The organism is Streptomyces formicae (genome assembly GCF_002556545.1).
In the GTDB taxonomy this organism is placed as follows: domain Bacteria; phylum Actinomycetota; class Actinomycetes; order Streptomycetales; family Streptomycetaceae; genus Streptomyces; species Streptomyces formicae_A.
Genome location: NZ_CP022685.1, coordinates 57,182 through 114,852, shown reverse-complemented (window position 1 = coordinate 114,852; position 57,671 = coordinate 57,182). Strand labels below are relative to the sequence as shown.

The following is a 57,671-nucleotide window of genomic DNA, read 5'->3' as shown; positions in this document are numbered from 1 at the left end:
TACGAACTGCGCGCTGACGCGGCCGACCACGGCTGCCCGCGCATGTATGCCGACCCCACCCAGGACCCGAGGATGCAGAAGTGACCGGCAGCGAACGAGGACAGACGGCTTTTCCGGCGGACACGGTGATGGTGGGGGAGTACGCGAACCCGGCGGATCCGGTCGACCCGGTGGGGCCGGTGGACTCACTGGACTCGGTGGCGCCCGCGCGCGAGGGCGTACGCCGCCGTGAGACCGGCTCCGGGACCTGGCGCGTACGGCTGCGCCGGGCGCTGCGCGCGACCTCCCGGCCCGGCCCCTGGAAGCGCGGCCCGGTGCTCGCGGCACTGGCGCTGCTCCTCGGCCTGCTCATGCTGGCGCACGCGTCGATCACGGACCGCGGGGGTCTGGGCAGCCTGGTGGAGACGTTCCTGCCGTGGTCCGCCCTGTTCGTTCCCGTGCTGTTCGCCGGGGCGCTGTGGCGCCGCTCCGCCTCCGCGACGCTCGCGCTCCTGCTCCCGGTCACGGTGTGGCTGAACCTCTTCGGCGGGCTGCTCGTCGACAAGTCCCACGCGGGCGGCGACCTGACGGTGGTCAGCCACAACGTCGACGCCGACAACCCCGACCCGACCGGCACCGCCCGCGACCTGATCGCCTCCACGGCGGACGTGCTGGCCCTGGAGGAGATCACCCCGCAGGCGAAGCCGCGGTACGAGAAGGCGCTGGCGAAGACGTATCCGTACCACGCGGTCCGGGGCACGGTCGGGCTGTGGAGCAAGCTGCCCCTGTCGGACACGGAGCCGGTCGACATCAAGCAGGACGCCGGACCCATGGGAGAGGCCAAATCGGCCGAAGCCACACTGCCCTACACCCGTGCGCTGCGCACGACGGTGGCCACGGAGCACGGTCCGCTGGCGGTGTACGTGGCCCACCTGGGGTCCGTACGCGTGGTTCCCGGCGTGGGCTTCGCGACGGACGACCGGGACCGCCACGCGAAGGCGCTCGCCGAGGCCGTCGCCGCCGAGCCGAACGAGCGGGTGGTGGTGCTCGGCGACCTCAACGGCACCATGGACGACCGCGCGTTCGCCGATCTCACGGCCCACCTGGACTCGGCCCAGGAGACGGCAGGGGACGGCTTCGGCTTCACCTGGCCGTCGAACTTCCCAGTGGCCCGGATCGACCAGATCCTGGTCCGCGGTGTGGCACCGGCGAGTTCGTGGGTGCTCCCGGCCACCGACAGCGACCATCTGCCGGTGGCGGCCGGACTCACGTGGTGAACCCCCGGGCCGCGCGAAGTCTGTTCGTGGCAGGGGCATGCCCATATGCTGTGCCGCCTTCGGGGTGTGGTGTGCGGGGGAGGGGGTCTGGTGAACGGTCTCCGTGCGGCCCTGGTCTGCCTGGTGTTCGCGTGTGCCGCGGTGGTGTCTCCGGCTACGGCCGTGACACCCGCGACGGCCGTGACACCGGCCGCTGCTGTGACGCCGAGGTGGTCGTCGCTGCCGGTGCCACCGGTCACGGCCCCACCGGTGACCGTGACCGACCTCGCCGCTCGCGGCCCAGGTGAGGCGTGGGCGACCGGCTACGAGCGCGCTCCCGACGGGCTGCGGCCGTTGTTGTACCGGTGGGACGGCGTGGCGTGGAGCAGGGACACCGCGTTCCCCGGCGCGGGCGAGTCCGGCTGGCTCGGCAAGGTGCAGTTCGTCGGCGACGAGGTGTGGATCTTCCACAACCGGGCGGGGGAGGGGGAGATCCTTCGCCGGTCGGCGGACGGCGGGTGGAACTCGGTCCCGCTGCCACAAACACTGTGGACCTACCAGGACTTCACCGCCGTGCCGGGGGCGGCGTGGGTGGTGGGCGAGGACGAGACCGGGCTGAAGGTGTGGCACTACGACGGCGCCACGTGGACCCGACAGGCCGCCCCCGAGGGCGTGTTGTTCCTGATGGGGGTCACCGCGCGGTCGGCCGACGAGGCATGGGCGTGGGCGGACACCAGTACCGGCACGGCGATCCTGCGCTGGGACGGCACGGCGTGGCGGGACGCGCAGGTGCCGCTGCCGCCGAACAGCAATGTGCACACGATGCTCCTCGAGCCGTCGGGCCGGATCACGCTGGGCGGCAGCCAGTACACCGACGGCGTGTCGCGCACCTACCTGATGACCCGGACCGAGCGAGGCAACGGGTCCACCTGGCGCACCACTTACCCGCCGCTCGGCGACACCTACACCGGGGCGATGGAGCGCGGCCCCGACGGCGCGCTGTGGCTCCCGGTGCGCAGCGACCGCGCGTTCCAGTCGAAGTACGCGCGGGTGGACGGCTCCCGCGTCACCTTCTCCTACGGCCCGGAACGCCCGAACGCGATCGACGTCGAACCCCAGGCACTGGCGCGCGTCGGAGAAGCCTTGCTGTCGTTCGGAACCGCCGAGATCTACGGCTCGAAACCGAACGTGATGAGCGAACGGCGGGGAGGCTGACATGGCGCGCCGACGTCTCCTCGCCGCTTTTTCCGCGGTCCTGGCCGCCGTCATCACCGTCATGAACGTCGCGACGTCGGCCGTGGCGGCGACCGGGACCTGGCAGCACGTTCCCGTCCCGGCCCAGGTACGACCCCAGGCCGCCATGAACGAAGCCGTGGCATTCGGCCCGGAGGGGGCGTGGGCGGTGGGCACCGACGCGGTCGGCCGCGAGGCCCCGGGATTCCCGCTGCTGCTGCGCTGGGACGGCACCGCGTGGAAACGTCAGGGTGTGCCGGGGCCCGGCTGGCAGGGAGAGCTGCTCTCCATCGCCGCGACCTCACCGACCGCGGCCTGGGCGGTCGGCCGGGACACGTCGGGCGGCGCCCGCCTGCTCCGCTTCGACGGCCGGGCCTGGTCGGAGAGCAGGGCGCCGCGTGGCGCGGTCCTCGACAAAGTCGTCGCGGGCGCCGGTGAGGTGTGGCTGATCGGCGCGCGGGACGGCACGCAGGTGTTGCTGCGCAGGGACGGGGGAGCCTGGCGGGAGGTGCCGGCGCCGCCCGGGTCCGTGTACGGGCTGCACGTCCTTGCGGCCGACGACGTCTGGGCCGCGGGCGCCACCGGCTCGGGCGCGGCGGTCTCGCACTGGGACGGGCAGGCGTGGCAGCAGACGATCGTGGGTTTTCCCCGGTCGGCGGTGAGCAGTGTGCTCGCGGTGTCGCCGACCGAGGTGTGGGCGGGCGGCACGGACGGCTTCGTCGGCGGCCCACCGGGACGGCCGATCCCGCCGCTGCTGGTCCGCTTCGACGGACAGACGTGGCACCGGGTGGCGCTGCCCGCCGACTTCGGATCGGTGAGCTCGCTGGCGCCTTCCCCGTCCGGTGAGTTGGGCTGGGTGGCGCTGGCCGGATCGCAGAAGCGGGGCCCCGTGGACGGCCCACCGCTGGTACCCGGGCCGGACTTCCTTTCCTGGAACGGGCAGTCGTTCACCGAGTACGGCGAACCGGCGGTGGCGGGGGAGGGCAGGTCCCGGACGCTGCGCCTCGCGCCGGTGCCGGGCACGGCGTCGGTGTGGTCGGTGGGCCGTGCCGATGGCCCGGAGGGCACGTTCGCGCCGCGCGTGCTGCGGTTCGGGTGAGCCCAAATCGCTTGGGGTAAGACCGAGTTGGGCTGGCGCGCAGGGGCTGGCACGCTTGGGGGTGAGGCCCGGTCGATGCCTCCTTCCCGGACCGCAGCCGTGTGTATCGTGCCCCGATGACGTCTCCCAAGAACGCACCGCTGGAAGCGAGGACGGCGGACCGCGCCTCTGCCGTCCTCCTGGACCAACTGGCCGACAAGCTCGGCGGCCGGGCCCGGGGCACCGTGGTGTTCGGCGAACCCGTCGTGAGCCAGGACGTCACCGTGATCCCTGTGGCGCGCATCGGGTTCGGCTTCGGCGGCAACACCGGCCAAGAGGCCGGTGACGACGGCGCGACCGGCGTGCTCGGCGGCGGGGGCGAAGCGAGGCCGCTGGGCTTCATCGAGATCAGAGCGGGCAGGACCACGTACAAGCCCATCCGCGATCCCTGGGTGAACACCCTCGCGCCACTGACGGGCGGCCTCCTGGCCGGGGCCGCGATCGCGCGCTACCTGGCGCGGCGCGCAAGGCGCTGAAGCAGCGCCGCGCGTGGATCCGGCATCGCGACGCGCCGACCGCCGCCGCCTCGGCGGCGGTCGGCGCGCGTGAGTGCTCCTGCGGCGTCGAGAACGACTCTCGCAGGCGTCAGACGGTCGTATCCGCCGGGTCCCTGTCCGGTGTGACGACGCCCTGCTCCAGTGCCATCTCCCGCGCCACCCGGGGCGCCGTCCACAGCGTCGGCAGCATGATGAAGCCCACCGGCACCGCCGTGATCACGATGAACGACTGCAGTGCCGTGATGCCGCCGTCGCCGACCAGGATCAGCACCGCGGCCGCCGTGCCCATCAGCAGGGCCCAGAACGCCCGTACCGCGCGCGTCGGTTCACCGGACGTCGTGCCCGCCGCGGCGATGCTGTACGACATCGAGTCGGTGGTCGTCACCACGAACGTGATCGTCAGCAGGAGCAGCGCGACCGCGACCACCGCGCCCATCGGGAGGCGCTGCGCCATGGAGATGACGGCGGCGTCCATGCCGACCGACTTCAGCGGGCCCGAGATCGAGCCGGGAGTGCGCTGTTCCAGGAAGATGCCGGTGCCGCCGAAGACCGTGAACCAGAACATGGTGGCCAGCGGAGGGATGATCGCCGTGGAGACCACGAGGTCGCGCAGCGTGCGGCCCTTGGAGATGCGGGCCACGAAGATGGACATCAGCGGCCCGTAGCCGAGGAACCAGCCGAAGAAGAAGACCGTCCAGGAGCCGAGCCACGCGTGATCGCCCCGGTTGAGGGAGAGCGGCACGAAGTCCCGCGCGTACTGGCCGACGCCGCCCAGGAACGAGTCCAGGACGAAGCCGAGGGAGCCGAGGACCAGGAAGACGGCCATCAGGGCGACCGCGAGCCAGATGTTGGCCTTGCTGAAGAACTGGATGCCCCGGTCGACGCCACTGGCGACGGAGAGTACGGCGACGACGGTCAGCAGGACGATGACGCCGAGCTGTACCGGGTAGCCGCCGGAGATGCCGAACACCTCGGAGAGCCCGTACGAGACCTGGAGGCCGAGGAAGCCGATCGGGCCGACGGTTCCGGCCACCACGGCGATGACGCAGACGACGTCGACGGCGGCCCCCAGCCGGGAGTGCCGGATGCGCTCGCCGAGGAACGGGTAGAGCAGCGTCCGAGGGCGCAGCGGCATGCCGCGCTCCTGGCCCCGGATCATCACGACCGAGGCGAGCGTTCCGAGGACGGCCCAGGCGAGGAAGCCCCAGTGCGCGAAGCTCTGGGAGAGCGCCGCGTTGGCCGCCTCCTGGGTGCCGCCCTTGACGCCGTCATAGAAGGGGGGCGTGTTGACGTAGTGCTGTACGGGCTCGCCCGCCGCGAAGAAGACGCCGCCGCCCGCGAGCAGCGTCGACATGATCATGGCGATCCACTGGAACCTGCCGTACTCCGGGCGCGCCCCCGCACCCCCGAGCCGCACCTTCCCGTACCGCGAGAAACCCAGCCACAGCGCGACGCCGAACGTCGCGAGCAGCAGCACCTGCCACAGCGGGCCGAACCACCGTGCGACGAAGGTGAAGGCGGCGTTCACGGCGTCACCCGTGGCCGTCGGCGCGATCAGCGCGGACAGGACGAACGCGGTGAGCAGCCCGCCGCTGACGGCGAGCACCGGAAGGTCGGTGCGCCCGCGTCCGCGGCCTCCGGGAGCCGCGGCGGGCGCCGTATGGCCCCCTTCGTCCTCGTCCGCGGCGGGCTCGCCGTCGGTGGGCACGACGGTACGGGCAGGGGAAGACGGCATGAGGTTCCTTGCTGAGGGGGATTCGCACACGAGGGCCGGGGCGCGCGGCACGGGGTGCTCGCGCGCACGGGCGGCAGGACCGCCAAGTGCGCAGGTCAGCAGGGAAGCGTGCTATCCGAAGAGCGGTCTCGTCAAATCCCGGACCCTGTGGGGCGGCGACTCCGTCCGCGTTCCGGACCGTCTCCGGCGGCACCCCCGCACGCGGAAAGTTTGACCGCTAAAGGTCTGCTGCTGCGTGAGTTTGACGATGTACCGTCACGCCGGAATGTGCCGAGCCCCCTCCACAACCGAAAGGACCGCGATGCTGCACTTGAGACGGCTGGCCTTGGCCGGCATAGCCGCAGCGGCCGCCCTGACCACGGCACCGGTGGCGCACGCCGCGTCCGCCACCGATACGACCTCGGCGGCGTCCGCGTCCGCCGTGGTGACGCTCCGCTTCGACGACAGCCAGGCCAGGGGCTGGGAGGCGGCGATCGCCGCCGGAGTCGCCTCGTGGAACAACAACGTGGACAACGTCAAACTGGTCGAGGCCCCGCCCGGTACCCGGGCCGAGATCCAGATCGTCGCCACCACCGGCTGGCCCCAGGCCACCATCGGCCCGGTACGCCCCGGCGGCCGAGGCCGCGTCGAACTCGGCAGTCAGGCGGTGAGCCAGGGGTACGACAAGACCCGCATCGCCGCCCATGAGATCGGCCACAACCTGGGCCTGCCGGACACCAAGCCGGGCCCGTGCTCCCAGCTCATGTCGGGCTCGTCGGCAGGCACGGCGTGCAGGAACGCGGTTCCCGACGCGGCCGAGCAGTCCCGCGTCGAGGCCGCCTACGCCAACCGCGTCGCAGCGCACACCGCGACCGGCGCTCCGCTGGTGGTGGACGCGCCATAGCTCCGAGAACGCCCCGGCACACCGGTGCCCGGCCGTGCTGTGCACGGCCGGGCACCCTGCGGTCACACGGCCTTGCCGCGGGCGACGTAGAGACGCATGCCGGTGAAGTCGAGGGTCACGTTGTAGGGCTTGTGGAAGCTGTGGAAGAAGGCGGCCCGCACGTCGAATCCGTAGGGGGCGAGCGTGGCCTGGGGGTGCGTCTCGCAGTAGATCTCCTCGGCGGAGGCGTCGCCCAGGCGGATCTCCTTCGGGTAGCAGGGGTAGGTGACGGCCGGGTGGCTGTGGGCGAACGTCCCGATCGGGCGGTCGTAGTCGCTGCGGATCCCCAACCGCTCGGCGGTCTCCCCGAAGACGACCGCGGCGCTCTCGCCGCCGCTCCCACCGAAGTTGACGCCGACGACCCCCTCGCGGGACCCGTCCTGTCCGGCGACGCTGCCCCTGCTGTGCACGTACTGATCGGCCAGCCACATCGGCAGCGGCTCGACGCCCGCCCGTGTGGCAGTGGCACGCGCCTGCCGGGCCGCCTCGGGAGTACGGCGACGCAGGATCAGCTGTCGGCCCGCGTAGTCGAACGTGGTGAGCAGGTGGGCGAAGACCCACGTGCCGATCATGCCCTCGCCGGCAGTGCCGACGTCCTTGCCCGACTCCGTCGCCGACCAGCCGACGGGGATGTTGCGCAGTTCGATGTCGCCCAGCGCGAAGGAGTCCAGGATCCCGTAGTGCGCCCAGACCTTCCCGCCCTCGACGTCGACCTGCTGGCTGGCGACGGGGCTCAGTCCCGCCTCCTTGGCCGCGGACGCCGTCAGACTCACGTTCGTGGCGCCGGTGTAGAACGTGAAGAGCCGCGGCGACCCGCCGTTGACCGAGGCGTGGAGCAGGGGCGCCGGATCCGTCTGCTGCCACGGCAGCCGCGCGATGTCGCCCCGGACCTGATAGGGCTCGCCACGAAATGCCGCGAACCACTTGGCGTAGGCCTCTTCACCGGCCGCCCGCCAGTGCGGCACGGACCGGGCGAATTCGTCCTGTCGCATGTAGCAGTCGCCCAGGAGGTAGTGGGCGTCCTTGTCGTCGGGCGCGAGCCGGACGGCGGTCTCGAGGTACTTCTCGGCGTCGCGGAAATGGTTCCCGAGGAGCCCGACCTGGCCGCGCCGCCGGGCCGCGTGCAGGTTCCCGGGATCCTTCCGCAAGACCTCCTCGTACGCACGACCGGCTCGCTCGAACTCCCCGGCCTTGAACAGCGCGTCCGCGTCACCGCTCCCGGCCAGCGCCGAGGCCGTCCCGCCCAGCAGCGGTGCGGTCGCGGCGGCCCCGGCCAGAGCGGCAGTGCTCCGTAACAGCGAGCGCCGTCCCCATCTCCTGTCGTCAGCCATGCCTTCTCCTTGTCGCCGAGCACGAGGGTTCATGGCTCTACTGAAGACGCGGTGATGTTGCCGGGACGTATGCGTTTTTCGATACGTCCGCGATACACGACCCCCGCCGGGGCCGTCACCGACCGGCGGCTGGCGGAGCGTCTAGTCGTGACCGAACTCTCCGTCGTGCGGGAAGCGGGACACGATCACGCCGTCGCCCAGTGAGTCCCGGCCCGCTATGAGCTGGTGCTGCGGTAGGCGCAGGAGCCGCAGGGTGGGGTGTGCCGCCAGCGAGGAGACGTCGATCGGCTCCTCGGCCGGGCCCAAGGTGAGCGATTCCAGTCGCGGGAAGGCCGCGAGCCAGTACCAGGTGACGGACTGGTCGCCCGGTAACCACAGGTGGGTCAGGCGGTCGGCCCGCAACTCCCGTACGAGATCGCTGGAGGTGAAGCCCGCGGCCACCCTGACCTGCCGCGGACTGCTCATCCGGCCCAGGACGGCCAGCTCCTCGGCACCGGTGACCTCCAGGTACACGCCGGTGCCGACCAGCCCAGAGAGCACGCTCTCCGCGTAGGAGACCGCGTCGAAGCGGTGCCACGCGGTGCACAGCAGTTGTCTGACCTGGGGTGTGGGGTGGGCCTGGTAGCGGGCGAGCACCGGAATCGCCGCGTCGCCACCGATGAGCACGGCGGTGTGCGCGGTGAACAGGGCCTCGTCGTCCGTCAGCCCGTCCGGGCCGGGCAGGAGCTCGAGCGCGACGGTGCCGATACCGGCGAGATCGTTCGCCTGCGCCAGGTTCCTGGGCGGGATGAGGGCGCCGGCCCGCTCGTTGATCGCGGCCCGCACCCGCGGCGCGAGCTCCGTGGCGTGTTCGACGGCGGCCGTCGCCAGGAGGTGCAGCTGACTCCTGCGGTACGAGGAAGTGGCACTGTCGCCCCGCCGTACCAGGTCCATCAGGAACTCGGCGCATTCCCCGGGCCGGGCATGGGCGACCGCCATACGGATGACGTCCTCCCACTGCGTTTCGGTGGCCCGCAGCACCAGGAGGGACATGTCGCCCTCTTCGACGGCGGCCTTGGCCCCCAGGTAGTCCTGAAAGGTGCGGTGGATGAAGTCGATGCTGCCGACGGCGGGTTCCCGCAGGAGACCGCTGCGCAGCAGCAGGTGCTGGAAGATGGCGAACGCGTCGCCCTGGGCCGCGGCCACGGGGACGCCGGGCAGGGTCTGTTCGATGATCCGCTCCGCGTGACTGCGGTCCAGCTCGGCCTTGCCGTTCAGGATGAACTTGTAGGCGAGGCGCTGCAGCAGACGGATCTTGGGTTCCTCGGTGAGTTCGATGCCGTCCGGCGGCGCCATGTCCCGTTCCAGGTCGCGCCGGGTGAGCAGCATGGAAAGCGCGGCTTCGTAGAGCTCCTTGCGGCCGCTGGGCAGATAGCCGCGCCGGTCGCAGTGCAGCGCGCAGATCAGGCCGCACATCAGCGGGTTGGTCGCGAGCCGGGCGAGGTCGTGCTTGGTGCGGACCGCCAGGTTGAGGGAGACCTCGTACGCGTCGAGGAGATGCCGCTCCTCCTCGGCGCTCACGCTGCGCGCCGCGTTGTGCCAGCGGTGGATGAACGACGTGACGTCGTGCTGGCGCATGGGGGCGAGGGACAGCTCGGTGAACTGCTCCGCGGCGAGCCACCGGTCGCGCACGGCCGACGGGCGGGAGGTCACCAGCCACAGGTTCCCGGGGTAGGTGCTGAGCAGGTCCTGCAGCCAACGCCGCGCCCGCTCCCGCACGTTGGCGGGCGCCTCGTCCGTCCCGTCGACCAGGATCAGGCCGCGCCCCGCCGCGAGCACCCGGTCCGCCCACCCGGGCGGCTGCGCGGCGGCCAGGGGGCAGCGGGTCCGGCTGAGGAACTCCTCCGGGGTGGGCAGGTCGGCGTGCTGGCGGGTGAGGGTGCGCATGGGCAGCACGAACGGCACGCGTCTGATGAGGGGGACGAGAGCGGAGTCGCCACTGCCGATGACGTTGATGTCCTGTTGGGCCGCGGTGACCGCGAGCCACTGCACCAGGGTGGTCTTGCCGGAGCCCGCGACGCCGCGCAGCAGCACGCGGTCACGTCCGTGGAACGCGTGCTCCGCCCGGATCGGGGCCTGGCGGGTCTCGTGGGCGAGGTCCGCCTCGAGGCTGAGGTAGGCGGTGTCGAGCGGCCACTGGTCGGGGGAGCGGGAGAGGTCGATCCCGTAGATCGTGAGCATGCCGTGCTTGTTCACGATGTGAGCCGCGTACCGTTCCTCGAACAGCGCGTCCTTGGAGAACGGCGCCGGTGTCCTGGCCAGCAGTAGATCCGTCTTCGCTATCACGTCGGCGAGTTGGCCGCTCTGTCGTACGAGCGTGCGGGCCACGAACGTCGACCGCTGCGTGAAGAAGTGCAGGATGTGCAGGCACGCGTTGTCCAACAGCGTGTCGTGCAGCTGCGCCGCGTCGGCGGACAGGTCACGCGTGACATCGGGGCCCGCCTCCTTCAGTGCCCGGACCAGGGTGGGCGCGCCGAGCTGAACGGCCTGGACGTCGTCCATCTCCAACTCGCCCAGGCGATACAGCGTGTGGGCCAGGGCCAGCGCGACGGGCTCTTCCTCGGCCGCGGCGATGGGCCGCTCGTGCGCGCTGACAGGACCCAGCGCTCTGCGCAGCAGCTCCGTGGCGATCTTGACGAGATCGCGCCCGGTCAGCGTCCGCTTCTCACCGGAGAAGGACACCAGAGAGGAGACCCGCACCGGACGGTCGACGAGACCGGCGCCCGCCCCCGCGCTCACGAACAGCTTCTTCACCAAGGGGGCCACGGCGCTGGAGGCCAGCCGGGCGGAGACGACACCTGGATCCATGCCCCCACCTCCACACCGGCGAAGCCCGCGGTCCGCGAGCCCGCTCGACGGGCTCGCGGAACAGCGTAGGGCCGCCGCCCGCCGTCGGCATCGGTCTCACCCTCCTGATGCCGGGGGAAGTTCCACGGTGACGCGGAGCCCACCGGCCGGGCGGGGGGTGAGCGTGAGGGTTCCGTCGTGCGCCTCGGTGATGGTCTTGACGATGGCCAGGCCCAGGCCGACGCCCGCCTGGTCGGTGTGGACGCGCTCGGTGCCGCGCTGGAAGGGTTCGGTGAGGGTCGCGACCAACTGGGGGGTGAGGTGCTCACCGGTGTTCTCGACGGCCAGGACCACGGCCCCGGCGTGGGCGCTCGTGTGGACCCAGACGGTGCCCCGGCCCGGCGCGTTGTGGACGATCGCGTTGTGCACGAGGTTCGTGGTGAGTTGCAGCAGGAGCGCGGGCGAACCGCTCGTCGAGACGATGTCGCCGCTCGTCCTGAGGGTGACACCGTGCCGCTCCGCGAACGGGTAGAGCGTTTCGGCCACCTCCTCGGCGACGAGGGACAGGTCGACCTTCTCGCGGGTGAAGGACCGCTGGTTGGCGCGGCTGAGCAGGAGCAGGGCCTCGGTGAGGTCGATCGCCCGGGTGTTGACGGTGCGCAGGCGGTCGATGAGTTCGCCCGTGTCGTGGTCCGGGTCCGTGTGGGCCACATCGAGCAGGGTCTTCGAGATCGCGAGCGGGGTGCGCAGCTCGTGCGAGGCGTTGGCGGCGAACCTCTGCTGTTCCGCGATGTGCGCTTCGAGCTGCGCGAGCATCATGTCGAAGGCGTCGGCGAGCTCGCGGAACTCGTCCTTGCGGCCCGGCAACCTGATCCGGTGGGAGAGCGATCCGGCCGCGGCCGTGCGGGTGGCGTGCGTGATGCGGTCCAGGGGAGCGAGCATGCGTCCGGCGAGGAGCCACCCTCCCAGGAGGCCGAACACCAGGAGGAACACCATGACCCCGGCTGCCGTCGGGGCGAAACTGCGGACGAAGAGGGTGCCCGGAGTGACCCGCACCGCCCCCGACTCATTGGTTTGCAGCCACCCCTGGCGCAGGAGGAACACCCCCACGGCAACGAGCAGCAAGGCGCCCGCGAGCATGAGGAATCCCGCGTAACTGAGGGTGAGTTTGAGACGCACGCTCAAGCCGGGCTGCCTGTCCACGGTCATCACCCTAGGGTCCGGTGGCGGATGCCGCGGCATTGCGCCGTCCGACGCTCGAGAAACGCATGGATGAAGTCTGCGGGTCGGCGGATATCGTCCGCGTATCGAAAATCGCACGACCCTGGGGGAGCCCGGGGAAAAACCTCCCCGGGCTCCCGGACCTCAGCGCCGGGCGTGTCCGCGCGCTACCGGCTCAGCGCTTTCACGCAGGCGGGTACACCAGGGTGATCTCGCGGTTCAGGCCCGTCTCGTCGGCGTCCGGGTACATCGAGACCTCGCCGTCGGACCAGCGCACCAGGAAGTCGTCCGGGTGACGGTTCTCGGTGTAGTCGCCCGCGGCGAGGACCGTGGCGTGTTCCCAGAGCCGGTTGGGCTTCTTGACCTGAGTTTCGCCGTGGAAGCCGTTCTGGTCGATGTCCTTGTAGAGCGTCAGCTCGCCATCCGTCCAACGGACCATCAGGTCGTGCTGGTCGTTTCCGGTGAAGTCGCCCGAGGTGAGCGTCGAGGCGTGCTTCCAGGTCCCGTTGGGCGCGGACAGCTGCTTCTCGCCGTGGAAGCCGTCACGGTTGACGTTGGTGTAGAGGGTGACCTCGCCGTCGCTCCAGCGCACCAGCAGGTCGTCGCTCCACTTGTTGTCGCTCGTGTAGCGGCCCCCGGTGATGGAGGTGGCGTTCTTCCACAGGGCGTTGGGCTTCTGCAGCTGGACCTCGCCATGGAAGCCCTTCTCGTCCACGTCGGGGTAGAGCGTCAGCTCGCCGTCGGACCAGCGGACGATGAGGTCGTCGCGGTCGGCACCGGTGAAGTCCCCGGCCGCCATGGTGGCGGCGTGCTTCCAGGTGTCGTTGGGCCCGGTGAGGCGGATCTCCTTGTCGAAGTTGTCCGCGTCCTCACCGGAACCGCGGTACAGGGTGACCTCACCGTCGGACCAGCGCACGATCAGGTCGGAGTAGTCCCACGTACCGGGGTTGCCGTCGGTGAAGTAGCCACCGGCCATCGTCTCGGCGTGCTTCCAGGTCTCGGCCTTGCCCAGGACGCCGCGCCCGGCAGGCTGCCGGTTGTTGACCGCGTCGTCGTACAGCGCCTTGGCGTCGCCGTCGAGGTACGAGCTGTAGGAGATGTCGTCCTTGTCGCCGCCGGTCTTCCAGCCGCCGATGACGCCGATGATGCCCCAGCCGGTGCCCTGCTTGATGAGGAACGGGCCGCCCGAGGCGCCGCCGGAGTACTTGTCGCACTGGATGCGCAGGAAACTGCCGGGAATCTTCGGGTCGGTGCTGTTGTAGCGGACGGTCTTGTCCGTGCAGTCCAGCGGGCGCTTCTGGTTGGCGGGGTAGCCGATCAGACGGACCGGGGAGTGGTCGTACCCGGCGTTGATCTTCAGCTCGGCTCCGCCGACGACGTCCTCGACGTTCTTCCCGCCGCGCGGCTCGAGCTGCAGGAAGTTGAAGTCGAGGTCCGCGGCGGCGTCAGGACCCTTGGACAGGTACCGCTTGTCGACGTAGATGCGTCCGGGCCTGACGGTGAAGGCTCCGTGCGGCTTCTTGCCGTCGTCGTACTGCGGCACGAACGTAAGGTTCTTGCGCGCGTCCTGGTCGTCGAAGCAGTGACCGGCACTCATCACGATGTTCTTGCCGGAACTCTTGACGACCGTGCCGCCGCAGAAGCGGCCGGTGTTGGTGCCGTCGTTCCAGAAGAAGGTGCCGACGATCGGCAGCCCTTCGAACGGCCGACTGGCCGAGCGCGGCATCCTGGTCGGAGCGGAGAACCGCTTGGCCTCCTGCTCCTGGACGGGCTTCGCGGCCCGCATGCGCTCAGGCGTCCAGTAGTCGTCGGCGTCGGCCGGTGTGAACCCGCGCGCGTCCTCGTCACCGCCTGCCGGGACCGGAGGCGGCGGGGTGGCGGGGGTGGCAGGTTCCTCAGCCTTGTCCACCGCCGTGGGCGCGGTGGCTTCCCCCCTGGGCGTCGGATCGCCGGGATCTGCGTACGCCGGAAGGCCCGGCAGCAGAATCAGTGCCGCGGCCCCCGCCGCGGCGCCCAGCGCTCTGCGCAATCTCATGGTCGTTTCCCCCATATGAAGATGAGAGGCGGGTCACCCTGTGTGGCGTGACCGCGCCAATATGAGCCATGATCGTAAGACTGTTGCGTACAGGGGGATATATGATCAACTTCACACGTGTGTCAACGTCTAGCGCGTATGCCGCAATTGCCGTTCCTGTACTGCTTCTTGGGGCTGCCGGAGCGGCCCACGGCGACGCGCTGCCCTTCCCCGGACGGGGATACGTGTCCGTCGGAGGTCCTGCGGCACCGGGCCAGATCGTGGACATCACGGTGAAGGAGCGGCCCGGCAATCCGCGCCCCACGGCGGTGGACGTCTCCAGCCCCGCACTCACCGACGACACGGTCCTGGGAGACACCGGGCGTGCCTGGGTGGGCGCCGGTCGGATCAAGGGCGACGTCACACCCGGCACGTACGACGTGAAGGTCACCCTCCGCCACAAGGACGCGGACTGCGTCGGCGAGGGGGAGCAGGACTACACGTGTGACTACCCCCCGATCGCCCTCCACGGAAAGCTCAAGGTCGCGGCGCCACAAGAGAGCTCCGGAGCGGGGGAGAAGGGGCCGGGCTTCGGCGCCGGAGTCGGGCTCGGCATCGGCGCGAGCGTCGTCGCCGCGGCGCTCGGCGGGGGAGCCGTGTGGGCACGCCGCAAACGCCGAGCGGGCGACGGCGCCTCGTGAACGCGCGGCGCGGCACGCGCGGATAACGCGCGGCACGGCACGCGCGGACAAGACGCGGCGCCCGCTCGCCGTTGCCGGTACGAGGTGCTCGCCCGCCGCTCCCGGTACGCGGTGCTCGCGGCGCCGCTGCTGGTGGGGCGCTCCCCGTCCTTCAGCGAGCCCCCGCCAGTACCTGGTCCTGCCCGGTGTCGCCGAGGAGGTAGCGGCGGAAAAAGGCGCCGAGGTACGTGGTGGCGGCACGGCGCTGTCGCGGCTCGGTCAGCTGCCTGGTCGGTGCCCCGCCCTCGCGGTCAGTGCACTGCCCGGGGTGCCCTTTCACCGGCATGGCGTCGTCGAAGGCCCCGACCTGACGGCTCCGGGGCGACCACTGCGTGTTGAAGTAGTTGTGGTTCGCGCCGGGGATCGCGAACCGGTGGAAACCGCTCCGGTTCCCTCGGGCCGCGTCGGCCGCGAACGAGAGTGCCTCACCGCCGACCTGCCCGTCGCATGATCCCCGAAGGGCGACGAAGGGGGTCCGGGTGATCGTGTAGTTGGTCATGTCCTCCGTCATCACGTTGTAGGCGGGCGCCACCGCCGCCACCGCCTTGACGTCGACGCCCTTGGGCCACCGCCCCCGATGCTTGTCGGCCGCCTGCCAGGTCGCCCCGGCCCCTGCCCTGGAATGCCCCATGACCCCCACGTTGCCCATGTCCACGTGGTGGGCGAAGCCGACGTGTCGCGCCGCTCCGGTCGCCGGGTCGGTGAACTTCCCCGCGAGCTCACCCTTGCCCCGGGAGCTGAGCTGCTGCCACATGCGCAGATGCCGGTTGATGAGATCCGCCCGTGCGGCAGCATTGTCATCCCCTGTCACGGAGGAGGCGTTGATGCCGTTGGCGCCGACCGAGACCACGACGAACCCCCGAGCGGCCAGCTCGCGGCCCAGGTAGTCGTATCCGCGTGAGCTGGGCAGGGCGGGCGTGCCCGGCGCACACGGCCAGGCGGACAGCTTGGCGTTGGCGGCTTCGTACGCGGCATCGTCCCCATCGCGTTCGGCGGCGGCGCGTTCCGCTTCGGCCTTCCGGTCGGCGCAGGTGTCGTGCAGGCCGTGCAGCATCACGATCAGTGGATGCCGCCCGGTACCCAGGTCGGCGGGGTAGTGCACCACTCCGGCCAGCTCGCCCGGTTCACCCGTCTGCGGCACGTGCCAGGCCCTGGCGCCCAGGTCGTAGCGGACCGTCCTGGTGCCCCCGGACGAAGGCGACGCGCTCTGCCCCGTCGCCCCGCTCGGTGCCGCGGCACCGGGTGCGGCGGTATACGTGAAGGCTGCCGCCGCTGCGGCCAGCACCGCCGCCGACAGGCCCAGCGGACGAGCCGAAGCCCCCGTGCGGTGGTGTCGCTTCATCATCAGGTCTTCCTCGGTGAGTTCGGGAGGTACGGGGCGGCCCGGAGCGTCAGCTTCGGCCCGTGGACGTTGCTCGGTGTGGAGATGAAGGGGCGTCCTCATCGGGCGGCGGCGTAGGAATCCACCACGAACGTGATGACCCGGTCCTGCAACGCGGCCCCTGACGCACCGGCCCGCTTGATCATGCTCGTTCCGTGCCATTCGCCCTTCTGGATGAGCAGTTCCTTCTTGCGGGCAACGGAGGCCGCGTAGACCTCACGGACCTGCTTCTCCACGTTTCCTTGCATGTCACCGGGCGACGCCACGAGAAGCGTCGGAACGTTCAGCTTCTTGACGGCCGCCACGCCGTCCACCCCGCCGCACCGGGCGGGCGAGGACATCATCAACAGGCCCACCACGCGCAAGGGCGTATCGACCCCGGCGACCGCTGCCGTCGTTCCCCCGCACGACGCCCCCGCCAGGAACACCCTCTTCGCGCCGACACGCCGCAGCTCCGCAAGACCGGCACGGGCGTCCCGGTCGATGTGCTCGTTCTCGGCCACGTCCTCGGACGCACCGTGATTGCGGTACTCGGGGATCACCACGTGGTAGCCACGCTCGGCCAACTGCCGTCCGATGTCGACGAACGAGCAGATGCTGTAGCCCTGCTCGTGATCCAGGAGAACACCGTCGGGTCCGTCCCCCAGGACCAGAGCCGACAGGTGCACCTTGTCACTGGTCGTCAGCGTGGTGGCTTTGCTCCTCAGGTCCTTGGGCACGCAGGTGTTGACGCGGTGCCCCCGTGCCGTGCGCACCGTGGTGTCGGGCCAGCTCGGCTCGTACGCGACCGGCTCATGGTCCGGCGGTGGCGCGGGAGCGCTGCTCCGCGCCCCGGAGGGCTTCGGCGCGGTGGACTTCGCGGCTCCCGCTTCCGAGCCACGCCCGGGGTCCCCGGCCGGGCTCGCGCAGCCCGACACCAGGCCCAGACACACCAGCGCGGCGGCAGCGGTAACGGCAGGTCTGACTTTCAGCACGATCTTCCTCAGGTCTCACGTTCGACGGCGACGTGTTCCGCGCGTGCCGGGCACACACGTCCGCACCGAGGCGGAACATCCCTCACGCCGTGACAGACGTGCGGCCTCGCCCGAGGTTGCAGGCCGCGACGATCAATGTTCCGGGGCCGGGAACGAAAGACGAGAGACGGGATATGGGATACAGGAGCCGGGAAACGCGATACGGACGAGCCACCCCACAGCCGCACTCCGCACCGCGCGGTCAACTGCAACCTGTCGGTGCCTCACACGTCCTTCCTGGTAGAGGACACCCCTTGAAAGCCCCGAACCGCTCTCTTCACGCAACAGGTTGACGCATATGCCAGAAATGCCCCGCTGGGGAACCATCCGCCGACACACCCGGCGTCAGCACGTCACCACCCCGCCCGCGGGGAAACGGCGCTGATGGCCGCCGTTTGCGCCGGTGCGGGTGCTGTCCCGCGCAGCCGATGGCGATGGCTCCTGGCCCGCCTCTCCCAGGGCCGCAACAGATCGGACGCCAGGGACCGCCCGTCCGGCACGGCGTCGGAGGAAGTCGACAGGCTGTACCGCCACCGCAGGCTCGACCTCGTACGCCTGGCCGTCCTCCTGGTCGACGACGTCCCCACCGCCGAGGACGTCGTCCAGGAAGCCTTCGCGGCCCTGTACCGACGTCACGGCGCATCGCTCGACGGCATCGCCGACCCCGAGGCCTACATACGGCGCAGCGTGGTCAACACCTCCAGGGACGTGCTGCGCAGGAGGCGCGCCGTGCGCGCCTACATCCCCCCCGCGCATCCTCCCCGCACCACCACCGGAAGAAGAGATCCTCCTCAAGGAAGAGCACCAGGAAGTGCTGCGGGCACTGAGACTGCTCACCGTGCGCCAGCGGGAGGTCCTCGTCCTCAGGTACTGGTCGAACATGTCCGAAGCGGACATCGCGTCGACCTTGGGCCTGTCTCGGGGAGCAGTGAAGTCCACAGCGAGCCGGGCACTGACGGCACTGGCCAGAAGACTGAAGGAGACGCCATGACCGCCGTCGAGGACCGCCTCCGCGCCACGCTGCAGGCCCGGGCCGAGCAAGTCACCGCTCTCCGCCCGGCCTCCCCGCCATCGGCCCGCGCGCGGACGGACATCCACCCCCGACTGCGCAAGGTCGCGGTCGTCCTCGTGGCCGCGGCAGTGACAGCCATCCTCCTCATGCTGCCGCGGCTCCTCTCCCATGACGCCCCACCAGCCCCCGCCGACACTCTGCCTCCCACCAGCCCGAACAGGAGCACGTCGCCTTCACCCACCCTTTCCCCACGGGACGAGACGCCTGGACCTGTCACGCCGTCGAACGCGCAGACCGCCGCAGCCCCGGGTCCTCACCGGTTGCTGCCGAGCGTCACTTCAAAGGGTTCGCACCCGAGGGCGATTCGTCGTTCCCGCGTCGGGCGTCGCACACGGAGGCCGCCGTGCTGACGTCCTGGTGCTGCTCTCGCACGAGACGGCGTGGGAAGCGCGGCTCGACCACGGGCCGCAGGACGCGGCGCACGGGCGCGGACGAGAACAGCACGCTCACGGCGACGCCCAGCAATGGCGTGACGACGACGGCCAGGGCTCCGAGCCGCGCGAGCTGGTCGCCGGCGCCGTACGCCTGGCCGATCTGCACCAGCAGGCCGTGCGTCAGGAAGGGGAACATGGTCACCGCGCCGAGCGCGGTGAAGGGAGTACGCCGCGTGGGCACCAGCGCGAAGAAGGCGGCGACCAGCGCGGCCGAGACGGCGAAGAGGAACATCCGGGTCATCAGGTAGTCCGGCCACGCGCTGTGCAGGTCGTCGTTGCTGTACTGCATGTGCAGCCACCGGACGTCATGTGAGGGGGCCATGACGTACGCGGACCCGAGAGCGACCAGCAGGACCACCACGGCGGACGCGCGGCAGAGGGGGGTGCGCAGCCGGTGGAAGTGCTCCGGGCGGAGCCGGAGCCCGAGGACGAACCAGGGCAGGAACATCAGGACCCGGGGCAGCGCCAGCTCGTAGTCCATGCCCGTCAGACCGGCGCCGAGGGAGATCACCACGGCGACGGGCACCGCGTAGCGGATCGCCTGCCACACCGGGGTGGTGAGGCGCCACAGGAAGAGCGCCACCAGGAACCAGAGAAGGTACGTGGGCTCGGTCGGCGTGAGCGCGAAGGAGGAGCCCCAGATCACCGTGTAAAGGGCCCTGTAGGCGACGGTGAAGACGAGATAAGGGACGAGCACGCGGGCGATGAGCGCTCTGACCTGGTCGGGGCGCCCGGTGAAGCCGCGGGAGAAGTAGCCGCACAGCAGAATGAACGCCGGCATGTGGAAGAGATAGACGACGAAGTACGCGCCCCGGACCGTGTCCAGTTCGGCGGGAAGCAGCGAGCCCCAGATGTGGCCGATGACGACCAGGGTCACGAGCAGGTACTTCGCGTTGTCGAAGAACGGGTCACGGGTCCGCTGCGGCGCCGGTGAGGCGCGGGCGGAGGGGCGGTTGTGGGGGACGGACGGGGCGAACGGCATCACGGGCACAGCTTCCTGATATCGCGGTGTTTGATGGCGTTGTTCTCTGCGAACGATGCCATCACACCTCGGTTCCCCGTCCAAGCAGGTTGACCTCGAGGGCCGAGGCGAGCCGCTGGCGCGGGTCGGCGTGCCGGGGTGCGCAGGTGTCAGGGGCCGAAGAGGTGGGCGGTGCCGGTGATGTCGAAAACGCGCTGGACGTTCGGGGAGGCGTCGATCAGGCGGAGTGCGCCGCCGTGAGCTGTCGCGCGGCGGCGGTGGCCGAGGAGCGTGGTGAGGGTGGTGGAGTCGATGAAGGTGGTCTGGGAGAGGTCGAGCTCGCAGAGTCGGTGTTCGTGGGAGGCCAGTGCCTGTGCCAGTTCCCCGATGTTGTGGAGGTCGATTTCGCCCGTCGCGTGAATCAGGACCGTGTCGAGGACGTCGAGGGTCTCGATGGTGAACGGTGTGCCTTGTGCCACGCGGGCGCCCCTTGGAAGTGTGCGTTGGTGGCCGGCCCCGGATGGAGCCAGCAACGCTGAGTGCCCGCGCAGCTCTGCCTCAAACGTGCTGGTGGAAGGCCGCGCCCACACCACCTGTGCGAGGCGGCTCGGCTCCCGCCGTGGCGCGGCGGTCTGCTGGGCTCATCGAGTGAGGTCTCACCGTGAAGGTGAGGGTGAGACCTCTGACCGGAGTGCGGCTCTCAGGCGGTGAGGGCCGTGTGCAGGGCGTCGAGGCCGTCGGCGTATATCCCGGTGAACAGGTCGACGACCTCCTCCTCGGTGGCTCCGACGGGGGTGAAGCGGCCCGACCACTGCACCTCGGCGACGTCGTCACGGTCGGGAACCGTGTGGACCCGGAGGGTGGAGACATAGCCGCCGACGGGGAACGGGGCCTGGAGGATGGCGTAGCTGTAGTGGCGCTCGGCCTCGTTGAAGTCGACGAGGCGCTCGATGATGACGTCGCCGTCGGGGTTGGTCAGGCGCCGGACGCGCCCGCCTTCGAGGGCGGTGCTCTCGGGGATGTAGGGGAGCCAGTCGGGGAGGGCGTCGAAGCCTCCGATGAGGCTCCACACCTTGTCGGGCGGGGCGGGGACGGTGCGCGAGACGGACGTGGAGGCCATGGTGGTTCCTTGTCGATGTGGGGGGCGGGGGTGGGGCTCAGGCGTTGTCGGGGAGCGGGGCGGCCGGGCTGACCAGGCCCTCGGCACGCACGTCGGTCCAGAACGCGGCAGGGACGGTCTCGTTCAGGGCCGCGGTGTCCTCGGCGATGCGGCTGGGCCGGGTGGCACCGGGGACGACGGCGGCGGACGCGGGGTGGGCGAGGGAGAACTGCAGGGCGGCGGCCTTGATGCTGATGCCGTGCTTCTCGGTGAGAGCCTTCAGCTTGCCGACGCGCTCGATGATCTCGGCGGGAGCCTGCTGGTACTCGAAGTGGGTGCCGCCCGCGAGGATGCCGGAGCTGTAGGGGCCGCCGACGACCATGTCGACGCCCTGCTCCTGGGCCATGGGCAGCAGGCGGGTGAGCGCGTGCTCGTGGTCGAGGAGGGTGTAGCGGCCGGCGAGGAGGAAGCCGTCGGGCTTCGGCTCGTCGAGGGCGAGGGTCAGCTCGATGGGCTCGGTCTTGTTGACGCCGAGGCCCCAGGCCTTGATGACGCCCTCGTCACGCAGCCGGGACAGGACGCGGAAGGCGCCGGTGCGGGCCTCCTCGAACTTGGCGAGCCAGGCGTCGCCGTGGAAGTCCTGGGCGATGTCGTGGACCCAGACGACGTCGAGCCGGTCGGTGCCCAGGCGCTTGAGGCTCCCCTCGATGGAACGCTCGGTGGCCTCGGCGGTCCACTCGTGCAGGATCTTGTTCGGGTTGCCGTGCTCGAACAGGCCGCCCTTCTCGCCGAAGTCCGGGACGTCCGTCTCGTGCTCGTCGAGGATGACGCGGCCGACCTTGGTGGACAGGACGTACGCGTCACGCGGCTTGGCCGACAGGACCTCGCCGAGCCGCTCCTCGGCGAGTCCCGCGCCGTAGAAGGGAGCGGTGTCGAAGTAGCGGATGCCCTGGTCCCAGGCGGCCTCGACGGTGGCACGGGCCTCGTCGTCGGGGATCGCGCGGAACATGTTGCCGAGCGGAGCCGTACCGAAGCCGAGACGGCCGGGAAGGATGTTCTTGAGTGACATGAGCGATGCCCTTACGCGGTGTGGGGGTGGAGTGTGCGGGGGAGGGGCGACGTGGCCCCGGAGGAGCGCCGTAGCTGGAGGCAGGCGTCCTTACGTGTGACGACATTACTTGCGCGCGCGGGCTATTGCAAGGGCGGGTTATGTGCGCCCGCTCTGTAACGTGTCGCGCCCTCGTCCCGGGGCCGGTGAAGAAGCGGGAGCCGGGGCTTGAAGCTGCCGCAGCGGAAGCCTCTACCGTGCTGAACAGGGCGGGAGATTCCGGCCCGGCGGAGCACGTGTGAGGGAGGCGGCGATGGCGTGGCCGATCGCGGAAGTCGCCCGGATGTCGGGTGTGACGGCCCGGACGCTGCGGCACTACGACGACATCGACCTGCTGTCACCGGCCTGGGTCGGGGCCAACGGCCACCGTTACTACGAGGAGCGGCAACTGCTGCGGTTGCAGCAGGTGCTCGTGCTGCGGGCGCTGGGCCTCGGGCTGCCTGAGATCGGCCGGATCCTGGCCGCGCAGGTCGATGAGCTGGAGGCCCTGCGGGGGCATTGCCGTCGACTGCTCGCCGAGCGGGACCGGCTGGACGTCCTGGCAGGCACCGTCGCCCGCACGATCGCCGAACTGGAGCAGTCGAGGAAGGACGGCACAGACATGATCAGCATCAGCCGACCGGAGAACCTGTTCGAGGGCATCCGGTCCGCCCACTGCATGAAGGCCCTGCACGGCTTCCCGGAGCTGGTGGGGACCGTCGAGCGGCACACCGCGGCCATGAGCACGGCCGAGCGCGAGGCCGACGAGCGCGAGCGCACGGCGCAGATGATCCGCCTTGCGGAGCTGTTGGCCGTCGGCCTGCCCGCCGACGCCGATGAGGTGCAGGCCGAGATCGACGCCCAGTACCGGACGCTGGCCCGGATCAGGGCGGCCACCGCCGAGGAGTACTGCGCGATCGGGCGCACCTGCGTGGAGGACGAGCACTGGCGCGCGGCCTACGAGGGGATCGCGCCGGGCCTGGCCGCGTACCAGCGGGCCGCCATCGAGGCGTACGCCGCGACCCGGCTGCGCTGAGCCGGAGCGGGGCCGCCGCCGCGGGGGAGCGGCGGCCCTGCCGGGACGCGGCCGAACCCTTTTCGTTTGGAGTGGCGTGCGGACCGGGGGAAGATGCCCACGAGGCGGAGTCCGGCCCCGTGAGGAGGGACAAGGCGGTGACCTTGCGTTCCGATGTGGCGGAGCTGCTGGCGGGGGCCGGTATCGCCGACGTGGACGTCGACGACGCCGTCGCGGACGAGCACGCGCGATCGTCCGCGTACCGGCGCGTCGTCCTGGTGGCCGCTTCCTCGCGGAGCCGTGCCCGAGACCGCGCGATCGTGGCCGCGATCCTGCGCGACCCCCACGAGATGGGAGCCAAGTCGGCGGTGGTCGCCCTCGTGGACGGGATCGCGGCGCAGGCGACCGGCCCTGCCGAGTTCCGGCAGTGGTCGGCCGAACTGCTGCCGGAGATCGACGCGCTCGAGACGGCGGCGTATCGCGAGTTCATCCGCCGCCGCGTCGACGACTGGTTGTTCTCTCTGACCGTCGAGGGCGGTCATGTGCCGACGCCGGTCGAGTTGGCGAAGGTCACGGACTGGATGCAGCGCGTCCTCGCCGACGGGTCGACGTCGCTGGCCGTACTCGCCCTGCTCGCCGAGTCGGGGAGCAGCAGGAAGATCCGTAACATCGCGAAGAACCGGGCCGGAAGCCGCGAGCTGAGAAGGGCGACGGGCTGACGTCCGAGGTGCGAGCTAGGCGCCGTCGCTTCCCTCGCGCAGGGAGTGGATCATGCTCTGCAAGATCCGGAACGCGCCGGCCTGCTCCGTCTCGCTCATGCCGGACAGCATTCTGACCTCGACGGACCGTACCGCCACGGTCGCCTTCTCCAGGCTGCGCCGACCGCGAGGTGTGAGCCGCGCGGGAAGGGCCTTCCCGACGGGTGCCTCCGTGGGCCTGGTCACGTAGCCGTCCCGTTCCAGTGCCTGGAGCAGTACGTTCATCGACTGCCGCGTCACGAACGCGCCCCGCGCGAGCTCGGAGTTCGACAAGCCCGGCCGTTGGGCGAGCAGTTCGAGGCAGGAGTAGTGCGTCACGGTCATCCCCAGGGGTCGCAGCACCTCCTCCATGGCCGCGCGCAGGGCGCTCGAAGCCTCTTTCAGCAAGTAGCCCAGTGATTTGTCCAGGTCGATGCCCGCACCGCTTTGACTCATGTCAGAAGTCTGACATACCGTGGTGCGTGTCAGAAACCTGACACGAAGAGAAGGAGCATCATCATGCCCGTCACCGGCCCTGACTTCATCTCCCTCCAGGTGCGCGACCTCGACGCTTCACAGGCGTTCTACGAGCAGTACCTCGGCCTCGTCCGCTCGCAGGCCGGACCTCCGCACGCCGTCGTGTTCGAGACGAAGCCGATCGCGTTCGCGCTCCGCGACGTCATTCCCGGCACCGATCTCGCATCCGTTCCCCAGCCCGGCATCGGCGCCGCGATCTGGCTCCACGCCACCGGCGTCCAGGCCATCCACGACGCACTCGTCGCCGACGGTCACACCATCGTCTCCGCACCGATAGACGGACCCTTCGGCCGCACCTTCGCCTTCGCCGACCCCGACGGCTACCACGTCACGCTCCACGACCGCGCCTGACCGGCCGCACGCCAGCGACGGCGGTCACCCGCCGATGAAGCTCACCGTCTCTGTCATGTCCGCCCGCCCGGTGCGCAGTCGGGGGACGCCCTCCTTCTCGAATCCGACGGCGACACCACAGAGCAGCGCGAGCCCCTCATCGGCTCCGACCGCCCGGGCGACGGTCTCGCGGTACATCGTCCACATCACCTGAGGGCAGCTGTGCAGCCCCTCGGCCCGCAGCAGCAGCATGACCGTCTGCAAGTACATCCCCGCGTCCGCCCACTGCCCCGGTCCCATCGCGCGGTCGAGGTAGCAGAACAGGACGACGGGTGCCCCGAACGCGTCCGTGTTCAAGGCGGCGATCTTTCTGGGCCTGTCGGGGTCGTCGCGCTCGATTCCCAGCGCCGCGTAACGCTGGGCGGCCGCGGCGGCGAAACGGTCCAGATACGGCGAGGCCAGGTCGGCCGGGTGCATCGGGTACTCCCGCTCGTCACCCGGGTCCCCGGCCCGTGCCCTGGCCGTCGCGCGCTTCTTGAGCTCGGCCAGGGGCTCGCCGGTGACGACGTACACGTGCCACGGCTGGAGGTTCCCGCTCGACGGAGCCCGCGTAGCGGCGGCCAGCACTCGTTCGAGTGTCTCCTTGGGCACCGGCTCATCGGTGAACGCCCGCACTGCCCGGCGACTGTCCACGGCTTCGTACACGTCCACGTCTTCTCGCCCTCTCGCCCACCAACAACCGCTCTCCCCTACCGTATTCAGCGGTCGGTGCCGACCTTCGCGCGCCTCCTCGTCGACTCGTGAGGGCCCGCACCCCGAGTGGCGAGTGGTGTTGAGGGGTAGATCGCGGGGGATCGACGGCGAACGGCCGGACAGCCACGGGACGTCCGCGCATCCTCGTGATGCGCCGGGAGAAGGGCGACAACTCCATGTACAGATCCGTATCGAGGGGACCGGTCCGGATGAGCCTCGCGCTCGGCGCGGCCTTGGCGTCGACCGTGCTCTGCGCGACGGCGGATGCGGGTGCGGCCGCACCCGCACCCGCACCCGCATCCGCGACGGGCGGCGCGGCACGCGGATCCGTCGAGCGGGTGGGCGTCGAACGCGCCTGCCCCGTCGTGTACTTCGACCTGGGCGAGACGCTGGTGCACACCGCGGACGACGGCGGCACCAGCTACCACCCCGGCGCGGCCGCCTACCTGCGTTCCCTGCGCGCACGGCACATCAAGGTCGGCCTGATCACCAACGTGCCGCCTTCCTGGGGCGCGACCGACGCCGAGCGCGCCGCCCGGTTGAGGAGCGAGGTCGACGCCACCTGGCAGGGTCCGGCCTCCTTCGCCTGGAAGGACTTCGGCGACCGGATCCTGACGCCCCGGACGGAAGCGGAACGGAAGCCGTCTCCGGTGCTGTGGCAGCGCGCGAAGGACCTCTCGGGCGGATGCCGCCTCGTCTACCAGGCGGAGACGGCCGGCGAGGTCGACGTCGCGGCCTCGCTCGGCTACCTGGCGTACCAGATCGACCGGCCCCACCGGCCGACGTACCTCCCGGTCGGGCTCATCGAACTCCTCGGTCACCGCCCGCGCTGACCCCTACGTCACCCGCTGTGTCATCCGCGCCGCGCCCTGCCGGATTCGGCCCCGGGAGCGGCGCGGAAGGCTTCACCGTCCGTTCCCCCGGCGTCTTGCGTCACGACCGGGACACCGCCGGGTGCCGATTCCTGACTACCCTTCATGACCCCACTGTGCAGGCCCAGTTGGAAGCCCCCGAGTAGGAGCGCCGTCGCCAGCGCGCTGTGCAGCAGCAGCGCGTCCAGGTGCCCGGCGGAGACGTACGCGCCCACGGCGACCGCGGCGAGTGCGCACACCGCGCGGTCCACGATGCTCTCGACCGAGAGGAGCGTCGCGCGCGGGGCGTGCGCGGGTACGGCGTCGTTCACCAGCTTGCGCTGGACCGGGTAGGCGAATCCGGTCGCGGCGGCGAACAGGCAGAGCAGCGCCACCACGGACCACGGTCCGCCGAAGGCCATGCCCGCCAGGCTGCCCGCGAGCACGAGGCTGAGCAGGGAGACCCAGGCCACCGGGGTGAGGCGGCGGCTGAGCCACTGCGGCCGGGCCGAGCCCACCGCCTCCGCCACCGTCATCGCGGCGAGCACCCCGCCGTGCGAGGCCTCCGCGATGCCGTGGTCGAGCAGGATCGGCTGGAAGAGGTTGACCTGGCAGATCCGGGAGAGCGTGAAGACGGCCACGCCCTGGACCATGACCAGGGCCAGCCACCGCGAGGAGGCCACACAGCGCAGGGCCGCGCCCGCGTCCCGCAGGAAGGCGCCGCCCCTGCGCCCGCCGTCCGACCGGTCGGCGGCCTTCCCGCTGCCGTTGCCGCCGTCGCCCGCTCCGGCGAGCCGGGGCAGCGCGACGGCGCACGCCAGCGAGCCCGCCGCGCTGACCGCGCTGAGCAGATAGGGGGCCGCGTGGGCGAGGGCCATCAACGGGCCGACCAGCGGCCAGCACACCACCTTCGCCGCAAGACCCAGGGCGCGCGCGGTGCCTTCCGCCTTCAGGTAGTGCTCGTCGCACTTCTCGGCCCGCAGCCCGTCGTACAGATACGCGCTGGCCGCGCCCGAGGTGAGCGAGCGGCCCGCGGCGATGGCGAGGAAGTGCACGAGGAACCCGGTGTACGAGGCGCTGAACACCGGAGCGAGGTTGGCTGCGGTCATGACCACCGCCCCGGCCCGCAGGCAGTTGCGGGTGCCGATCCGGTCGGCGATCAGTCCCGTCGGGATCTCGAACAGGCAGAACGCCACGTAGTAGATGCTCTGGATGCCGAAGATCTCGGCGTCCGTCAGCCCCGCCGTCTTTTGGTAGGCGTAGAACACCGGCATCCACCACAGCAGGTTGAACAGCAGCTGGAAGCCGTAGTTGAGCCGGATGATCCGGCGGGCGGTGTCCGTCAGGCCGCCGCCCGCCCCGGTGGGTGAGCGGCGCACGCGCGGCCTCACAGCGCGTACGGGCGGATCTGGACCAGCCGGAAGTCACCCTGCTCGGTCATCAGCCACTCGATGTCCAGCGGCTTGTCGACGTCGGCCCCGCCGGACGCCGGGCCGCTGAAGTGGGACTGGAGGAGCCGCCCGGTCAGGGACAGGTCCGCGAGCCGGGCCCGGGTCGCGGCGGACAGCGGCTCGCCCCAGGAACCGAGGGCGACCGTACGGCCCCCGCCCTCCACCGTGTTGTACAGGTACTGCTGCGGCAGCACCGAGCCGTCGACCACCTGCTCCGGTGAGCCGGGCGAGCAGTTGAGGTAGACGTTGCGGAAGTCCTGGTCGCGCGTCGGGTTACAGGTGACGAGGACGCCGCCGAGGGAGGCGGGCACGTACTCCTGGATGATCACGCCCATGTACGTGTCGTCGAGGGAGATGCCGACCTGGTGGCGCAGGCGCACGCTGCGGGGCGAGACCAGCGAGGCCCACACCTGGCGCACGGCGTCCAGGAGTTCCTCGGTGCCGTGGACGGTGGTGACCGAGTCGTAGACGCCCGCCGCGGAGAACCCGGGCAGGTCCTCGGCGTTGGACGAGGAGCGCACCACGAGGCGGCCGCCCGGGGCCGCGGCTGCGGGGAACGCCTGGTTGATCTGCCGGGTGACGGACTCGGGAACGGGCGTGTGCCGGATGAGGTGCTGCAACTGCAGGCAGAGCGCGTCCAGGGCGTCGGTGGCGTCGAGTTCCAGCGCCATCTTGAGCTTGCCGATGCCCTGCTGGAGAGGGGGCGAGGAGGCGAGGAAGTTCTGCTGCAGCGCGAAGGGGAGCGCGACGCCCGCGGGGGCGCCGACCGTCGAGGCCACGAACCGGGCCGCGGCGGCGCGCAGTTCCTCCCCGGTGGGCTCCTTCAGACCGAGCCGTGCCGCGAGGTGCCCGCACAGGTTGTCGCGGGGCGGGCGCGGCTGCCGGTGGAAGGCCGTCAGGTCGGCCGTGCGGCTGTCGAGCACGTGGTGCAGCTCGCCGAGGTTGGCCGCCTTGGTGCCGTACCGGCCCCGGTCGGTGCCGCGGAGCCGGTGCAGGGCGAGGACCGGAGTGTCCTCGAGCAGGGGCGGTTCGAGGCGGATGCGCTGCTGGTGCCAGGACGGGGCCCGCAACACCGGCTCGTGGTCGAGGCGTTCCAGGGAGATCTCGTCCTCGCGCACCTGGTAGCGCACCCACGCGCCGTCCAGCGCATCACGCTCGACGAGCTGCTCCAGGTCGCGCACGATCGCGTTGGGTATGCCCCACCCGGAGGCCAGGACGTTGGTGTGCGAAAGCGGCGTGATCGGCGCGGTGTTGAGGAACCCGGCGACCCGGGGCACGTCGTCCGGCAGGCACGGCATGGCGACGATGTCGGCCCAGCCGAGCCCGGCCTCGGCCGCCGCGTACTCCTGGTGCGTACGGAAGAACCGCAGCCGCCCGGTGGCCTCGCCGGAGTTGAGCGGGGTCCTGTTCCTGGTGCCGAAGAGTTCGTGGCTGAGGATGCGCGGCACGCGCTGTTCGCTGATCGCGGCCAGCTCCTCCTCCTGCCCGTGGTTGGCGGGCTTGAGCAGCAGCGGCAGACGGCCGTCGACGCGGAGGCGCACGTACTCGTAGAACCAGGCGAGGAGGTCACCGTGCATGGTGTCGGCCTCGGTGGTCTCCAGGACGAGGAAGGGGCGCTCGCGGCCCTCCGCGTCCTGTTCGGCGTGCAGGGACAGCACGCCGAGCAGGAAGCGTCGCCCGGGGTCGGTGTAGACGGAGGCGTTGAACGCGTCCAGGTCGGCGTCGAGGGCGGCCAGTTCCATGCCCAGGACGCGGGTGGCGACGTAGTTGACGTGGAAGGGGTGGGCGGCGGTGTCCAGCAGGTGCCAGGTGTCCTCGGCGCGGTCGACGACGACCTTGAGGTACTGGTGCCCCGCGAGGACGCCCGAGAGCGTGCGGAAGAGCGGCAGGGACAGGTTCTCGCCGACGACCGTGCGGTCCGTGGCGGATTCGGGGGCGCCGGAGAGCAGGTGGGCGGTCATCGGGAAACCTCCTCGAGCTGTGCGGCGGGCAGGATCCGGGGCAGAGCGTCGACCAGGGTCTCGAAATCACGGAGCACGGTGCGCGGGTCCGCGGCGGAGAGCAGGCAGAGGGCCGCCATGGTGTTGGCCCCGGCGGCCGGGTCGTAGACCGGGACGGTGCTGCCGTCGGCGACTGAGCTCTCCGCGACGACCGAGAGGCGGCTGCCCCGGCTCAACGGCACGCGGTCCGCGACCGCGGGGAAGTCCCAGACCCTGCGGTCCTGCCAGGCCGCGCCCGCGCCGTCGACCGCGAGGACGACGAGGGAACCCGCCGCCCCGCGCGCCTGCGCCGGGGTGAGGGCGCGCTCGGGCCAGGCGACCGGGCGGCCGAGGAGGTGGTCGACGAGCATGCCGATCAGGTCGAGGTCGAAGACCTCCTCGATCTGCGGCACCGTCATCGCGCCGCCGAACCGGGCGGCCGTCTCGATCAGCCACATGCGGCCGTCCGCACCGAGCTTGATCTCGGTGTGGATGCCGCAGTCGCGCAGACCGAGCGCGTCGACGGAATCCCGGGCGAGGGCCACGATCCGGTCCTGGGCGGCCGGGGACAACTGGGCGGGGGTGATGCCCGCCCGCTCGGTGAACGGCTCGACCGTGGGCATCCGGCCGCTGACACAGACCGGGTGGAACACGCCCCGCGCCACGACGCCCTCGACGCTGACGTAGTCGCCCCAGCCCGGGTCGTCGAACCACTCCGCCGCGGTGCCGGTGACGATCTGCTCGACCACGAAGTCCGCGTCGGCCTCGGCCACATGCAGCTCCGCATAGCCCAACTGGGCCGATTCGGCCATCACTTCGCGCGACCGGCGCCATGCGCCGCTCACCTCGTGCGGGGAGCGGATGATCTGGTGCGCGGTGGAACCCGCGCTCCAGGCCGCCTTGAGGAGGAGCGGGAAGGGCAGGCGGGTGGCCGCCTCGTGCAGGTCGGCCTCGGTGGCGACGGGCCGGAACTCGGGCTGGGGCAGGCCGTGTTCGTGCCAGGTGCGGCGCATCAGGCGCTTGTCGCGGGCGAGCGCGGCGGCGCCGCCCGCACCCGGCAGACCGAGCGCCTCGCACGCCTCGGCGACGGCGACGACCGCGTACTCGGAGAAGGTGAGCACCGCGTCCGCGCCGACGGCCTTCGCCCGCGCGACGATCAGGGACACCAGATCACCACGGTCCGCGTCGGTGGGCGTCACCACCGAGGCGCACAGTCTGTGGGCGTCACCTGCCACGGCGGGAGGAAGAGCGCTGAGCGCCAGGAGGTGCACCTGCGCCTTCGCGGCCGCCCGGGACAGGACGTGACCGAGCGGCGGACCACCCTTGGCATGCACTAACAGCACCTTGCTCACTGAAGTTCGTCTCCGTTTCGTCCAGTTGGTACGTATCGCCGTACGGGGACCGGCGTCGCGCGCCGAGCGCGGAGGGACACCGGGGATGCGTGGCGGGGCGCGTTCACCCGCACTTCCAAGGGGAACAGGCGCGGGACCCCGGTGACGCCGCGGCGGCGGCCCGGCGTTCAGGCAAATGCCTGAGTCCGGCCGCGGACGCGTGCCGCGAGGACCGGCGGCCCGTCGGCGAATTCCCGCTCTGCGCTGCCACTTCGGCCGAGAACCGAGCATGCGCGAGCGACGGACGGGATACGCATCGCGTGGTGACTGTGCGTCAACCAGACGTATACGGAAGGAGAAACGGCCGTGGACGATTCCAGCCTCAAGGCCCTGCTGGAGGACCTTCCCGTGTTCTGGTGGGAGTTCGACCAGCCGTGGCACGTCCGGGAGCGGGGCGGCGGGGCCTTCGCCGACACCGGCACGGCCCAGCGCTTCCTCGACCGGGTCCGCCAGGAACTCGCGGACCCGGGACACCCGCCGCGCGACGGCCGCTGGCTGGCCCGGTTCGACGGCCGGACCTTCGACGTGAGCTGCCCGCGGGACGCGACCCGCGCGCACCGCCGCACCCGCGGCCTGGCGGTGGAGGTCGACACCCACCCCGAGGCCCCGCGCAGGTACGCGGCCTTCGCCGACCTCGTCGACCTCGCCCCGGCGGCCGCGTTCATCCGGGACCGGCACGGACGGTACCTGTGGGCCAACCACGCCTACGCGCACCTCTACGGCACCACCGCGCAGGAACTCACGGGGCGGTGCATCGAGGACTTCGACGCCCCCGAGGAGGCCGTCCAGTTCCGCACCCTCGACCAGGAGATCCTGACCCGGGGCACACCGGTGCGCCACACCCTGCACTACCGCCGCCCGGACGGCAGCGCGGGCCACGCCGTCGGCCACCGCTTCCCCGTCAGGGAGAACGCGCAGACCTGCGTCGCCGGAATCTACGTGGACATCACGGACCACCTGCGCGCCATGGTCCAGCGGCAGGAAGCCGAGGAGCGCCTACGGGCCCTGCGCGACCACACCGGGCTGCCCTGCGCGCTCCTCACGGCCGGCGGCCGCGTGATCGAGGCGAGCGCCGCGGCCGCCGAGCTGTTCGACCTCGGCCTGCCCGACCTGGTCGGGCGGCGGGCGCACACGCTGCTCGCGCCCGCCCCCGGCCTGGAGCGGCTGCACCGCCGCTGGCGGGGGCTGATAGCCCGGCGCACCAGACGCGTGGAGACCTCCGTGATGCTGGGCGGGACGCGGGGGCTGCAACGCCGCGCGCGACTCCACCTGACGACGGTGGGCCACTCCGCCGACCGGGCCGGGCAGGTCTGGGCCGTCGTCACGCACCAGAGCCTCGCCCACCAGGCCCACCCGGCCCTCACCGCCGCGCAGATCCGCATCCTCACCCTCCTGGCGGAGGGCAGCAGCAACAGCGACATCGCCACGTCGCTGAAGCTGTCCCGGCAGACGGTCGACTACCACCTGGGCCGCCTGCGCGGCCTCCTGGGCGCACCGACCCGCCCGGCCCTCGTCGCGCGGGCCTACGTCCTCGGCATCCTCGCGCCCGCCGCCTGGCCCCCGCGCTCGGCGACGGCGGCGCATCCGCTGAGCACGGTCTGACGGCGGGCGTCCCCGGAGAACCGCGAAGGACCTGCTTCGAGAACCGCGAAGACCTACTTCTCCCAGCCCACCGTCTCCGGCAGGGGGTTGTAGAAGATGGTCGCACCCACGTTCGCCAGTCCCTTCTTGACGCTGTACGTCGAGGGGCCGCTGAACAGCGGGAGCTTGGCGTACTCCTGAAGGGCCTCCTTCTCGACCCTGTTCACCGCCACCGTCTGCTGGCCCAGGTCGGCGATCTCCGTCGTGGCACGGATCTTCTTGTCCAGCGCGGGGGACCCGGCCCCCGTGATGTTGGACTCACGGTCCGAGCAGTACGTCTCGCACAGATAGCGGACCCCGAAGGGATCCATCGAGCGGTTGCCCGAGAGGAACAGGTCGAACTTGCGCTCGTTGATGATGTTGGAGAAGTCCGCGTCGTCGCCCTTCTTGATGACGAGGCGCACGCCGACCGGCTTCAGCATCGCGGCCAGGGCGCCGGCGGTGGCCTTGCCCAGCGCGTCGTCGCCAAGCAGCGTGTATCCGACCTCGAGCCGCTTGCCGCCCTTCTCCCGGACCCCGTCGCCCCCGGGCTTCCAGCCCGCCGCGTCGAGGTCCTTCTTGGCCTGCTCCGGCCCGTACTTCAGGACGGCCGAGACGTTGTCCGCGTACCCCTTCTGGAAGCTGTAGAGCACCGCGGAGCCGGGCAGCGGCTCCTTGTAGTCCAGACCCTGGAACTGGATCTTCGCGATCTGGGTACGGTCGATGCTCTCCTGGATCGCCTTGCGCACCGCCTTGTCGCCGAGGACCGACGACTTGGTGTTGAAGTTCAGCGAGTACTCGAACGGGCTGCCGCCGCTCCGGATCTCGGTGCCCTCGAGCCCCTTGAGCTGCTTGAGGCTCTCGGCGTCGACCGCGGAGACATAGTCGAGCTGACCGTTCTTGAACGCGTTGACCGCCGCGGTCGACTCCAGGTTCACGTAGACGCGCTTGTCGAGCTTGCCCTTCTTGCCCCACCACTTCGGGTTGCGTACGAAGGTGATGTTGCCCGAGTGGGTGTCCCACTTGCCGACCGTGTAGGGGCCCGCGCCCCACTCGGGGTGCGCCTTCTTGACGTACGCCTTGTTGAAGTTGTCGACCGTCGCCGCCTTCGGGTGCAGGAACGTGAAGAACAGGCTCGGCCAGGAGGGGTAGACGCCCTTGAAGGTGATGACCGCCTGCTTGTCGTCCTTGCCCCGCGTGACGTCGGTGATCTGGTCGTAGCCGTCCGTCGTGGAGGCCGCGAAGTCCTTGTCGGAACCGTTGTTGGCCTTCCACGTGGCCTTGATCGCGGTCCAGTCGATGGGCGTTCCGTCGTTGAACACGGCCTTCTTGTTGAGCGTCAGGACGACCTTCTGGCTGCCGCCCTTGACGGACACCTTCACATCGCTGAGGTAGTCCGGGTTGTACTGCACTTCACCGGTCGGCGAGAACGTGATCGGGTTCGCGTTGTACCAGGCCCATACCCGGGTCGCCGTGAGGGTGCCGTTGACGTTGAAGGGGTTGCCCTGCTCGTCGAACGTCCCGACCGTCGTGTAGGTCCCGCCGTCCTTGATCTTCTCGTACGGCGTCGGGTTGTAGTCGGCGGCTCCCGACGCGGCGGACGGGGTGCCTTTGCCGCCCGAGCCCGCGGCGCCGTCACCGGATGAGGACTGGCACGCGGTGGCGGAGACGGAGATGGCTGCGATGAGGGCGACGGGCAGGGCCAGTCTTGCGCGCATGGGAAAGCGTCCTTGTGTTGAAGAGGGAAAGGTGAACTGCACTGTGGTCGTGGGTAGGTGGCGCCGCTCAGCGGCGGAGGGGCCCCGTCACTCGGCGTGGCAGGCGTACGCGTGGCCCGGCTGCCCCGGCACCGTCCTGGGCGCGGGGCGCTCCGTGCGGCAGCGCTCGCGTACGTCGTCGTCCGCGAGGCGGTACAACGGGCAGCGGTCGATGAACACGCAGCCGCGCGGCAGGTTCGTGGCGCCCGGCTGCTCGCCCTCCAGGACGATCCGTTCGCGGGTGCGTTCGCGTTCCGGGTCGGGGATCGGGATCGCCGAGAGGAGCGCCCGGGTGTAGGGGTGCTTCGGGTCGGAGAAGAGCGTCTCCGTGTCGCCGGTCTCGACGATGTGACCCAGGTACATCACCGCGATGCGGTCGCAGATGTAGCGCACCACGGCGAGATCGTGGGCGACCATGAGGTAGGCGAGCCCCAGCTCGCGCTTGAGCCGGCCGAGGAGGTTGATCACCCCGGCCTGCACCGACACGTCCAGGGCGGAGAGCGGCTCGTCGAGGGCGAGCAGCTTCGGATCGGTGGCCAACGCACGGGCGATGCCGATGCGTTGGCGCTGCCCTCCCGAGAGCGCGGAGGGGAAGCGGTCGCTCATCGAGGCGTCGAGACCGACGAGCGTCAGCAGTTCGTGGACGCGGGAGCGGATCGCCTCGCGGTCGCGGCCGACGGCCCGCAGGGGTTCGGCGAGCAGTTGGTAGACGGGCAGACGGGGGTCCAGGGCCCCCAGGGGGTCCTGCATGACGATCTGCACGTCGTGCCGCAGGGTGCGCGCGTTCCTGGCACCGGTGCCGACGCCCGAACCAGCACCCTTGCCCGTGGCAGCCCCGACCTCCTGCCCCGCGACCTCGATCCGGCCGCCCTCGGGACGCCTGAGCCGCAGGATCCCCATCAGCGTCGTCGTCTTGCCGCTGCCCGACTCGCCGACCAGACCCAGCGTCTCTCCGCCGCGCAGCTCGAAACTGACCTGGTTGACCGCGTGCAGCGTGCCGACGCGGCGCTTGATGAACGCGCCCTTGGTCACGGGGAAGGTCTTGACGAGGTCCTCCACCCGCAGCACCACCTCGCCGCTCGCCGGGCCCGTCCCGGCCTCCCTCTCGTCGGCCGTGACGCCCCCGGTGGGATCCAGCCTGCCGTCGGCTATCTCGTCCGCGCGCAGGCAGGCGACGTCTCCGTGGCCCGTGACCTGCCGCAGCTCCGGTTCGTCGGAGCCGCACGCGTCGAGTGCGACGGCGCACCGGCTCGCGAAGGGGCAGCCGCCCGGGAGGTGCGACAGCGCCGGCGGCTCGCCACCGATCGGTACGAGGGGGCGGCGGACCCCGCCGTCCACGGTCGGCACCGCGGCGAGGAGCCGCGCCGTGTACGGCATCGTCGGCCGACGGAACAGCGTGTGCACGTCCGTCTTCTCCACGAAGCGGCCCGCGTACATGACGGCGACGTCGTCCGCGTGACCCGCCACGACACCCAGGTCGTGGGTGATCAGGACGAGCCCGGCGCCGGTCTCCCGCTGCGCGAGGCGCAGCACGTCCAGGATCTGCGCCTGCACGGTGACGTCGAGTGCGGTGGTGGGCTCGTCGGCCACCAGGACGCTCGGCCGGTTGGCGATCGCCAGGGCGATGACCACGCGCTGGCGCATGCCGCCGGAGAACTCGTGCGGGAAGGCCGAGGCCCGGCCCCGCGCGTCGGGGATGCCGACGAGATCGAGCAGTTCGACGGCCTGCTCCCAGGCCGCCTTCTTGGACAGGTCCTGGTGGACCCGCAGCGCGTCGGCGAGCAGCCTGCCCACGGAGAAGATGGGAGTGAGCGCGGACAGAGGGTCTTGGAAGACCATGCCGATGGAGTTGCCCCGCACGCGCGACAGTGACCGGTCGTCGAGGCCGATCAGGTCCTGGCCGCCGAGCAGGACCTGGCCGTGCAGGTCGGCGGTGGGCGGCAGCAGGCCCATGATGCCCATCGCGGTGGCCGACTTGCCCGATCCCGACTCGCCGACGATGCCGAGGGTGCGGCCCGGCAGCAGGTCGAAGCTGACGCCGCGCACCGCTTCGACGGGCCCGGCCTCGGAGGGGAAGGAGATCCGCAGGTCCCGTACGGAGAGCACGGGGGTGGCGCCGGTGGGGGAGACCCGGTCGTCGCGCAGGGGAGTGGTGGTCGTCATCGTCGGCCTCCCGCCGCGCCGGTCACTGAGGTGGGGTCGAGGGCGTCGCGCAGGCCGTCGCCGATGAAGGTCATCGACACGGTGAGCAGGACGACGAGGCCCGCGGGAAAGGCGAAGAGCCAGGGTGCGCTGGTGACGGTGGTCGCCCCGTCGGCGAGCATCGTGCCGAGGGAGACGTCCGGGGTCTGGACGCCGAATCCGAGGAACGACAGCGCGGTCTCGCTGAGTACGGTCGCCACGACGCCGAGCGTCAGGTTGACGATGAGCAGGGAGCCGAGGTTGGGGATGATGTGGCGCAGGATGATGCGCAGCGGACGCACGCCCATGAACTCCGCCGCCGTCACGTAGTCCCGTTCGCGCAGCGAGGTCGAGACGGACCAGACGACGCGGGCGGTGGACATCCAGCCGAACAGGGTCAGGACGATGATGAGGACGCGCCAGTCACCGGCAAGACGGTGGGAGACCAGGGCGAGAATGAGGAACGAGGGCACGATCAGCAGGAAGTGGATGACGGCCAGCGTCAGCTTCTCCACCCGGCCGCGGAAGTACGCGGCGCTGGCTCCGATGACCGCGGCGACGACGATCGTCAGGACGGACACGCTCACGGCGATCACCAGCGAGCGCTGGAGCCCGTGCACCGCGCTGGCGTAGACGTCGTTGCCGCCCTGGTTGGTGCCGAACCAGTGCACGTCGCTCGGGGGTTGGGTGAGCGCGGCGAAGTCGGCGTCGGTGTGGGTGTAGGGCGTGAACAGGCCGCCGAAGACGCTGAACAGCACGAGCAGCGCGAAGATCAGGACACCGGCCACGGCGAGCCGGTTGCGCAGGAAGCGTCGCAGATAGAGCCGCCCGCGGCCGAGGCCCTCACGCGCCTCGACGGCGCCGCTGACGGTGTCGGTTGCTGTCGCCATCTCAGTTCACCCGCACTCTCGGGTCGAGGAATACGGTGGCGATGTCCGCGAGGATCGCGCCGATCGCGGTGAGCACCGCGGCGAACGCGGCCGTCGCGACCACGCCGTGCACGTCGTTCTTGTTGATGGTCTGGATGAAGTAGCGGCCCATGCCGTTCCAGCCGAAGATCGTCTCGGTGATGATGGCTCCGGTGAAGATGGCGGGCACGCTGAAGGCCACGGAGGCCGCCGTCGGGACCAGCGCGGCGCGCAGGGCGTGCCTGCGTACGGCCTGCGCGCGGGTGAGGCCGGTGGCCTGGGCCGTACGGACGAAGTCGGAGTTGATGGTGTCGAGCAGCAGCGAACGCTGCGTCAGGTGATAGCCCACGTACCCCATCAGCGTCAGAGTGAGCGTCGGCAGGATCAGATGGAGGAGGCGGTCGCCGATCGTCGGGAGCAGCCCCTCGACGTTCGGCGAGTTCTCCCCGGCGACGTACAGGAAATCCATCCCGGCGTGCTGGTTGAGCCAGATGGCCACGAAGACCACGGCGAGCGCGGCGACGGACGCCGGCACGTTGAACACGGCGATGGAGACGGCCTGCGCGACGCGGTCGGCCGCGCCGTACTGCCGCGAGGCGGTGTAGACGGCGAGCGCGACACCGATCACGACGGACAGCACGGTCGCGGTGACGACCAACTCGGCGCTGATGAGGGCGCGGTAGCCCATCTCACCGTTGACGGAGACACCGGTGGGCGACGTGCCCCAGTCGAAGTCGAGGGTCACCGAGGTGAGCCAGTGCCACCACCGCTGCACCAGTGGCATCCCGGGATCGAGGTTGTACGGGGCGAGGGCCCGCCCGATCTGCTCTTCGCTGCGGACGGGCCGCAGCTCCTTGTAGTTCGAGCGCGGGTCCAGAAACCAACTGGCCAGGAAGTACGTCGCGTTGGTCGCGACCGCGATCATCAGGAGCCAGCCGCCCGCCTTGCGCACTACATAACGCATGGCGTGGACCGCCCCCTCACCACAGCGGTGGGACGCGCCTGGGCGGCGCCGGAGAGACAGATCGAGTGCATGCGCGGTGGTGCTTTCTGCGGGCTTTACGAGTACGGAACGGTGCCACGGAAGAGGCGAATGTCAGCTTGGTCCGTACTGGGTGGCCACACCAGGTTGTGGCCGGTTTCGCCACGAGCCCGCAATGTTGCCGTAGGGATCGCAATGCCGCCGTAGCAAAACGATCTCTGTTGTGACGTGAACGCGCAGGTCAGCCACTACAACCGAGTGGCCAGCCAGACGCTCACCCCCGCGGCGACGATCAGCCCGACGTTGAGCGCGATCCGCCGGTCTTCGATGCGCAGGTGGACGACGATCGCACCGCTCTGCAGGAGCACGAAGCCGCCGGCCGCGGCCGCCGCCAGCGACGGAGCGATGCCGGTCGACGGCGGCAGGACCAGCCCGATCGCGCCGAGCACTTCGACCGTCCCCAGCGCCCTGAGGGCGGGCAGGGGTATGCGGTCGACCCAGCCCATCATCGGCCGGAGCTGATCACGACTGCGGACGACCTTCAGCGTGCCCGCGTAGAGGTAGAAGAGCGCGAGCAGTCCCGCGACGATCCCGTAGGCGATGTTCATGGTTCCCGTTCATGGGCCACCGGCTCGTGGGGCCCTGCTGAGTGCGGTTGATGGTGTCGGTCGCACTCCAGTCCACTGCCGGAGCTCCATCGGTGTCCAAGACCCGTTCCGATGAGCCGATACCCAGGGGGTATCGGCACAGCGTGGAGCTGCGAACGCGAAAACGTGTGGTGTCTCGGGCCGAGCCCCGGTGGGGGCCTTCACCCGCACCGCAGTGGCTAATCCCGCGGTGCCAGGGTGCGCAAGACGTCGAACTCGTTGCCCTCGGGGTCGGCCATGACCACCCAGTTCCGGTCCGGGCCCTGGCCCACGTCCGCCTTGGTGGCGCCCAGACCGAGCAGGCGGGTCACCTCGTCCTCGGTGCTGCCGTCGATCGGGCTGACGTCGAGATGGAACCGGTTCTTGACGGTCTTGCCCTCGGGCACACGTATGAACACCAGGGTGGGCGGCATCTGACGGGCCCGGACCTCCTCGACGGTCGGCTCCCAGGAACCGATCTCGACCTTTCCCTCGCTCCGGTCGATCACCTTGAAGTCCAGAACCTCGCACCAGAAGCCCGCGAGCCTCTCCGGATCGTGGCAGTCGACGACCAACTCGGTGAACCTGCTTGTCATGCTTCTCCCAGGTAGTACGGACGGGGCTCAGCGTAGGTCGCCCACCCGGGAGATTCGAGGTCCTCTGTGACCATGGACATCAGTCGTGATGTGCCCGATGGACACTGACGGCATAGCCGCCGCCCTCGTAGGGATGGGCGTCCCATGTCGCGAACCGGTCGACCAGGGTGAGGCCGACCGCGGCGCAGTGGGCGTCGTACTCCGGCAGGTTGATGGAGGGCGGCACCGGCAAGTGAGCTTCGTCCAGGCCGAATCCGGCGACCAGGAGGCCGCCCGGGCGCAGGACCGCGGCCAAGCGGCTGAGGACCGCCGACTCGCTCCCCGCGGCAAGGAGCGGGAAGATGTTGCCCGCGGCGACCACGAGGTCGAAGTCCGCGACGACACGCTGCTCGGCCGGGTCGAACGTGGCCAGGTCGGCCTGGATCCAACGCAGTTCCGGCGCCTGCTTGCGCGCCACGGCGAGCATGGAAGCGTCCAGGTCGACCCCGACACAGTCGTACCCGAGCTCCGCCAGCCGGATCATGACCCGGCCGGTGCCGCACCCGGCATCCAGCACCCGTGACCCGGCGGGCACCAGCGCGGCGCACAACCGTGCCTCACCATGCATGTCCTTGCCGGTGCCGGCCAGGGAGGCGAACCGGGCGGCGTAGTCCTCTCCGGACGTCCCACCGGTCAGCTCTTCCCAACGATTCATGACGCACAGGGTAGGTGATCAATCGGCGGGAGATCGCGTCGTCACGGCGGGCCTTCGGTCGAGCGGGTCATGCGGGATCCGCGACGGTGGGGGCGGCGGGGTGCGGGATGCCGACGGCGGGGGCGTACTGGGCGGCCTGCGCGTCGAACATGGCGGCGTACCGGCCGTGCGCGGCGATCAGGTCGTCGTGGGTGCCGTGTTCGACGAGGCGCCCTTGGTTGAGGACGTAGATGTGGTCGGCGTGGCGGACGCCGGACATGCGGTGGGTGACCAGGACGACGGCCCGGTTCGGGGCGGCGAGGCGACGGATACGGCCGAAGGCTTCGATCTCCGCCTCGGGATCGAGTGCGGAGGTGGGCTCGTCCACGATGAGGATGCTGTCCGCCCGCGAGGTCGCGCTACGCCAATGCGTGCGGGCCAGACCTACCTTCTGCCACTCGCCGCCGGAGAGTTCGATGGCGCCGCGGAACATGCGGGCCAGCAGACTGCGCAGGCCGTCGGGGAGTTTGGCGATGACCGGGGCGGCACCGGCGTAGTCGACCGAGGGCTGCAAGTCCTGCGATGCCGCCGCGTGGGCGGGGCGGCCGATGCGGATGTTCATCGCGGCGGTCACCGGCCAGCGCTGGAAGTCCTGGGTGAGCAGGGAGACGCGCTCGAAGACCTGGGAGCGGTCGAGGCCGGTGATGTCCGCCTCGCCCCAGCGCAAGGTGCCGCTCTGGGGCAGCAGCATGCCCGAAAGGATCTTCATGAGCGTGCTCTTGCCGGAGCCGTTCTCCCCCACCACGGCGGTGACCGACCCCATCGGCAAGGTCAGCGACACCTGCTCCAGGGCAGCCGTGTCCCGGTCGGGGTAGCAGTAGGTGACCTGGTCCAGGGCGATCTCCTTGACCCGCCCGGGTACGGGGTCGCCGCCAGCGGGGATGGTGCGCTGTGCGGCCTGGGTGAGGAACCGGCCGTGGTCGCGTACGTAGAGGGATTCCTCATGCAGCTGGTTGATGTTCATCACCAGCGCGCCCAGGCTCGCCGATCCGGTGCGTACCGCGATCACGGCGGTTCCGGCGACGGCGAGGCTCATGTGTCCGGCGACGATCAGCCAGAACATGGCCCCGTAGGTCGCGGCCATGGCCAGTCCTGACAGTGCGGAGGCGATCCATTCGGTGAGGGCTTTGCTGGAGGCGAGGCGTTCCTGTTCGGCTTCCGCGCTCTCGGCCATGCGCTCGTAGCGGCTGAGGAGGAAGGTTCCGACGGCATGGAGGCGGACCTCTTGGGCGGCGCTGCGTTCGGTGAGCAGGCTGCCGATGAGGCGGCTGGCTCGCACGTGCTCGATCCAGGCCATCACCGACACGTACCGCTCCTGGGCCACGCGCATGGCACCCCAGCCGCGCGGGGCCGCGATGAGGAGCAGCATGGGCAGCAAGAGGGGGTGGAGCACGGCGAGCACACCGGCCGTGGTGATCAGGGAGATCAGGCCGTTCAGGGCGGCGACACAGGCACCGATCATGCGCCGGGCGGCGCCGGGGCCGTGCTGGGCGATGTCGACGAGCCGACGGAAGTCGGGGTCGTCGATGGCTTCCAGCTCGACGCTGACAGCGGCGGCCAGGTACTGGGTGGTGGCGATCCGCTCGACCTTCGGCTCCAGGCGCCCCGCACGGGAGGTGGACCAGGCGGAGAGGGCGGAGTTGACGACGGCGATGGCGGCGGCCGCCAGCAGTCCGGGCAACAGCGCGTGCAGCCGCTGGTCCGCGCTGCCGGTCCCGGCGAGCAGCGCGTGCATGACGGCGTTGATGGCGAGCAGGCCGACGGCCGCGGCGATGCCCTGGCCGACCTCGCTGACGGCGACCGCCAGGAGCGCGCGCCGGTCGGCCTGCCACGCCAGGCGCAGAGCGGCGCCGACGAGCGTGGGCATGGAGCGCAGCGCCGACATCATGGTCAGATCCAGACCGGCGTGCTCGTGCTGCGACCAGCCCAGGTCGTAGCGCAACGGTCCGCCGAACAGCTCCTGTTCGGCGTCGGAGACGCGGGGCTCGGCCATCTTCACCGGTCCGAAGAACCTCTTCACCGAACGCCTCCCGCAGCAGACTGACAGCCCGGCGAGGGCTTCTCCCTCGCCCCCCAGAACTCCTGCTGGTCAGCGCTGATGCGGACGCCCGCCTCTTCTCGCGCTTCGCGTCGCGCGGCACGATCGAGCGCAAGGCAGCGTACGGGATGCATGGGACGCTCTCCTTAATGGTCGCGGCGGTTCGGTTCCGCCGAGGGCGGGCCGAATGCCGTCCAGCGCGCGCTCAGTGAACCGGATGTCAGGGGGGCCGCATAGGGTCCGGCCCATGGCTGACCCTGAACTGACAACGCTGCTCGGCGTCTTGAACAGCAAGCGCACACACGTCCTGGACATCCTGGAGGGCCTGGACGAGGAGGCGCTGCGGCGCCCGGTCCTGCCGTCCGGCTGGACATGCCTCGGGCTGGTACACCATCTCGCTCTGGACAACGAGAAGTTCTGGTTCCGCGCGGTCGCTGCGGGGGAGCAAGCGGCGATCGAAGAGATCCTCGGGTCAGGGGAGAGCGCGTGGGAGCCCGCCCCGGAGAAGACAGCGGAGGAGGTCTTCGCCCTCTACCGGCAGGAGGCGAAGCTCGCCGACACGTTCCTCGCCGACGCCGACCTCAACGCGGCCCCGAGCTGGTGGCCGGACTTCTTCGGCACCTGGCACCTCGACACCCTGCGCGAAGTCGTCCTGCACGTGATCACCGAGACCGCCACCCACGCCGGCCACTTGGACGTCGTGCGCGAACTCACCGACGGCAGGCAGAGGTTGGTCGTCACCTGAACTACTTCCTCTGAACTACTTCTTCTGAACTATTTCCTCCGTCCGGCTTCGAAGAGCAGGCTGTTCGCGCCCTCTACGGTGTCGTCCTCGACCAGGCGGAAGCGCCGGTGCGCAGTGCACGGGGCAGAGGGGAAAGGCGGCGCGCGCAAGGCACACACGCGCCACGCGCTCACCACCAAGCGCCCCCTCGCAGAAGGGCAACGACCCGCCGCCAGGCGCTCCTTCCTTGAAACGCTCAGCTCCACATGAGACGAGGGGTTCCGGAGGGGACGGCATGCGCGGGCGGGAAGTCTGGACACGACGAAGGCTGTGGGTCGGCGTCGGCTGTGCGGCACTGGTCGTGCTGGCCGTCACGCTCCGCAGGGTCGCCCAAGGGCACGGTGAGCAAGTGCAGTACGACGGACCCGCGTTCGTCGTATCCGTGGTCGGCGTCATGGTGTCTGCCGCGGCACTGCTCGTGGACATCCTGCGTCGCACGGACGCACCCCCGGAACCCGGTGCTGTGCTGCGGCAGACCGCTGACGGGCTCGCCGAGGCGGTACGGGTCCAATGGGCCGAGGAGGCGCGGCTGCGGAGGCTGCAGGATCCGGAGCCGCTGAACGTCCGCTGGAGGTGGGCCGACAGGCTGCTCACCGACGACACACGGAACATCCGGCGTGGTCGCCCGGCGCCCGAGCCGCAGCCCGGCGACAACTGCCTGGCGTCGATCGCCACGGCCTTCGAGGAAGTGCCGTCCAGGCGCATGGTCGTACTCGGCAGCCCTGGTTCGGGCAAGAGCGTGCTCGCCATGTGCTGCACGCTCGATCTTGTGAGGAGGCGTACGCCCGGCACGGCGGTGCCCGTGCTCTTCCCCCTGGCGGCCTGGGACCCGGGCACCACCCCGCTGCGTACCTGGCTCGTCGAGCGGCTCGTGGCGGAGTACCGGCCCCTGGCGGCCACCACCGACGGCACCTTGTTGGCCGCGTCCCTGCTCGACGCCGGACTGATCACGCCTGTCCTCGACGGCTTCGACGAACTGCCCCCGGCGCTGTACGGCACCGCGATGCGCAGGCTCAACGCCGAACTGGACGACGGCATGCCGGTGCTCGTCACCTCGCGGACCACGGCCTGGCGCAGCACGGTCGCGTGCAGCGACGTGCTCACAGGTGCGGAGGTCCTTGAGCTGCTGCCGCTGGAGTTCGCCGAGGCGACGTCATATCTGGAGCGCACCGCGCGTCCGTTACGCGGTCCCGGCGATCGCCGCACGACGGTGTGGACCTCGGTGCTGGACTCCTTGCAGAACGACCCGCGCACCCTGGCAGCCAGCGCGCTCCTGCAGATCCTGACCAATCCGCTCATGGTGGCCCTGGCTCGCACGGTGTACGGCGACGTGTCCCGCGATCCCCAAGAGCTCCTCGACGACCCTCGCTTCGAGACGACGGCCGGGATCGAAAGGCACCTCCTCGACGCCTTCGTACCGGCCGCGTTCGGCGACGGGGTGCCGAATCGCGGTGGCGCGCCGCGGACGCCAGGCGCTGGCTGGCCTGGCTGGCACGCGAGTTGGAGCAGCGAGATTCCAAGCGGCTCGCCTGGTGGGAGCTGTATCTCTGCGTGCCGCGGGTGCTACGGCTGGCGGCACCCGCCCTGCTCGCACTGGCCCTCACGTTCGTCCTGGCCGTCCCCATCCTCCTCTCCAGCGTCGGAGGCGACGTCTTCGTCTTCGACGACAGGCCGTCGCTGGCAGCCAATCTGGTCGGCAACCTGGTCGGATTCGCCGGTGGGCTGGCGCTGCTCCTGCCCGTGTCGGCGGCGCGGCGCGAGGGGCGCACGGCTCTGATCCGGCAGCTCACGGTCTGCATGGCGACCGCTGCCGTGGCCACCCTCGGCTACGGCCTCACCGGAGGCTCGGTGCAGTTCGGGCTGCAGTTCGGCACGGTCACCGACGGCTGGGTGGCCGAGTTGTTCGGGGGCGCGGTCTTCGGCGTGCTGATCGCCTTGTACTTCGGGGTCGCGGGGCTGACCCGCCACGCGGTGCCGCTCGGGCTGCCCTGGGCGGGCAGCCCGAGCGGTCGGCTCGCGGCACAGGCCGGGAGCGGCCTCCTCGCCCTGGCGGGGCTCGTGGTCGTCAAACCGTGGCTGCTCGGGCAAGACCTCGGCACGTGGCCGATGGTGGCCGGCGCGCTGTGCTTCACCGCGGCCCTGTGCCTGTGGGCGGCAGCGAGGCGGCAGGGGACGCGGACGGGCGTCTCCCACGCCAGCGAAGGCCGTATCGTCCGGCGTTTCATGACCGGGCTTCTGCATGGCTGGGCCGTGTGCCTGCTCGTCGGAGTGGCGGCAGGCGGCACGGTGGGCGCCGTCGCCTGCGCGTTCTCCGCGGTGGAGACATCAAGGGCGCCCGACCTGGACGGCAAGCGGCTCGGGAAATGGTCGCACCACGAAACACCTGACGGCGTCCGCACTGCCGAGTCCTCGACGGAGATTGCCGTCATCCTGGTGTACCCACACGCGGGCGCTCGGCCCACGGCATATCCTCACGGCAGCCGTCCGCCGAGCTGCGGTCAGCTGTGCGAGTCGTTCGACACCCCGGTGACCTTCCGCGCTGCCCAGGGCGACCTGCGCGTACTCGTCGACGGCGATGTCGACGGCAAGACCGTGGCCGATGCGGTGAACATGCTGCCCGAGCTACCCGGGCAGTCCCGGACCTGGCTCGCTCAAGGCGCCGCCCGACACCCGCTCGACCGGTTCCTGCTCCCCGGTGCCATGGGCGGAGTCCTGATCGCACTGATCGGCGGCCCCGCTTCGGGCCTCTATCGTGCGCTCAGTACTCCCTCCGATCTCATCCGGGCGGCCAATCCGCACGTCACCCTGCGCACGGACCGCATGGCGTCGCTGTCCCGGTCCGGAGTCGTGGCGGTCATGACGGGCGGGGTGTGCGTCGTTCTGGCCTGGGCGTTCGCGTCGCGCGGCGGACTCGACCACGTCGCGGCGCAGATGTGGGTGCCGATGGGTACCGCCGCGCTCGCGCTCACCGCGTGGGGCCAACTGGCGGTTGCCCGCGTCTGGTTGGCCCTGACGGGGCGGATGCCCTGGCGGATCATGACGTTCCTCGACGAAGCGCACCGCAGGGGAGTGCTACGACAGTCCGGCGCCCACTACGAGTTCCGTCATCTGCACATGCAGCAGCGGCTCGCCTCGGCCGCCGAGGTGTCGCAGCAAGACCCCCGGACGACCGTGCCCATGGCGTGACGGCCGGTCAAAGAACCGCCCGCGGCCGGCCACCGGGACTCGTGCTACTGGGTGTGTGCGTCGCGTGGGCCGCGCCGCATCGAGATCACTGGGGCCCGCTGGAACCTCTTCATCTGGTGCTCCGTGAGTCGTGCGAGACGATCGTTCCGGAGCATGGTCGGCTCTGAGCGGCGCGGATTGCTCGGTTTTTGTCGGAGGCGCCGTGACGCTGAGGTGGACGGTGTCGTGGCCGACGGCTACGACACGTGCGCGCCGCAGCGGACCTCGGCCAGGGCGGCAGGACGGGCAAGGGAGTCCGCTTCCGCGAACTCGGAAGCGGATTCGCGTCGTAGAGCGTCGAGGTCAGGCGCCCTGCGGGTGGAGGTCGAGCGTGATGTGCGGGGCGAGTGCGCGCAGGAAGTCCGGGGCGTCGAAGATCTCGCCGGCGGAGGCGACACCGACAATCCTGGTGCGGCCGGTCAGGACGCGGTCGAGGGCCTCGACGACCAGGGGCGCGGTGACGGCGTAGATGTCCTGCCCACTGGCCGTGGCCCGGCGCTCGACTCCGCCGGAGCGTACGACGGCGTCGACGAGGAAGGTCTGCTCCGAGCGCCCGCTGTGGTCGGAGGCAACCGGGGCCGGGGTGTGGGGTGCGGCGATGTCGCGGACCGCCTCGACGGTCATGTAGGTGGTCACGTCCGGGACGGACAGGTGCTGCGGGACGGTGACGACGTCCGCCATCGTGAACTCCCCGATCACCTCCCGGACCCCCATCGGCTCCGGGAAGGTCCACTGCAAGGTGGGTGCGGCGTCGGTGCGGCGCTGCCACTGTCCGCCGCGGTAGCACAGGCGGACGTCGCCGCGGCGCTCGCGGGAGACGGCGCCGGACAGGCGGGTGCCGGCGGTGGGGTGCCAGCTGCTGAGCGCGTAGGCGATGTGCGCCTCGTCGGCCTTCGTCCAGTCGTCCATCGCCGCGGTGGTCAGCAGATCGCCGAGACCGCCGAAGAAGGCCATGGCCGGGACGACCACCGCGCCCGCCTCCCGGGCTCGCTCGCGGTAGAGGGCGAAGGTGTCGAGGTTGGCCTCGAGCTCGGCGGCCACGTCCAGGTACGGGATCTTCGCACGGAGCGCGGCCTCGATCACCGGGCCGGCGGTCGTCGCGAAGGGACCGGCGCAGTTGATGACTGCCAGCGTTCCCGCCAGGGCCCGGTCCAGCGACGCCGCATCGTCGACCGAGGCCACCCGGGCCTCGAGCCCGTGCTGGTCGGCAAGCTCCCGCACCGCCTGCGCGTTGCGCCCGGAGAGCACAGGGGTGAACCCGCGCGTGGCCAGCTCCGCGACCACGAACTTCCCGGTGTGACCGTACGCGCCGAACACCGCCACCAACTGACCTGACCCCATGAGACCGCTCCCGTGCGCTCGAACATCCGCCGCGCTGTCGATCCGCGGCGGCCTGACCTCCTCATCCTGTCCGCTCGGCAGCACCCCGCACGAGCGTCGGAAATGACATGTCACATACAGTTTCGGACATGCCCACTGTCGCGCTGGCCGTCACCGACGGCATGCTCCACTACGAACTGTCCGTGGCCACGGAGGTCTTCGGCGCCGACCTCACCCACATCGTGAACCCCTGGTACGACTTCTCCCTCTGCGGGAACGGCCCGGTGCGCGTCGACCGCTTCCGCCTGGAGCCCGACCAGGGCCTCGACCACCTCGCCCGCGCGGACACGGTGCTCGTCCCCGGCTGGGCCGACACCGACCGCGAACCACCCGCCGACCTGGTCGAAGCGGTGCGCGCCGCCCACGCGGCCGGCGCCCGCATCGCCTCCCTGTGCACAGGCGCGTTCGTCCTCGGCGCGGCCGGACTGCTCGATGGCCGACGCGCCACCACGCACTGGGCACACGCTCGGGAACTGGCCAGGCGCCATCCCAAGGCCACCGTCGATCCGGACGTCCTCTACGTCGACAACGGCGACGTCCTCACCTCCGCGGGGAAGGCCGCCGCCATGGACCTGTGCCTGCACCTGGTCCGCCTCGACCACGGCTCGGCCAACGCCAACAAGGTCGCCCGCCGCCTCGTCATCCCACCCCACCGCGACGGCGGCCAGGCCCAGTTCATCACCACGCCCCTGCCCGAGCCCGGCAACCACCCCCTGGCGGAACTCTTCCCCTGGGCACTGGAGCGACTGGACCAGCCGCTCACCGTCGAGGACCTGGCCCGTCAGGCCCGCATGAGCTCACGACACCTGGCCCGCCATTTCAAACACCTCACCGGCACCACACCCCTGCAGTGGCTCCACACCCAGCGCATCCGCCACGCCCAGGAACTCCTGGAAACCACCAACGCCACCGTCGACACCATTGCCACGGCCACCGGCATGGGCACCGCCACCACCCTGCGCCGCCACTTCCACCGCAGCGTCGGCGTCCCACCTGACACCTACCGCCGCACTTTCCGCTCCCATGAACCGACCCCAAACTCGCATCAGGGAAGCTGAGTGCGGCGCCTCGCATCCGGTGCGGTGCATCGTGAAGCAGAGGACGGCCGGGGTGGCGTCGGCCGGGACGCCGATGGAGGCGACGTCCAGGGCGTGCACCACGACGAAGTAGCGGTGCGGGCCGTGCCAGGCAGGGGGCGCGGCGCCGATGAAGCGGGCTGTGCGGGCTGCGCGGGCTTCGTTGGGCAGCTGGAAGGCGCCGTCGGGCAGCTGGGTGACGGTGGCGGGGATGTCGGCGACCGCCCAGTGCCAGAATCCGAACCCGGTGGGGGCGTCAGGGTCGTAGACGGCCACGGCGTAGCTCTTGGTGCCTTCTGGGGCGCCGCTCCAGGACAACTGCGGGGAGACGTCCTTCCCACCGGGGATGCCGGAGGAGCACTGCTCGGGTGACCAGGCGGCGCCGTCGGTGACGGTCGTGCTGGTGACGGTGAAGGAGGCCGCCTCGGGGAGGCGGGCGACGCACCGCCACCTCACCCAGACCGCGGCGGGACTGACCGGCCGCACCCGTCCCGCATCCGCGAGGGACGCCTGACGCGCCTCGCCCACCTGGCCGGACGTTCACGCCTGATCGCCACACCGGAGCTGTGGACGTTGACGGCGCCAGCCTGCTGGTCGAGGGTCTTCGCTAGTGCGACACGGCCCATCAGCCGGGTGACCACCAACTAGGGACAGGTGGAACACACAAGCCGGTCTTCGGTGCTCTGGTGCCACGCGCGGCGGGGCCCGTAGCGTTGTAGATCCGCCCGGCCCTCGTACGCACAAGACGAAGGCTGCCGCCGACATCAGCAACCGCCTCACCTGGACACGATCACTAGCGGCGCCCACCGCTTGCGCGGCCGGCCGGCGAAGGAACCTCGCTCGGACGCGCTCCCGCTGTCTCGCACTGGCCCCGGTGAGGACGAGGGACGTACGGCTCAACGCGCACAAGCGGCGACGAGCCGTCATGGCAGGGACGTAGAAGCTGCTGTGCCCGCGGTCCGGCCGACCTCCTCGTCGGCTCCGTGATGTGTACTGACCTGTTCGCTCGGCGGACGTCGGTGCCCGTCAGGGGACAGGGAACCGGGACAGGAGGTGAAGGTGACATATGCCGGACCTATGTGCCGCACGGCTATGAAGTGAGCCTGTCAGGCCCTTACCGCGCTGATGATCCCGTCGCCATACTCCTCGCATTCCCACCGGGCGTCCCCGCGCAGCCGGGCTCCTCTCCCCTTCCGGTGCAGGGCCGTGAGCGCGGGAGCCGAACCCCGAACCCCCGCCGCGCAGGCGATCGCCCGGCCCCTGGCGGACTTCGGCCCGCACTGCCGCAAGGAGAGCCAGCATGAACGTCACCACCGCATCCCGCCCGCCCGCCCCGGGGCGCCACCGGTTCGGCGGCCTGCGCCGCCGTTTGACCGCGATGGCCGCAGTCGCCGCCCTGGCCGTCGCAGGGCCCCTGGCCCTCGCAGGGCCCGCGCACGCCGACGCCAACGCCCAGATCACCGACTCGGCCGACCCGGTGACGGTGAACACCAGTTACACCTACACCGTCACCGTCCCCGCCAGCGCGGGCGACGACACCACCGATCTGACCATCGATCTCTCCGGCGCCGCGGCCACCTTCACCGCCGTCACCAACAGCGTCGGCGGAGACCTGGAGTGCACTCCGTCGGGCACCCACATCCAGTGCAACGCGCTGGTGCCCGTCGCTCCGGGGTACACCGTCACCGCGACGGTCCTGCCCACCGCGACCGGTACCGTGACCGCCGACGTCCTGGTCAACTTCATCAACATCATCGGTGCCGACAGCACGACGACCACCATCACCGACTCCACGCCTCCCGGCTGCACGATCACCGGCACCGCCGGGGACGACAACCTCAGCGGCACCAACGGCGACGACATCATCTGCGGCCTGGCCGGCAACGACACCATCAACGCCGGCAACGGCAATGACACCGTCTACCCCGGGCCCGGCAACGACGTCGCTTCCGGTGACAACGGCAACGACACCCTCATCGACCAGAGCGGTACCGACACGCTGAACGGCAACAACGGCGACGACAGCATCGACGTCCAGGACACCGTCAGTGGCGACACCGCCAACGGCGGCAACGGCGTCGACACTTGCGCTGCCGACGCTGGCGACACCACCACCAGCTGCTGAACCACTCCGCAGCTGACCAACCCACAGCGGCGCCCCGCCCCCGGAACCTCACGCAGGCGGGGCGCCTACGCGTCTCCCACACCCACCCTTCACCGGTTCTGACACGGCGGCTGAGGAGTCCACCGTGACACGATCATGGTCCGGTAGATCAACGAGGGAGAACTCCTTTGGCTGGCCGTCCCGTTGCTGCCGCCGTTCCAGTCGCTGTGCCTGGTGGGTGCTCGGCGGCTGGATCCGCCGCAGGCGTTGGGTACGTCGCCGGAGGCAGGGCGGCCCAGTGGCCCGGTCACATCCGCCAGGGCCGCCCCCTGCCCGTCTGAGAGAAGGCGGCCCTGGCCTCATCGGATGGGTCAGGCGCGGACCAGCGGGGTGTCGACCAAGTGCTCGGCCAGGAACCACGTCTGCAGCTCGCCCGTCCTGATCACCTGCGAGACCAGCAGGTCGTTCGTGCCGTCGTCGCCCAGTTCGGCGGTCCTGGCCGCCGCGTCGTGCGCCTCGACGAGGATCGTCTCGTGGGCCTCCAGGAGCCGCGACAGCATCGCCGGGACTTCCTCGACACCGTCCGGCGGGCGCGGGATCGACGTGAGTTCCGCGACGTGCCGGGGGTCGCCGACCGCGACGCCACCCAGGGTCTGGACGCGCTCGGCGAGGGTGTCGACGAGGCCGAGCTGTTCACCGGCGTGCTTGTCCAGGACCAGGTGCAGCTGGTAGAAGGTCGCGCCGCGCATCAGCCAGTGATGCTTCTTGTAGAGGCCGTACAGGATCTGGGTGTCCGCGAGGACCCGGTTGAGGCGCTGGCAGGCGTACATCCTCGCCTCGTACGACAGGCCGATCGGGAACTGCTTCACCGTGCCGTACTCCTGGATCACCTCGCCCTTCTGGTGCAGCCGCGGCTGACTGCCGTGCAGGGGAAGGGACTTGCTGGTCATCGTTGCCTCCTGGGGCGCCGAACTGGCCGATCGGGTTGATCCGGCCGATCGGGTCGATCCGGCTGATCTGGCCGAACTGTGCGTACCGCAGGACGCTATGCGTCCTTGCCGCGCCCTCCTTGTCCCGCAGCGCACACGCTGCTGCCGGTCCGTGCACGGCGCTGACCTCCCGCTTTCGTCCCGTTCGCTCTCGTGCCAGCACCCGTGCACTGACCAGCGGGACGGCGCGGCAAGCCGACCTAGCCTCGGCCGGGCCGCCCCGACCGCGGGGCGCAGGTGGACCACCGAGAAGGAGTGGACGGGATGAGTGTGGACAGGATGCGTACGGACGAGACGCGTGCGGACGAGACGCGTGCGGACGGACACGCGGACGTCGTGGTCGTCGGGCTCGGGCCCGGCGGTGAATACGCCGCGGGTGCCCTCGCCGAAGCGGGACTTGACGTCGTCGGGGTCGAGGCGGAGCTCGTCGGCGGCGAGTGCCCGTACTGGGGATGCGTGCCCAGCAAGATGATGATCCGGGCCGGGGATCTGCTCGCCGAGGCGGGCCGGGTGCCCGCGCTGGCCGGTACGGCGGTCGTGACCCCGGACTGGGGGAGAGTCGCCGGGCGCATCCGCGGCGAGGCCACCGACGACTGGAACGACCGGGTGGCCGCCGACCGGCTCGTGGCGAAGGGCGCTCGTCTCGTACGGGGCAGGGGTCGACTCGCCGGACCGCGCCGCGTCACCGTCGGCGACCGTACGATCGAAGCCCGGCGCGGAGTCGTCCTCGCCACCGGCACCCGCCCGAGGATCCCGGCGGTCCCCGGACTGCGGGAGACCCCTTACTGGACGAACCGCGACGCGATGGCGGCCAAGGAGCTGCCCGCGTCGATGATCGTGCTCGGCGGCGGCGCCATCGGGGTCGAACTCGCCCAGGTCTTCGCCCGTTTCGGCTGTGCGGTCACGGTGATCGAAGGTCAGGACCGGCTCCTTTCGCAGGAGGAACCGGAGGCCGGTGAGCTCGCGGCGGCGGCACTGGAGGCCGACGGCGTCACCGTGCTGACCGGCGTCCGCGCGCTCGACGTCGGCCACGACGGCACCGTGTTCAGTGTGCGGACGACGGAGGGCGACAGCGAACCGCTGCGTGCCGAGCGGCTCCTCGTCGCCGCGGGCCGCCTTGCCGACCTGGGCGCGCTCGGCGTCGAGACCGTAGGACTCGACCCGGCCGCACGAGCCGTGGCCACGGACGGGCAGATGCGGGCGGCGGACGGCCTGTGGGCGGTCGGCGACCTCACAGGCCGCGGCGCCTTCACCCATGTGTCCATGTACCAGGCGCAGATAGCCGTACGCGACATCCTCGGCGAGCCGGGACCCGACGCCGACTACCGGGCCCTGCCCCGGGTCACCTTCACCGATCCGGAGATCGGCGCCGTCGGCCTGACGGAGCGACAGGCACGGGAGCGGGGACTGCGGGTGCGCACCGGTGTGCTCCCGCTCGACTCCTCCACCCGCGGCTGGATCCACGGGCCCGGCAACGCGGGCTTCGTGAAGCTCGTCGAGGACGCCGACCGGGGCGTACTCGTCGGCGCCACCTCCGCCGGCCCGGCCGGCGGAGAGGTGCTCTACGGACTGAACGTGGCCGTCCACGCCGAAGTGCCCGTGCACCGGCTCCGGCACATGATCTACACGTACCCCACCTTCCACCGTACGGTCGAAGCCGCGCTCGGAGCGCTCCGCTGAGCCCCCGGGCCGCCGCCACCGGGTCCCCGGCGACCCGGTGGCGGCACAGCGTGCACGGGCGCGGCCCCGGAAAGCCGCACATCATGAAGGGGCGTGACCCCGGGGAGCGGCACCGGACCGCGACCTCACTGGAACTCCTCTTCGACCTGTGCTTCGTCATCGCCGTGGCGCAAGCCTCGGAGAGCCTGCACGAGGCGCTGGCCGAGGGCGCGGCCGCCACCGGGGCCCTGCGCTTCGCGCTGGTCTTCTTCACCGTGTGGTGGGCGTGGATGAACTTCACCTGGTTCGCGTCCGCCTACGACCCGGACGACATCCCGTACCGGCTCACCGTCCTGGTCCAGATCACGGGGTCGCTCATCCTCGCCGCCGGGGTACCGCACGCGTTCGCGGAGGGGGACCTGCGGACCATCACCATCGGCTACGTCGTCCTGCGCACCGCGCTGGCCGCCCTGTGGCTGCGGGCGGCCCGCTCGGACCCCGCACGCCGGAGCACCGCGCTGCGCTTCGCCACCGGAGTGACGCTCTGTCAGGTCGGCTGGGTGGGCCTGCTCGCCGCGCCGGAGGCGGCACGCCTGCCGGGCGTCGCCGCGCTGATCCTCGCCGAGGTCGCCGTGCCGGTGTGGGCCCAGTCCGCCGGGATGACCCCGTGGCACCCGCGGCACATCGCCGAGCGCTACGAGCTCTTCACCCTCATCGTCCTCGGCGAGTCCGTGGCGGCCGCCACCGTCGCGGTGCGCGGCGCCTTCGACCGGCACCAGAACACAGGATCGCTCTGCGCGACAGCGGCGGGCGGCCTCCTGACGGCCTTCGCGCTGTGGTGGCTGTACTTCTCCCGGCCCGCGCACACCCTGCTCGCCACCACCCACCGGGCACACCGCCGCCGCTTCGTCTGGGCCTACGGCCACTACCTGATCTTCGCCTCGGCGGCAGCCGAAGGAGCGGGCCTCGCCGCGTACGCCGATCACCTCACCGGCCACGCGCACACCTCGCAGCTCGCCGCGGGCGCCGCGGTCACCGTCCCGGCGGCCGTCTTCCTGGTCACCGTGTGGGCCGTGCATCTGCGGCCGCACCTCACCACGGCGGCCGATCGAGCTCCGTATCCGGTTGCGGTGTTCGGCCTCCTGGCGGCGACCTTCACCCCGTGGCCCGCACTCGCGGCCGGTGCGGTCCTGGTGGTGCTCGTCGTGGTGGTCACGGCGCCGCGCAGGTGACGAGGGCACGGACGTACGCATACGAGAACTCCCCGGCAGTGTCTTCGCGGACACCGCCGGGGAGTTCTCGTTGTTCTTGAGGGGCGTCGACCGTCAGGCGGCGCTGCCGCGCACCGCGTCACGGATCAGGTCGGCGACCTCCTTGGGACGCGACACGGCGACCGCGTGCGAGGCGCCTTCGACCTCGACCGTCGTCGCACCGGCACGCCGCGCGCCGAACCGCTGGACATCCGAGTTGATCGCTTGGTCCGCGTCGGCGACGAGCGCCCACGACGGCTTGGTCCGCCACGCGGCGGCCGACGCCTCCTCCGTGAAAGCGGCGGCGGCCAGCGGGCGTTGTGCGACGGCGAGCACCTTGGTCACGGCGGCCGGGACGTCGGCGGCGAAGATCTCCGGGAACGCCTGCGCCTCGATGGTGAACTCGACGGCGGGCTCGGCGCCTTCGACGGGGTACGTCGACTGCACCAGGTTGTCGCCGAGCGGCGAGTGCGGGTAGCGGTCCTGCAACGCGGAGAGGCTCTCGCCCTCTTCGGTGACGTAGGCCGCGACGTAGACAAGGCCGGTCACGTTCTCGGCGGTCCCGGCCACGGAGATGACGGCGCCGCCGTAGGAGTGGCCGACCAGGACGACGGGGCCCTCGATCCGGGATGCCACGGAGGCGATGTACGCGGCGTCGGACGCCAGGCCGCGCAGCGGGTTGGGCGGGGCGATCACGGGGATGCCGTCGTTCTGGAGTTCCGTGATGACGCCGGTCCAGCTGGCGGCGTCGGCGAAGGCGCCGTGGACGAGCAGGACGGTCGGGGTGGGGGAGGTGCTCATGGTGGGGTGGGTCTCCTCGTGAGGTGCACGTGTCGTGTGCCGGGTGCGGATGAAGGTGTGTACGGATGAAGGTGTGTAGGGATGAAGGGTGTGCGTTGTCGTACGGGGCCGGTCAGTCGCGGTGGAGCGCGGCGTGCAGGGTGCCGGTGGCCAGGGTGATGGCGGCCTCGGCGGCGTGCGTCTCGCGCAGGGCGTCGAGCATGACGAAGTCGTGGATGATCCCCTGGAAGCGGACGGCGGTCACCGGGACGCCCGCCTCGCGCAGCTTGTTGGCGTAGGCCTCGCCCTCGTCGCGCAGCACATCGGCCTCACCCGTGATGACCAGGGCGGGCGGCAGCCCGGTGAGCTGCTCGGTGGAGGCCCGCAGCGGGGACGCGGTGATCTGCGCGCGCTCGGCCTCGTCCGTCGTGTACTGGTCCCAGAACCACTGCATGCCGTCGCGGCGCAGGAAGTACCCCGTGGCGAACTGCCGGTACGAACCGGTGTCGAAGCGCGCGTCGGTGACCGGGTAGAACAGCACCTGCTGGACCAGCGGCACGTCGCCGCGCTGCTTCGCCATCAGCGTCAGCGCGGCCGTCATGTTGCCGCCGACGGAGTCGCCCGCCACGGCGAGGCGGGTCCCGTCCAGGTCCTTGGACGCGCCCTCCTGGACGATCCACCGGGCGACTGTGTAGTTCTGCTCGATGGCCACCGGGTAGCGGGCCTCGGGGGAGAGGTCGTACTCGGGGAAGACCACCGCGGCCCGGGCGCCCACGGCGAGCTCACGGACCAGCCGGTCGTGCGTGTGGGCGTTGCCGAACACCCAGCCCGCGCCGTGGATGTAGAGGATCACCGGCAGCTTCCCCCGGACGCCGGCCGGACGGACGACACGCGTACGGACGCCGCCGGTCGGGCCGCCGGGAACGGTGATCCACTCCTCGTCGACCTCCGGCTTGGGCGTGTCACCGGACTGCACCTCGTCGACCGCCTTGCGGCCTTCGGCAGGGGCGAGTTCGAAGAGGAACGGCGGCTGGCTGGTCGCTTCGGCGAAGGCGGCGGCCGCCGGTTCCAGGACCGGCTCGACGGGTTCGATCGGCTCGACGGCGTCGGACATGTGGTTCTCCTGAGTGTCATGTGAAGGGTGGCCGGTTCTTCCGGTGAGATCACGTTAAGAGCCGCCCGGCCGCCCCGATTGACCATCAGCGCACCGGCATTGAACCCACAGCGCACGGCGGGAATCGCAGTGCACTGTCGGACCGCGGGCAGTGCACTGAGGGAAGGCTCGGCGGAATGCGCCCGGCATAGCGTGGCGGCGAAGCGATCGAGCGGTGCCGACATATCAGGAGGTTGTCGAAAGGTGTCCACGATGCCGGTCGGTGGGCTGACTCCCAGCGCCACGGAAAACGCCACGGAAAACGCCACGGAAAATTCCAGGGGAGACGCCGCGGATCTCGTCGTCCGCAACGCGAACATCCACACCGGGGACCCGGAGCGCCCCCGGGCCGGGGCACTGGCCGTCCGGGACGGCGTGCTCACGGCCGTCGGGGACGACAAGGACGTGGCCCACCTGATCGGGCCGGGCACGAAGGTGGTCGACGCCCTCGGCCGCCGTATGGTCCCCGGCCTCAACGACTCCCACCTGCACGTGATCAGAGGCGGTCTCAACTACGTCCTCGAACTGCGCTGGGACGGCGTCCCGACCTTGCGCCAGGGCCTGGCGATGCTGCGCGAGCAGGCGGCGCGCACCCCGAAGGGCCAGTGGGTGCGGGTGGTCGGCGGCTGGTCGGCCGAGCAGTTCGCGGAGCGGCGCCTGCCGACCGTCGCCGAGCTCAACGCGGCGGCACCGGACACTCCCGTGTTCGTCCTGCACCTGTACCAGTCGGCGGTGCTGAACCGCGCCGCGCTCAAGGCCGCCGGGTACGGCCGTGACACGCCCGAGCCCCGGGGCGGCCAGATCGTCAGGGGCCGGGACGGGGAGCCCACGGGCATGCTGCTCGCCG

General features: G+C 70.9%; 47 protein-coding genes and 2 pseudogenes (2 of these 49 running past the window's edge). 20 read left to right on the top strand and 29 right to left on the bottom strand.

The genetic code is table 11. The features are described 5' to 3' along the window. The 5 genes from KY5_RS00495 to KY5_RS00475 form a co-directional block, all read left to right on the top strand. Positions 1–84: the final stretch of a M15 family metallopeptidase gene (locus tag KY5_RS00495; RefSeq protein ID WP_098240269.1), read on the top strand. It extends 582 nt beyond the left edge of the window; 84 of the gene's 666 nt are visible here — the last part of the coding sequence; its start codon lies off the left edge, out of view; the stop codon is at positions 82–84. Further along, the gene (locus KY5_RS00490; protein WP_234362562.1) at positions 81–1,256 is read left to right on the top strand and encodes an endonuclease/exonuclease/phosphatase family protein; all 1,176 of its coding nucleotides are present in this window, start codon (positions 81–83) and stop codon (positions 1,254–1,256) included. The genes KY5_RS00495 and KY5_RS00490 overlap by 4 nt, the downstream gene beginning before the upstream one ends. A gap of 90 nt (positions 1,257–1,346) precedes the next feature. Then, complete coding sequence (locus tag KY5_RS00485) at positions 1,347–2,450, top strand: hypothetical protein (protein ID WP_098240267.1); 1,104 nt, start codon at positions 1,347–1,349, stop codon at positions 2,448–2,450. Position 2,451: 1 nt separating this feature from the next. Further along, a complete protein-coding gene (locus KY5_RS00480; protein ID WP_098240266.1) occupies positions 2,452–3,567 on the top strand; it encodes a hypothetical protein in 1,116 nt (371 codons plus the stop codon). A gap of 116 nt (positions 3,568–3,683) precedes the next feature. Next, on the top strand, positions 3,684–4,082 hold the full coding sequence (locus KY5_RS00475; protein WP_098240265.1) for a GerW family sporulation protein: 399 nt from the start codon (positions 3,684–3,686) through the stop codon (positions 4,080–4,082). A gap of 109 nt (positions 4,083–4,191) precedes the next feature. Here the strand turns inward: KY5_RS00475 and KY5_RS00470 are convergent, their stop codons facing one another. After that, complete coding sequence (locus KY5_RS00470) at positions 4,192–5,838, bottom strand: BCCT family transporter (RefSeq protein ID WP_234362561.1); 1,647 nt, start codon at positions 5,836–5,838, stop codon at positions 4,192–4,194. Positions 5,839–6,139: 301 nt separating this feature from the next. Between KY5_RS00470 and KY5_RS00465 the strand changes: the two genes are divergently transcribed. Continuing rightward, on the top strand, positions 6,140–6,721 hold the full coding sequence (locus KY5_RS00465; protein WP_098240264.1) for a snapalysin family zinc-dependent metalloprotease: 582 nt from the start codon (positions 6,140–6,142) through the stop codon (positions 6,719–6,721). Positions 6,722–6,783: 62 nt separating this feature from the next. Here KY5_RS00465 and KY5_RS00460 read toward each other — a convergent pair whose 3' ends face one another. The 4 genes from KY5_RS00460 to KY5_RS00445 all read right to left on the bottom strand — a co-directional run bounded on the left by KY5_RS00460 (position 6,784) and on the right by KY5_RS00445 (position 14,173). Continuing rightward, the gene (locus KY5_RS00460; protein ID WP_159072446.1) at positions 6,784–8,091 is read right to left on the bottom strand and encodes a retropepsin-like aspartic protease; all 1,308 of its coding nucleotides are present in this window, start codon (positions 8,089–8,091) and stop codon (positions 6,784–6,786) included. A gap of 141 nt (positions 8,092–8,232) precedes the next feature. Continuing rightward, a complete protein-coding gene (locus KY5_RS00455) occupies positions 8,233–10,938 on the bottom strand; it encodes an NACHT domain-containing protein (RefSeq protein WP_098240262.1) in 2,706 nt (901 codons plus the stop codon). Between the two features lie 96 nt (positions 10,939–11,034). Beyond that, entirely contained in the window at positions 11,035–12,120 is a 1,086-nt protein-coding gene (locus KY5_RS00450) for a sensor histidine kinase (RefSeq protein ID WP_098246979.1), read from the bottom strand. A 202-nt stretch (positions 12,121–12,322) separates the two neighbouring features. Then, the gene (locus tag KY5_RS00445; protein WP_159072445.1) at positions 12,323–14,173 is read right to left on the bottom strand and encodes a trypsin-like serine peptidase; all 1,851 of its coding nucleotides are present in this window, start codon (positions 14,171–14,173) and stop codon (positions 12,323–12,325) included. Between the two features lie 224 nt (positions 14,174–14,397). Between KY5_RS00445 and KY5_RS00440 the strand changes: the two genes are divergently transcribed. After that, positions 14,398–14,853: a hypothetical protein gene (locus tag KY5_RS00440; protein WP_098240260.1), complete on the top strand. Its 456-nt coding sequence runs from the start codon at positions 14,398–14,400 to the stop codon at positions 14,851–14,853. Positions 14,854–15,004: 151 nt separating this feature from the next. On the opposite strand, the gene KY5_RS00435 is transcribed toward KY5_RS00440, so the two are convergent. Both KY5_RS00435 and KY5_RS00430 read right to left on the bottom strand, forming a co-directional pair. After that, entirely contained in the window at positions 15,005–16,237 is a 1,233-nt protein-coding gene (locus KY5_RS00435; protein ID WP_324959014.1) for an alpha/beta hydrolase, read from the bottom strand. A 95-nt stretch (positions 16,238–16,332) separates the two neighbouring features. After that, the gene (locus tag KY5_RS00430) at positions 16,333–17,247 is read right to left on the bottom strand and encodes an alpha/beta fold hydrolase (protein WP_234362560.1); all 915 of its coding nucleotides are present in this window, start codon (positions 17,245–17,247) and stop codon (positions 16,333–16,335) included. 423 nt (positions 17,248–17,670) lie between these two features. Here KY5_RS00430 and KY5_RS00425 point away from each other — a divergent pair. Then, positions 17,671–18,277 (top strand): annotated as a pseudogene (locus KY5_RS00425) (SigE family RNA polymerase sigma factor). A 354-nt stretch (positions 18,278–18,631) separates the two neighbouring features. Here KY5_RS00425 and KY5_RS00420 read toward each other — a convergent pair. From KY5_RS00420 to KY5_RS00405, 4 genes are all read right to left on the bottom strand, one after another. After that, entirely contained in the window at positions 18,632–19,774 is a 1,143-nt protein-coding gene (locus tag KY5_RS00420; protein WP_159072444.1) for an acyltransferase family protein, read from the bottom strand. Positions 19,775–19,923: 149 nt separating this feature from the next. Next, positions 19,924–20,232, bottom strand: coding sequence for an STAS domain-containing protein (locus KY5_RS00415; RefSeq protein WP_159072443.1), 309 nt, complete (start codon positions 20,230–20,232; stop codon positions 19,924–19,926). Between the two features lie 221 nt (positions 20,233–20,453). Beyond that, positions 20,454–20,873, bottom strand: a complete 420-nt coding sequence (locus KY5_RS00410) for an SRPBCC family protein (RefSeq protein WP_098240257.1) — start codon at positions 20,871–20,873, stop codon at positions 20,454–20,456. Between the two features lie 37 nt (positions 20,874–20,910). Further along, entirely contained in the window at positions 20,911–21,921 is a 1,011-nt protein-coding gene (locus KY5_RS00405; protein WP_098240256.1) for an aldo/keto reductase, read from the bottom strand. A gap of 292 nt (positions 21,922–22,213) precedes the next feature. Between KY5_RS00405 and KY5_RS00400 the strand changes: the two genes are divergently transcribed. After that, positions 22,214–22,975, top strand: a complete 762-nt coding sequence (locus tag KY5_RS00400; protein ID WP_098240255.1) for a MerR family transcriptional regulator — start codon at positions 22,214–22,216, stop codon at positions 22,973–22,975. Between the two features lie 137 nt (positions 22,976–23,112). Then, complete coding sequence (locus KY5_RS00395; protein WP_098240254.1) at positions 23,113–23,673, top strand: hypothetical protein; 561 nt, start codon at positions 23,113–23,115, stop codon at positions 23,671–23,673. A gap of 15 nt (positions 23,674–23,688) precedes the next feature. Here the strand turns inward: KY5_RS00395 and KY5_RS00390 are convergent, their stop codons facing one another. Then, entirely contained in the window at positions 23,689–24,147 is a 459-nt protein-coding gene (locus tag KY5_RS00390; RefSeq protein ID WP_098240253.1) for a MarR family winged helix-turn-helix transcriptional regulator, read from the bottom strand. Positions 24,148–24,210: 63 nt separating this feature from the next. On the opposite strand from KY5_RS00390, the gene KY5_RS00385 reads away from it, so the two are divergent. Continuing rightward, on the top strand, positions 24,211–24,579 hold the full coding sequence (locus KY5_RS00385) for a VOC family protein (RefSeq protein ID WP_098240252.1): 369 nt from the start codon (positions 24,211–24,213) through the stop codon (positions 24,577–24,579). A gap of 24 nt (positions 24,580–24,603) precedes the next feature. Here the strand turns inward: KY5_RS00385 and KY5_RS00380 are convergent, their stop codons facing one another. Beyond that, positions 24,604–25,269: a nitroreductase gene (locus tag KY5_RS00380; protein ID WP_098240251.1), complete on the bottom strand. Its 666-nt coding sequence runs from the start codon at positions 25,267–25,269 to the stop codon at positions 24,604–24,606. Between the two features lie 251 nt (positions 25,270–25,520). On the opposite strand from KY5_RS00380, the gene KY5_RS00375 reads away from it, so the two are divergent. Further along, positions 25,521–26,144, top strand: coding sequence for a hypothetical protein (locus tag KY5_RS00375; RefSeq protein WP_234362559.1), 624 nt, complete (start codon positions 25,521–25,523; stop codon positions 26,142–26,144). A gap of 20 nt (positions 26,145–26,164) precedes the next feature. Here KY5_RS00375 and KY5_RS00370 read toward each other — a convergent pair whose 3' ends face one another. From KY5_RS00370 to KY5_RS00360, 3 genes are read right to left on the bottom strand one after another with little or no spacing between them, the layout of a single operon-like run. Next, the gene (locus KY5_RS00370; RefSeq protein ID WP_234362558.1) at positions 26,165–27,541 is read right to left on the bottom strand and encodes an MFS transporter; all 1,377 of its coding nucleotides are present in this window, start codon (positions 27,539–27,541) and stop codon (positions 26,165–26,167) included. Positions 27,542–27,549: 8 nt separating this feature from the next. Further along, positions 27,550–29,574: a PEP/pyruvate-binding domain-containing protein gene (locus KY5_RS00365; RefSeq protein ID WP_098240250.1), complete on the bottom strand. Its 2,025-nt coding sequence runs from the start codon at positions 29,572–29,574 to the stop codon at positions 27,550–27,552. Further along, positions 29,571–30,926: an ATP-grasp domain-containing protein gene (locus tag KY5_RS00360; RefSeq protein WP_418952729.1), complete on the bottom strand. Its 1,356-nt coding sequence runs from the start codon at positions 30,924–30,926 to the stop codon at positions 29,571–29,573. Before KY5_RS00360 ends, KY5_RS00365 begins: the two co-directional genes overlap by 4 nt. A gap of 363 nt (positions 30,927–31,289) precedes the next feature. On the opposite strand from KY5_RS00360, the gene KY5_RS00355 reads away from it, so the two are divergent. Then, positions 31,290–32,585, top strand: coding sequence for a PAS domain S-box protein (locus KY5_RS00355; protein ID WP_098240248.1), 1,296 nt, complete (start codon positions 31,290–31,292; stop codon positions 32,583–32,585). Between the two features lie 53 nt (positions 32,586–32,638). On the opposite strand, the gene KY5_RS00350 is transcribed toward KY5_RS00355, so the two are convergent. The 8 genes from KY5_RS00350 to KY5_RS00315 all read right to left on the bottom strand — a co-directional run bounded on the left by KY5_RS00350 (position 32,639) and on the right by KY5_RS00315 (position 42,406). Beyond that, the gene (locus KY5_RS00350; RefSeq protein ID WP_199842868.1) at positions 32,639–34,321 is read right to left on the bottom strand and encodes an ABC transporter family substrate-binding protein; all 1,683 of its coding nucleotides are present in this window, start codon (positions 34,319–34,321) and stop codon (positions 32,639–32,641) included. An 87-nt stretch (positions 34,322–34,408) separates the two neighbouring features. Continuing rightward, positions 34,409–36,523, bottom strand: coding sequence for an ABC transporter ATP-binding protein (locus KY5_RS00345; RefSeq protein WP_098240247.1), 2,115 nt, complete (start codon positions 36,521–36,523; stop codon positions 34,409–34,411). After that, positions 36,520–37,431 carry an ABC transporter permease gene (locus tag KY5_RS00340; RefSeq protein ID WP_098240246.1) on the bottom strand — a complete coding sequence of 304 codons (912 nt, stop codon included), beginning with the start codon at positions 37,429–37,431 and terminating at the stop codon, positions 36,520–36,522. The genes KY5_RS00345 and KY5_RS00340 overlap by 4 nt, the downstream gene beginning before the upstream one ends. Position 37,432: 1 nt before the next feature. Continuing rightward, on the bottom strand, positions 37,433–38,413 hold the full coding sequence (locus KY5_RS00335) for an ABC transporter permease (RefSeq protein ID WP_098240245.1): 981 nt from the start codon (positions 38,411–38,413) through the stop codon (positions 37,433–37,435). Between the two features lie 266 nt (positions 38,414–38,679). Then, positions 38,680–39,039 (bottom strand): DoxX family protein, encoded by a 360-nt coding sequence (locus KY5_RS00330; RefSeq protein ID WP_098240244.1) that lies wholly within the window; start codon positions 39,037–39,039, stop codon positions 38,680–38,682. Positions 39,040–39,257: 218 nt separating this feature from the next. Further along, positions 39,258–39,653, bottom strand: coding sequence for a VOC family protein (locus KY5_RS00325; protein ID WP_098240243.1), 396 nt, complete (start codon positions 39,651–39,653; stop codon positions 39,258–39,260). Positions 39,654–39,732: 79 nt separating this feature from the next. Next, positions 39,733–40,347 carry a class I SAM-dependent methyltransferase gene (locus KY5_RS00320; RefSeq protein ID WP_098240242.1) on the bottom strand — a complete coding sequence of 205 codons (615 nt, stop codon included), beginning with the start codon at positions 40,345–40,347 and terminating at the stop codon, positions 39,733–39,735. A 67-nt stretch (positions 40,348–40,414) separates the two neighbouring features. Continuing rightward, positions 40,415–42,406 carry an ATP-binding cassette domain-containing protein gene (locus tag KY5_RS00315; RefSeq protein WP_098240241.1) on the bottom strand — a complete coding sequence of 664 codons (1,992 nt, stop codon included), beginning with the start codon at positions 42,404–42,406 and terminating at the stop codon, positions 40,415–40,417. Between the two features lie 265 nt (positions 42,407–42,671). Here KY5_RS00315 and KY5_RS00310 point away from each other — a divergent pair, with 265 nt between their 5' ends. Together KY5_RS00310 and KY5_RS00305 are read left to right on the top strand one after the other, a co-directional pair. Continuing rightward, positions 42,672–43,169, top strand: a complete 498-nt coding sequence (locus KY5_RS00310; RefSeq protein WP_098240240.1) for a DinB family protein — start codon at positions 42,672–42,674, stop codon at positions 43,167–43,169. A gap of 274 nt (positions 43,170–43,443) precedes the next feature. Further along, positions 43,444–44,985 (top strand): NACHT domain-containing protein, encoded by a 1,542-nt coding sequence (locus KY5_RS00305; protein WP_098240239.1) that lies wholly within the window; start codon positions 43,444–43,446, stop codon positions 44,983–44,985. Positions 44,986–46,736: 1,751 nt separating this feature from the next. Here KY5_RS00305 and KY5_RS00295 read toward each other — a convergent pair. Next, the gene (locus KY5_RS00295; protein ID WP_199842864.1) at positions 46,737–47,774 is read right to left on the bottom strand and encodes a saccharopine dehydrogenase family protein; all 1,038 of its coding nucleotides are present in this window, start codon (positions 47,772–47,774) and stop codon (positions 46,737–46,739) included. 128 nt (positions 47,775–47,902) lie between these two features. Between KY5_RS00295 and KY5_RS00290 the strand changes: the two genes are divergently transcribed. Next, positions 47,903–48,871, top strand: coding sequence for a helix-turn-helix domain-containing protein (locus tag KY5_RS00290; protein WP_098240237.1), 969 nt, complete (start codon positions 47,903–47,905; stop codon positions 48,869–48,871). 27 nt (positions 48,872–48,898) lie between these two features. Here KY5_RS00290 and KY5_RS00285 read toward each other — a convergent pair. Then, positions 48,899–49,345 (bottom strand): annotated as a pseudogene (locus KY5_RS00285) (YbhB/YbcL family Raf kinase inhibitor-like protein); the annotation flags it as partial. An 844-nt stretch (positions 49,346–50,189) separates the two neighbouring features. Here KY5_RS00285 and KY5_RS00280 point away from each other — a divergent pair. Further along, a complete protein-coding gene (locus KY5_RS00280; RefSeq protein WP_098240236.1) occupies positions 50,190–51,014 on the top strand; it encodes a calcium-binding protein in 825 nt (274 codons plus the stop codon). Positions 51,015–51,364: 350 nt separating this feature from the next. Here the strand turns inward: KY5_RS00280 and KY5_RS00275 are convergent, their stop codons facing one another. Next, positions 51,365–51,943, bottom strand: coding sequence for a Dps family protein (locus KY5_RS00275; RefSeq protein WP_098240235.1), 579 nt, complete (start codon positions 51,941–51,943; stop codon positions 51,365–51,367). 303 nt (positions 51,944–52,246) lie between these two features. Between KY5_RS00275 and KY5_RS00270 the strand changes: the two genes are divergently transcribed. Beyond that, positions 52,247–53,662 (top strand): dihydrolipoyl dehydrogenase family protein, encoded by a 1,416-nt coding sequence (locus tag KY5_RS00270; RefSeq protein WP_234362557.1) that lies wholly within the window; start codon positions 52,247–52,249, stop codon positions 53,660–53,662. An 83-nt stretch (positions 53,663–53,745) separates the two neighbouring features. Beyond that, positions 53,746–54,873, top strand: coding sequence for a low temperature requirement protein A (locus KY5_RS00265; RefSeq protein WP_098240234.1), 1,128 nt, complete (start codon positions 53,746–53,748; stop codon positions 54,871–54,873). A gap of 93 nt (positions 54,874–54,966) precedes the next feature. Here KY5_RS00265 and KY5_RS00260 read toward each other — a convergent pair whose 3' ends face one another. Together KY5_RS00260 and KY5_RS00255 are read right to left on the bottom strand one after the other, a co-directional pair. Next, positions 54,967–55,692, bottom strand: coding sequence for an alpha/beta fold hydrolase (locus KY5_RS00260; RefSeq protein WP_098240233.1), 726 nt, complete (start codon positions 55,690–55,692; stop codon positions 54,967–54,969). Positions 55,693–55,804: 112 nt separating this feature from the next. Next, positions 55,805–56,785 (bottom strand): alpha/beta hydrolase, encoded by a 981-nt coding sequence (locus KY5_RS00255; protein ID WP_098240232.1) that lies wholly within the window; start codon positions 56,783–56,785, stop codon positions 55,805–55,807. Positions 56,786–57,028: 243 nt separating this feature from the next. On the opposite strand from KY5_RS00255, the gene KY5_RS00250 reads away from it, so the two are divergent. Beyond that, on the top strand, positions 57,029–57,671 hold the beginning of the coding sequence (locus KY5_RS00250) for an amidohydrolase (protein ID WP_098240231.1). The gene runs 1,280 nt beyond the window's last position; only the first 643 of its 1,923 coding nucleotides appear in the window; it begins with the start codon at positions 57,029–57,031; its stop codon lies off the right edge, out of view.

What these genes read in the sequence shown, in the direction of transcription:
- KY5_RS00475 (WP_098240265.1), top strand. Translation starts at nt 3,684, where the DNA reads ATGACGTCTCCCAAGAACGCACCGCTGGAAGCGAGGACGGCGGACCGC.
- KY5_RS00310 (WP_098240240.1), top strand. Translation starts at nt 42,672, where the DNA reads ATGGCTGACCCTGAACTGACAACGCTGCTCGGCGTCTTGAACAGCAAG.
- KY5_RS00375 (WP_234362559.1), top strand. Translation starts at nt 25,521, where the DNA reads ATGAGCCTCGCGCTCGGCGCGGCCTTGGCGTCGACCGTGCTCTGCGCG.
- KY5_RS00400 (WP_098240255.1), top strand. Translation starts at nt 22,214, where the DNA reads ATGGCGTGGCCGATCGCGGAAGTCGCCCGGATGTCGGGTGTGACGGCC.
- KY5_RS00455 (WP_098240262.1), bottom strand. Translation starts at nt 10,938, where the DNA reads ATGGATCCAGGTGTCGTCTCCGCCCGGCTGGCCTCCAGCGCCGTGGCC.
- KY5_RS00265 (WP_098240234.1), top strand. Translation starts at nt 53,746, where the DNA reads ATGAAGGGGCGTGACCCCGGGGAGCGGCACCGGACCGCGACCTCACTG.
- KY5_RS00325 (WP_098240243.1), bottom strand. Translation starts at nt 39,653, where the DNA reads ATGACAAGCAGGTTCACCGAGTTGGTCGTCGACTGCCACGATCCGGAG.
- KY5_RS00255 (WP_098240232.1), bottom strand. Translation starts at nt 56,785, where the DNA reads ATGTCCGACGCCGTCGAGCCGATCGAACCCGTCGAGCCGGTCCTGGAA.
- KY5_RS00445 (WP_159072445.1), bottom strand. Translation starts at nt 14,173, where the DNA reads ATGAGATTGCGCAGAGCGCTGGGCGCCGCGGCGGGGGCCGCGGCACTG.
- KY5_RS00410 (WP_098240257.1), bottom strand. Translation starts at nt 20,873, where the DNA reads ATGGCCTCCACGTCCGTCTCGCGCACCGTCCCCGCCCCGCCCGACAAG.
- KY5_RS00305 (WP_098240239.1), top strand. Translation starts at nt 43,444, where the DNA reads ATGCGCGGGCGGGAAGTCTGGACACGACGAAGGCTGTGGGTCGGCGTC.
- KY5_RS00335 (WP_098240245.1), bottom strand. Translation starts at nt 38,413, where the DNA reads ATGCGTTATGTAGTGCGCAAGGCGGGCGGCTGGCTCCTGATGATCGCG.
- KY5_RS00480 (WP_098240266.1), top strand. Translation starts at nt 2,452, where the DNA reads ATGGCGCGCCGACGTCTCCTCGCCGCTTTTTCCGCGGTCCTGGCCGCC.
- KY5_RS00345 (WP_098240247.1), bottom strand. Translation starts at nt 36,523, where the DNA reads ATGACGACCACCACTCCCCTGCGCGACGACCGGGTCTCCCCCACCGGC.
- KY5_RS00260 (WP_098240233.1), bottom strand. Translation starts at nt 55,692, where the DNA reads ATGAGCACCTCCCCCACCCCGACCGTCCTGCTCGTCCACGGCGCCTTC.
- KY5_RS00295 (WP_199842864.1), bottom strand. Translation starts at nt 47,774, where the DNA reads ATGGGGTCAGGTCAGTTGGTGGCGGTGTTCGGCGCGTACGGTCACACC.
- KY5_RS00385 (WP_098240252.1), top strand. Translation starts at nt 24,211, where the DNA reads ATGCCCGTCACCGGCCCTGACTTCATCTCCCTCCAGGTGCGCGACCTC.
- KY5_RS00460 (WP_159072446.1), bottom strand. Translation starts at nt 8,091, where the DNA reads ATGGCTGACGACAGGAGATGGGGACGGCGCTCGCTGTTACGGAGCACT.
- KY5_RS00340 (WP_098240246.1), bottom strand. Translation starts at nt 37,431, where the DNA reads ATGGCGACAGCAACCGACACCGTCAGCGGCGCCGTCGAGGCGCGTGAG.
- KY5_RS00420 (WP_159072444.1), bottom strand. Translation starts at nt 19,774, where the DNA reads ATGCCGTTCGCCCCGTCCGTCCCCCACAACCGCCCCTCCGCCCGCGCC.
- KY5_RS00280 (WP_098240236.1), top strand. Translation starts at nt 50,190, where the DNA reads ATGAACGTCACCACCGCATCCCGCCCGCCCGCCCCGGGGCGCCACCGG.
- KY5_RS00330 (WP_098240244.1), bottom strand. Translation starts at nt 39,039, where the DNA reads ATGAACATCGCCTACGGGATCGTCGCGGGACTGCTCGCGCTCTTCTAC.
- KY5_RS00405 (WP_098240256.1), bottom strand. Translation starts at nt 21,921, where the DNA reads ATGTCACTCAAGAACATCCTTCCCGGCCGTCTCGGCTTCGGTACGGCT.
- KY5_RS00470 (WP_234362561.1), bottom strand. Translation starts at nt 5,838, where the DNA reads ATGCCGTCTTCCCCTGCCCGTACCGTCGTGCCCACCGACGGCGAGCCC.
- KY5_RS00435 (WP_324959014.1), bottom strand. Translation starts at nt 16,237, where the DNA reads ATGATGAAGCGACACCACCGCACGGGGGCTTCGGCTCGTCCGCTGGGC.
- KY5_RS00390 (WP_098240253.1), bottom strand. Translation starts at nt 24,147, where the DNA reads ATGAGTCAAAGCGGTGCGGGCATCGACCTGGACAAATCACTGGGCTAC.
- KY5_RS00365 (WP_098240250.1), bottom strand. Translation starts at nt 29,574, where the DNA reads ATGACCGCCCACCTGCTCTCCGGCGCCCCCGAATCCGCCACGGACCGC.
- KY5_RS00270 (WP_234362557.1), top strand. Translation starts at nt 52,247, where the DNA reads ATGAGTGTGGACAGGATGCGTACGGACGAGACGCGTGCGGACGAGACG.
- KY5_RS00320 (WP_098240242.1), bottom strand. Translation starts at nt 40,347, where the DNA reads ATGAATCGTTGGGAAGAGCTGACCGGTGGGACGTCCGGAGAGGACTAC.
- KY5_RS00350 (WP_199842868.1), bottom strand. Translation starts at nt 34,321, where the DNA reads ATGCGCGCAAGACTGGCCCTGCCCGTCGCCCTCATCGCAGCCATCTCC.
- KY5_RS00465 (WP_098240264.1), top strand. Translation starts at nt 6,140, where the DNA reads ATGCTGCACTTGAGACGGCTGGCCTTGGCCGGCATAGCCGCAGCGGCC.
- KY5_RS00290 (WP_098240237.1), top strand. Translation starts at nt 47,903, where the DNA reads ATGCCCACTGTCGCGCTGGCCGTCACCGACGGCATGCTCCACTACGAA.
- KY5_RS00275 (WP_098240235.1), bottom strand. Translation starts at nt 51,943, where the DNA reads ATGACCAGCAAGTCCCTTCCCCTGCACGGCAGTCAGCCGCGGCTGCAC.